The organism is Bradyrhizobium sp. SZCCHNR1098 (genome assembly GCF_032489375.1).
Classification (GTDB): Bacteria; Pseudomonadota; Alphaproteobacteria; order Rhizobiales; family Xanthobacteraceae; genus Bradyrhizobium.
In genome coordinates this window covers 1-55,759 of the sequence record NZ_JAUEXY010000011.1, presented here as the reverse complement: position 1 = coordinate 55,759, position 55,759 = coordinate 1, and the positions used below count along the sequence as shown (strand labels likewise).

The 55,759-nt window shown below is 66.1% G+C and carries 53 protein-coding genes, 1 other RNA gene, 2 pseudogenes and 1 riboswitch (1 of these 57 cut by a window edge); of the genes and pseudogenes, 34 read left to right on the top strand and 22 right to left on the bottom strand.

Annotated features, from left to right (window positions below):
- The 6 genes from QX135_RS22715 to QX135_RS22690 all read left to right on the top strand — a co-directional run.
- Nucleotides 1-896 carry the 3' portion of an ABC transporter substrate-binding protein gene (locus tag QX135_RS22715; RefSeq protein ID WP_316178632.1) on the top strand. It extends 244 nt beyond the left edge of the window, so 896 of the gene's 1,140 nt are visible here — the last part of the coding sequence; the start codon falls outside the window, past its left edge; its stop codon occupies nt 894-896.
- Nucleotides 897-967: 71 nt separating this feature from the next.
- Nucleotides 968-1,843, top strand: coding sequence for a branched-chain amino acid ABC transporter permease (locus tag QX135_RS22710; protein WP_315755128.1), 876 nt, complete (start codon nt 968-970; stop codon nt 1,841-1,843).
- Nucleotides 1,840-2,838, top strand: a complete 999-nt coding sequence (locus QX135_RS22705; RefSeq protein WP_316178634.1) for a branched-chain amino acid ABC transporter permease — start codon at nt 1,840-1,842, stop codon at nt 2,836-2,838. The genes QX135_RS22710 and QX135_RS22705 overlap by 4 nt, the downstream gene beginning before the upstream one ends.
- Entirely contained in the window at nt 2,835-3,578 is a 744-nt protein-coding gene (locus QX135_RS22700; RefSeq protein ID WP_316178636.1) for an ABC transporter ATP-binding protein, read from the top strand. Before QX135_RS22705 ends, QX135_RS22700 begins: the two co-directional genes overlap by 4 nt.
- An 11-nt stretch (nt 3,579-3,589) precedes the next feature.
- Nucleotides 3,590-4,327, top strand: coding sequence for an ABC transporter ATP-binding protein (locus QX135_RS22695; RefSeq protein ID WP_315778722.1), 738 nt, complete (start codon nt 3,590-3,592; stop codon nt 4,325-4,327).
- Nucleotides 4,324-6,195 (top strand): bifunctional sugar phosphate isomerase/epimerase/4-hydroxyphenylpyruvate dioxygenase family protein, encoded by a 1,872-nt coding sequence (locus tag QX135_RS22690; protein ID WP_316178639.1) that lies wholly within the window; start codon nt 4,324-4,326, stop codon nt 6,193-6,195. The genes QX135_RS22695 and QX135_RS22690 overlap by 4 nt, the downstream gene beginning before the upstream one ends.
- Before the next feature lies 1 nt (nt 6,196).
- On the opposite strand, the gene QX135_RS22685 is transcribed toward QX135_RS22690, so the two are convergent.
- Nucleotides 6,197-7,120, bottom strand: a complete 924-nt coding sequence (locus QX135_RS22685) for a LysR family transcriptional regulator (protein WP_316178641.1) — start codon at nt 7,118-7,120, stop codon at nt 6,197-6,199.
- An 89-nt stretch (nt 7,121-7,209) separates the two neighbouring features.
- Here QX135_RS22685 and QX135_RS22680 point away from each other — a divergent pair, with 89 nt between their 5' ends.
- The gene (locus QX135_RS22680; RefSeq protein WP_316178643.1) at nt 7,210-7,998 is read left to right on the top strand and encodes an NAD(P)H-dependent oxidoreductase; all 789 of its coding nucleotides are present in this window, start codon (nt 7,210-7,212) and stop codon (nt 7,996-7,998) included.
- Nucleotides 7,999-8,014: 16 nt separating this feature from the next.
- On the opposite strand, the gene feoB is transcribed toward QX135_RS22680, so the two are convergent.
- From feoB to ssrA, 7 genes are all read right to left on the bottom strand, one after another.
- A complete protein-coding gene (feoB, locus tag QX135_RS22675; protein ID WP_315736861.1) occupies nt 8,015-9,892 on the bottom strand; it encodes a ferrous iron transport protein B in 1,878 nt (625 codons plus the stop codon).
- A gap of 20 nt (nt 9,893-9,912) precedes the next feature.
- Entirely contained in the window at nt 9,913-10,188 is a 276-nt protein-coding gene (locus QX135_RS22670) for a ferrous iron transport protein A (protein WP_315713372.1), read from the bottom strand.
- 107 nt (nt 10,189-10,295) lie between these two features.
- Nucleotides 10,296-10,583: a ribbon-helix-helix domain-containing protein gene (locus QX135_RS22665; protein WP_315736862.1), complete on the bottom strand. Its 288-nt coding sequence runs from the start codon at nt 10,581-10,583 to the stop codon at nt 10,296-10,298.
- The gene (locus QX135_RS22660; protein ID WP_315736863.1) at nt 10,583-10,768 is read right to left on the bottom strand and encodes a DUF4169 family protein; all 186 of its coding nucleotides are present in this window, start codon (nt 10,766-10,768) and stop codon (nt 10,583-10,585) included. Before QX135_RS22660 ends, QX135_RS22665 begins: the two co-directional genes overlap by 1 nt.
- 238 nt (nt 10,769-11,006) lie before the next feature.
- Nucleotides 11,007-12,431, bottom strand: a complete 1,425-nt coding sequence (gene fumC / locus QX135_RS22655; RefSeq protein ID WP_316178644.1) for a class II fumarate hydratase — start codon at nt 12,429-12,431, stop codon at nt 11,007-11,009.
- Nucleotides 12,432-12,527: 96 nt separating this feature from the next.
- Nucleotides 12,528-13,058 carry an SspB family protein gene (locus QX135_RS22650; RefSeq protein WP_316178646.1) on the bottom strand — a complete coding sequence of 177 codons (531 nt, stop codon included), beginning with the start codon at nt 13,056-13,058 and terminating at the stop codon, nt 12,528-12,530.
- A gap of 279 nt (nt 13,059-13,337) precedes the next feature.
- Nucleotides 13,338-13,692, bottom strand: a transfer-messenger RNA (tmRNA) gene (ssrA, locus tag QX135_RS22645).
- Between the two features lie 95 nt (nt 13,693-13,787).
- On the opposite strand from ssrA, the pseudogene QX135_RS22640 reads away from it, so the two are divergent.
- The 12 genes and pseudogenes from QX135_RS22640 to QX135_RS22585 all read left to right on the top strand — a co-directional run bounded on the left by QX135_RS22640 (nt 13,788) and on the right by QX135_RS22585 (nt 23,833).
- Nucleotides 13,788-14,383 (top strand): annotated as a pseudogene (locus QX135_RS22640) (chromate transporter).
- Nucleotides 14,380-14,913 carry a chromate transporter gene (locus QX135_RS22635; protein WP_316178648.1) on the top strand — a complete coding sequence of 178 codons (534 nt, stop codon included), beginning with the start codon at nt 14,380-14,382 and terminating at the stop codon, nt 14,911-14,913. Before QX135_RS22640 ends, QX135_RS22635 begins: the two are co-directional and overlap by 4 nt.
- Nucleotides 14,914-15,010: 97 nt before the next feature.
- Nucleotides 15,011-15,790 (top strand): tripartite tricarboxylate transporter TctB family protein, encoded by a 780-nt coding sequence (locus tag QX135_RS22630; RefSeq protein WP_316178649.1) that lies wholly within the window; start codon nt 15,011-15,013, stop codon nt 15,788-15,790.
- A gap of 7 nt (nt 15,791-15,797) precedes the next feature.
- Nucleotides 15,798-17,312, top strand: a complete 1,515-nt coding sequence (locus QX135_RS22625) for a tripartite tricarboxylate transporter permease (RefSeq protein ID WP_315736871.1) — start codon at nt 15,798-15,800, stop codon at nt 17,310-17,312.
- Nucleotide 17,313: 1 nt separating this feature from the next.
- Nucleotides 17,314-17,466: pseudogene (locus QX135_RS22620) on the top strand (tripartite tricarboxylate transporter substrate binding protein BugD); the annotation flags it as partial.
- 207 nt (nt 17,467-17,673) lie between these two features.
- A complete protein-coding gene (locus QX135_RS22615; RefSeq protein ID WP_316178651.1) occupies nt 17,674-18,468 on the top strand; it encodes a thymidylate synthase in 795 nt (264 codons plus the stop codon).
- 3 nt (nt 18,469-18,471) lie between these two features.
- A complete protein-coding gene (locus QX135_RS22610; protein WP_316178653.1) occupies nt 18,472-18,957 on the top strand; it encodes a GNAT family N-acetyltransferase in 486 nt (161 codons plus the stop codon).
- Nucleotides 18,954-19,466 carry a dihydrofolate reductase gene (locus tag QX135_RS22605; protein ID WP_315811307.1) on the top strand — a complete coding sequence of 171 codons (513 nt, stop codon included), beginning with the start codon at nt 18,954-18,956 and terminating at the stop codon, nt 19,464-19,466. The genes QX135_RS22610 and QX135_RS22605 overlap by 4 nt, the downstream gene beginning before the upstream one ends.
- Nucleotides 19,467-19,714: 248 nt before the next feature.
- Nucleotides 19,715-20,842, top strand: a complete 1,128-nt coding sequence (gene hflK / locus QX135_RS22600) for an FtsH protease activity modulator HflK (protein ID WP_315736878.1) — start codon at nt 19,715-19,717, stop codon at nt 20,840-20,842.
- Nucleotides 20,839-21,777 carry a protease modulator HflC gene (hflC, locus tag QX135_RS22595; RefSeq protein WP_315736879.1) on the top strand — a complete coding sequence of 313 codons (939 nt, stop codon included), beginning with the start codon at nt 20,839-20,841 and terminating at the stop codon, nt 21,775-21,777. Before hflK ends, hflC begins: the two co-directional genes overlap by 4 nt.
- Before the next feature lie 120 nt (nt 21,778-21,897).
- Nucleotides 21,898-22,104, top strand: coding sequence for a DUF2065 domain-containing protein (locus QX135_RS22590; protein ID WP_008960820.1), 207 nt, complete (start codon nt 21,898-21,900; stop codon nt 22,102-22,104).
- Between the two features lie 226 nt (nt 22,105-22,330).
- Nucleotides 22,331-23,833: a Do family serine endopeptidase gene (locus QX135_RS22585; protein ID WP_315736881.1), complete on the top strand. Its 1,503-nt coding sequence runs from the start codon at nt 22,331-22,333 to the stop codon at nt 23,831-23,833.
- 911 nt (nt 23,834-24,744) lie between these two features.
- Here QX135_RS22585 and arsH read toward each other — a convergent pair.
- From arsH to serB, 3 genes are all read right to left on the bottom strand, one after another.
- Complete coding sequence (gene arsH, locus QX135_RS22580; RefSeq protein WP_316178754.1) at nt 24,745-25,446, bottom strand: arsenical resistance protein ArsH; 702 nt, start codon at nt 25,444-25,446, stop codon at nt 24,745-24,747.
- Between the two features lie 498 nt (nt 25,447-25,944).
- The gene (locus QX135_RS22575; RefSeq protein ID WP_315736882.1) at nt 25,945-26,208 is read right to left on the bottom strand and encodes a hypothetical protein; all 264 of its coding nucleotides are present in this window, start codon (nt 26,206-26,208) and stop codon (nt 25,945-25,947) included.
- A gap of 448 nt (nt 26,209-26,656) precedes the next feature.
- Nucleotides 26,657-27,547: a phosphoserine phosphatase SerB gene (gene serB / locus QX135_RS22570; RefSeq protein ID WP_315736884.1), complete on the bottom strand. Its 891-nt coding sequence runs from the start codon at nt 27,545-27,547 to the stop codon at nt 26,657-26,659.
- A 3-nt stretch (nt 27,548-27,550) separates the two neighbouring features.
- On the opposite strand from serB, the gene miaA reads away from it, so the two are divergent.
- The 9 genes from miaA (at nt 27,551) to ilvC (ending at nt 35,946) form a co-directional block, all read left to right on the top strand.
- A complete protein-coding gene (gene miaA / locus QX135_RS22565) occupies nt 27,551-28,477 on the top strand; it encodes a tRNA (adenosine(37)-N6)-dimethylallyltransferase MiaA (protein ID WP_316178656.1) in 927 nt (308 codons plus the stop codon).
- Between the two features lie 30 nt (nt 28,478-28,507).
- Nucleotides 28,508-28,765: a FitA-like ribbon-helix-helix domain-containing protein gene (locus QX135_RS22560; RefSeq protein WP_315771691.1), complete on the top strand. Its 258-nt coding sequence runs from the start codon at nt 28,508-28,510 to the stop codon at nt 28,763-28,765.
- Nucleotides 28,762-29,187, top strand: coding sequence for a PIN domain-containing protein (locus QX135_RS22555; protein ID WP_316161431.1), 426 nt, complete (start codon nt 28,762-28,764; stop codon nt 29,185-29,187). Before QX135_RS22560 ends, QX135_RS22555 begins: the two co-directional genes overlap by 4 nt.
- Nucleotides 29,188-29,579: 392 nt before the next feature.
- Nucleotides 29,580-31,349 (top strand): acetolactate synthase 3 large subunit, encoded by a 1,770-nt coding sequence (locus QX135_RS22550; protein ID WP_316178659.1) that lies wholly within the window; start codon nt 29,580-29,582, stop codon nt 31,347-31,349.
- Between the two features lie 224 nt (nt 31,350-31,573).
- Nucleotides 31,574-32,557 carry a threonine dehydratase gene (locus QX135_RS22545; RefSeq protein ID WP_316178660.1) on the top strand — a complete coding sequence of 328 codons (984 nt, stop codon included), beginning with the start codon at nt 31,574-31,576 and terminating at the stop codon, nt 32,555-32,557.
- Nucleotides 32,558-32,708: 151 nt separating this feature from the next.
- Nucleotides 32,709-33,251 (top strand): acetolactate synthase small subunit, encoded by a 543-nt coding sequence (gene ilvN, locus QX135_RS22540; RefSeq protein ID WP_315756361.1) that lies wholly within the window; start codon nt 32,709-32,711, stop codon nt 33,249-33,251.
- A 3-nt stretch (nt 33,252-33,254) separates the two neighbouring features.
- A complete protein-coding gene (locus tag QX135_RS22535; protein WP_316178662.1) occupies nt 33,255-33,941 on the top strand; it encodes a class I SAM-dependent methyltransferase in 687 nt (228 codons plus the stop codon).
- Between the two features lie 229 nt (nt 33,942-34,170).
- Nucleotides 34,171-34,776, top strand: a complete 606-nt coding sequence (locus tag QX135_RS22530) for a LysE family translocator (RefSeq protein ID WP_315736891.1) — start codon at nt 34,171-34,173, stop codon at nt 34,774-34,776.
- A 150-nt stretch (nt 34,777-34,926) separates the two neighbouring features.
- Nucleotides 34,927-35,946, top strand: coding sequence for a ketol-acid reductoisomerase (ilvC, locus tag QX135_RS22525; protein ID WP_315736892.1), 1,020 nt, complete (start codon nt 34,927-34,929; stop codon nt 35,944-35,946).
- Between the two features lie 82 nt (nt 35,947-36,028).
- Here ilvC and QX135_RS22520 read toward each other — a convergent pair whose 3' ends face one another.
- From QX135_RS22520 to QX135_RS22510, 3 genes are all read right to left on the bottom strand, one after another.
- On the bottom strand, nt 36,029-36,607 hold the full coding sequence (locus QX135_RS22520) for a hypothetical protein (protein WP_316234293.1): 579 nt from the start codon (nt 36,605-36,607) through the stop codon (nt 36,029-36,031).
- Nucleotides 36,608-36,677: 70 nt separating this feature from the next.
- A complete protein-coding gene (locus tag QX135_RS22515; protein ID WP_410053228.1) occupies nt 36,678-38,753 on the bottom strand; it encodes a TonB-dependent receptor plug domain-containing protein in 2,076 nt (691 codons plus the stop codon).
- A 95-nt stretch (nt 38,754-38,848) separates the two neighbouring features.
- A riboswitch (cobalamin riboswitch) is annotated at nt 38,849-39,067 on the bottom strand.
- A gap of 188 nt (nt 39,068-39,255) precedes the next feature.
- On the bottom strand, nt 39,256-40,368 hold the full coding sequence (locus tag QX135_RS22510; RefSeq protein WP_316234291.1) for a DUF2336 domain-containing protein: 1,113 nt from the start codon (nt 40,366-40,368) through the stop codon (nt 39,256-39,258).
- Between the two features lie 543 nt (nt 40,369-40,911).
- Between QX135_RS22510 and QX135_RS22505 the strand changes: the two genes are divergently transcribed.
- Together QX135_RS22505 and QX135_RS22500 are read left to right on the top strand one after the other, a co-directional pair.
- Nucleotides 40,912-41,769 (top strand): SDR family oxidoreductase, encoded by an 858-nt coding sequence (locus QX135_RS22505; protein ID WP_316178665.1) that lies wholly within the window; start codon nt 40,912-40,914, stop codon nt 41,767-41,769.
- The gene (locus QX135_RS22500; protein ID WP_316178667.1) at nt 41,769-42,077 is read left to right on the top strand and encodes a hypothetical protein; all 309 of its coding nucleotides are present in this window, start codon (nt 41,769-41,771) and stop codon (nt 42,075-42,077) included. Before QX135_RS22505 ends, QX135_RS22500 begins: the two co-directional genes overlap by 1 nt.
- A 31-nt stretch (nt 42,078-42,108) precedes the next feature.
- On the opposite strand, the gene QX135_RS22495 is transcribed toward QX135_RS22500, so the two are convergent.
- Both QX135_RS22495 and QX135_RS22490 read right to left on the bottom strand, forming a co-directional pair.
- Nucleotides 42,109-42,750, bottom strand: coding sequence for a response regulator transcription factor (locus QX135_RS22495; RefSeq protein ID WP_315736899.1), 642 nt, complete (start codon nt 42,748-42,750; stop codon nt 42,109-42,111).
- On the bottom strand, nt 42,747-44,156 hold the full coding sequence (locus QX135_RS22490) for a sensor histidine kinase (protein ID WP_316234321.1): 1,410 nt from the start codon (nt 44,154-44,156) through the stop codon (nt 42,747-42,749). The genes QX135_RS22495 and QX135_RS22490 overlap by 4 nt, the downstream gene beginning before the upstream one ends.
- A gap of 189 nt (nt 44,157-44,345) precedes the next feature.
- Between QX135_RS22490 and QX135_RS22485 the strand changes: the two genes are divergently transcribed.
- Both QX135_RS22485 and QX135_RS22480 read left to right on the top strand, forming a co-directional pair.
- A complete protein-coding gene (locus QX135_RS22485; protein WP_315756353.1) occupies nt 44,346-45,278 on the top strand; it encodes a DUF2380 domain-containing protein in 933 nt (310 codons plus the stop codon).
- Nucleotides 45,279-45,469: 191 nt separating this feature from the next.
- Entirely contained in the window at nt 45,470-47,179 is a 1,710-nt protein-coding gene (locus tag QX135_RS22480) for a sulfatase-like hydrolase/transferase (RefSeq protein ID WP_316234320.1), read from the top strand.
- Nucleotides 47,180-47,227: 48 nt separating this feature from the next.
- On the opposite strand, the gene QX135_RS22475 is transcribed toward QX135_RS22480, so the two are convergent.
- The 4 genes from QX135_RS22475 to QX135_RS22460 form a co-directional block, all read right to left on the bottom strand.
- On the bottom strand, nt 47,228-48,451 hold the full coding sequence (locus QX135_RS22475; RefSeq protein ID WP_316234290.1) for an ABC transporter substrate-binding protein: 1,224 nt from the start codon (nt 48,449-48,451) through the stop codon (nt 47,228-47,230).
- A 32-nt stretch (nt 48,452-48,483) separates the two neighbouring features.
- On the bottom strand, nt 48,484-49,470 hold the full coding sequence (locus QX135_RS22470; RefSeq protein ID WP_316178673.1) for a tripartite tricarboxylate transporter substrate binding protein: 987 nt from the start codon (nt 49,468-49,470) through the stop codon (nt 48,484-48,486).
- A gap of 86 nt (nt 49,471-49,556) precedes the next feature.
- The gene (locus tag QX135_RS22465; protein WP_316178675.1) at nt 49,557-50,753 is read right to left on the bottom strand and encodes a CoA transferase; all 1,197 of its coding nucleotides are present in this window, start codon (nt 50,751-50,753) and stop codon (nt 49,557-49,559) included.
- Between the two features lie 17 nt (nt 50,754-50,770).
- Nucleotides 50,771-51,661 carry an IclR family transcriptional regulator gene (locus QX135_RS22460; RefSeq protein ID WP_315778662.1) on the bottom strand — a complete coding sequence of 297 codons (891 nt, stop codon included), beginning with the start codon at nt 51,659-51,661 and terminating at the stop codon, nt 50,771-50,773.
- Nucleotides 51,662-51,844: 183 nt separating this feature from the next.
- Between QX135_RS22460 and QX135_RS22455 the strand changes: the two genes are divergently transcribed.
- Nucleotides 51,845-52,240, top strand: coding sequence for a rhodanese-like domain-containing protein (locus tag QX135_RS22455; protein WP_315736910.1), 396 nt, complete (start codon nt 51,845-51,847; stop codon nt 52,238-52,240).
- Nucleotides 52,241-52,383: 143 nt separating this feature from the next.
- On the opposite strand, the gene QX135_RS22450 is transcribed toward QX135_RS22455, so the two are convergent.
- Together QX135_RS22450 and QX135_RS22445 are read right to left on the bottom strand one after the other, a co-directional pair.
- The gene (locus QX135_RS22450) at nt 52,384-53,940 is read right to left on the bottom strand and encodes a glycine betaine ABC transporter substrate-binding protein (RefSeq protein WP_316178678.1); all 1,557 of its coding nucleotides are present in this window, start codon (nt 53,938-53,940) and stop codon (nt 52,384-52,386) included.
- Nucleotides 53,937-54,731, bottom strand: coding sequence for an ABC transporter ATP-binding protein (locus QX135_RS22445; protein ID WP_316178680.1), 795 nt, complete (start codon nt 54,729-54,731; stop codon nt 53,937-53,939). Before QX135_RS22445 ends, QX135_RS22450 begins: the two co-directional genes overlap by 4 nt.
- Before the next feature lie 130 nt (nt 54,732-54,861).
- Between QX135_RS22445 and QX135_RS22440 the strand changes: the two genes are divergently transcribed.
- Entirely contained in the window at nt 54,862-55,668 is an 807-nt protein-coding gene (locus QX135_RS22440) for an ABC transporter ATP-binding protein (RefSeq protein ID WP_316178760.1), read from the top strand.
- Nucleotides 55,669-55,759: the final 91 nt, after the last annotated feature.

The window sequence follows — 55,759 nt, the reverse complement described above, 5'->3', positions numbered from 1 at the left end:
CGCGTGCGCAGGTGCAGAAGGCGCTCGATGGCGAGCCCTACGTGCTGCTCGGGCCCGGCTATTCCGGCTCGGTGAAGGTGACGGCGCCGCTCGCGGCCGAGGCCGGCATCACCCAGATCATGGGCGGCGAAGCGGCCGAGCTCACGCAGGCCGGCAACAAGTTCCTGTTCCGCACCTCGTTCGGCCAGCAATCGTCGATGCCGAAGGTCGCGAAGTACATCAACGATGAGCTGAAGGCGAAGTCGGTCGCGGTGGTCTGGGTCAACAATGATTTCGGCCGCGGCGGTCGCGACGTCATCACCAAGGAGTTCAACCGTCTCGGCATCAAGGTCGCGGCCGACCTCTCGACCGAAGCCGGCCAGGCCGACTTCGCCGCCGACGTCAGCAAGATCAAGGCGGCGGCGCCGGATGCGGTCTTCATCTATGTCAACGAGGAAGAGAGCGCGCGCATCCTCAAGGAGATCAAGCGCCAGGGCGTGACCGCGCCGCTGATCGGCGAGACCACGCTGGTCGGCCAGAAGGTGATCGAGCTCGCCGGCGATGCCGCCAACGGCGCCCGCGGCCATGTCGGTCTCACCACCGACGCACCGATCGAGGCCATCAAGGCGTTCCGCGACCGCTTCGTGAAGAAGTACAACTACGTGCCGGATCACAACGGCCTCAAGGGCTATCTCGCGATCTACATGGTCAAGGCCACGACCGAGAAGATGGGCAAGGTGGATTCCAAGGCCTTCGCCGACACGCTGCACGGCCTGACCATCAAGACCTCGACCGAGCCGAATATCCTGATGGATGTCACGTTCGACCAGAACGGCGACATCGATCGCCAGGGCTTCCTGGTCGAGGTGGTCGAAGGCAAGCAGGTCGTGAAGCAGGTGCTGCCGAAGCTCAACTGAGGACAACGGTCGACCGGCGGCGCCGGAGGGGATGCCAGTGCCGCCGTCACCCAAAGGCTTAGGGGGAAACGATGTCCAATCTGCTCGACCTGATCGTGGCGGGTCTCGCCACCGGCGCCATCTACGCGCTCGTTGCCGTCGGCTTCACCTTGCTGTGGCAGACCTCGCAGACCATCAACTTCGCCCAGGGCGAGTTCGTGATGCTACCGGCCTTCCTGATGCTCGCGGTGATGCATCTCGGCGCGCCGTTCTGGCTCGCGGTTCTCGTCGGCATCCTGTTGTCGGCACTGCTGCTCGGTCTCGCCTTCAAGATGCTGCTGGTCGATCCGATGCTGCGGCATGGCGTGCTGCCGCTGGCGATCGCGACCATGGCGCTGGCGGTCGGGATCAAGGAGGCGGTGAAGCAGTTCTTCAGCGCCGAGGCATCGCCTTTCCCTTCGATCGTGCCGGTAGGTGACGTCACCGTCCTGGGCCGGGCGATTTCGCTGCAGAGCCTCGGCGTGCTCGCAGTCGCGATCCTCGCGGTCGTCGGATTGACCACGCTGTTGAACCGCACCTCGCTCGGCCATCAGATGCAGGCGGCCGCGCAGAACCCCACGGTGGCGCGCATCATCGGCGTGCCCGTCGAGCGTATGATCCTCCTGACCTTCCTGATCAATGCCGTGCTGGTCGCGCTGGCCTCGCTGCTGATCACGCCGATCTATCTCGCGAAGTTTTCCAGCGGTGAGGTGCTCGGGCAGGCGGCGTTCATCGCCGCGATCGTTGGCGGCTTCAACCAGGTGCGCGGCGCCATTGCCGGCGGTCTCCTGATCGGCGTCGTCGACAACCTCGCTGCCGCCTACGTCTCCACTCAGTATCGCGCCGCCGTTCCGATGGTGCTGCTGATCCTTGTCATCCTGTTCCGGCCGCAGGGCCTGCTCGGACGCGCCGAGGAGCGTACGGTATGAGCAAGCACAGCAAACTGCTTCTCGTCGCGCTCGGTCTCGTCATCATCGCGGGCCTGATCATCGTCCCGATGAACTTCAACCGCTACGGCCTGTACATCCTGAGCCAGTGGGCCGTGATGACCATCGCCGCGATGGGATTGAACCTCACGCTTGGCTACGCCGGGCAGGTGTCGCTGGCGCAGGGCGCCTTCGTCGGCATTGGCGCCTATGGGGCGGCGATCCTGACCACGCATGGCTGGCCGCTGATTGCCGCGCTCGGCCTCGTCATCGTGATCTGCTTCATCGTCGGTTGGCTCCTCGGCTATCCGGCGCTGCGCGTGCAGCATCACTACCTCGCCTTCGTCACGCTCGCGTTTTCGACGCTGGCGTTCCTCGTGTTCCGTAACGAGAGCTGGCTCACCAACGGGATCTACGGAATCAGCAACATTCCGCGCCCCGAGATCTTCGGCTACCCGACCCGCAAGCCGCTGCCGTTCTACTATCTCTGTCTCGGCTCCCTCGGCCTCGTGACGCTCGCGATGTGGTGGCTGATCCGCTCGCCCTGGGGCCGCGCCTTCATGGCGCTGCGCGAAAATCCGATCCGGGCGCAATCGCTCGGCATCGACACCCGACGCTACACGCTGATGGCGTTCGCGATCGGCTCGGTGCTCGGCGGCATTGCCGGCGTGCTCTATGCGCCGCTGACGCAATATGTCGACCCGGTGCCGTTCAACCTGCAGCTTTCGCTCGACCTCCTGATGATGGTGATCGTCGGCGGCTCGGGCTTCATGCTCGGGCCGTTCCTGGGTGCCATGATCGCGGTGCTGCTGCCGGAGTGGCTGCGCTTCGCCGAGGGCTACTATTTGATGCTCTATGCCGTGGCGGTCATCCTGCTGCTGATCTACTCGCCCACCGGCATCCTCGGCATTATCGATCGCTATCTCAGCTCACGGCGAACCCAGGCTGCCTCCGCGCTGCGGGCCGCGGCCCAATCCAAGCTGGAGGCAGTGCGATGACCGCAGTCCTCGACGTACGCGACGTCAAGAAGAGCTTCGGCGGCATCACCGCAGTCGATGGCGTCAGCTTCGACGTGCACGAGGGCGAGATCCTCGGTCTCATCGGCCCCAATGGTTGCGGCAAGTCGACCCTGTTCAATTGCATTCTCGGCCAGCTGGTGCCGAGCGCGGGCGAGGTCAGGGTCGACGGCAAGCTCGTCACTGGACAGCGTCCGGCGGAGCTGAACCGGCTCGGCGTCAGCCGCACGTTTCAGTTGCTGCAGGTGTTCCCGAAACTGTCGGTGCGCGACAATCTGATCCTTGCGGGACAGGAGCATCGCGGCAGCATGCTGTCGCGCCTGTTCGGTCCGTCGGATGCCGGCCTGACCACGACCGCCGATCAGATGATCGGCTTCTTCAAGCTGGAGCACCTCGCCAACGAGCCGGCCGGTGGCTTGTCCTATGGCCAGCAGAAGCTGCTCGATGCGGCCATGGCGTTCATGGGCGGCCCGCGGCTGGTGCTGCTCGACGAGCCTGCAGGCGGCGTCAACCCGACCATGCTGGGCGACCTCAAGGAGCGGCTGATCGCGATCAATCGCGAGCGCCGCGCCACCTTCGTCGTGATCGAGCACAACATGGAGTTTGTGATGTCGCTGTGCTCGCGCGTGATGGTGATGGCGGAAGGCAAGGTGCTTGCGATCGGCAAACCCGACGAGATCAGGGCCAACCCGGCCGTGATCGAAGCCTATCTCGGACACTGAGGGAGCCGGCGATGAGCGATCCCATTCTCGATGTCCAGAACCTCGTCGGCGGCTACGGCAAGATGACGATCCTCAACGGCACGACCTTCTCGGTGCCGGCGGGCTCGATCACCACCGTCATCGGTCCGAACGGCGCCGGCAAGTCGACCGTGTTCAAGGCGATCTTCGGCCTGCTCAAGCTGCGCGAAGGCAAGGTGGTCTTCAAGGGCCGCGACGTCACCGGCTTGAGCCAGCGCGCGCTGCTCGGCGCCGGCATCTGCTACATCCCGCAGGGCCGCAACATCTTCGGTGAGCTGTCGGTGCGTCACAACATCGAGCTTGGCGGCGTCGCTGCTTCGCGCGATCTCGATCTGACCGCCCGCGTCGAGGCGGCGCTCGACGTCTTTCCGGTGCTGCGCAAGAAGGCGGATCGTCAGGCCTCGACCCTGTCGGGCGGCGAGCAGAAGCAGCTCGAGATCGCGCGCGGGCTGCTTCTCGAGCCGCAGCTGGTGCTGATCGACGAGCCCTCGATTGGCCTGTCGCCCTTGATGGTGCAGCAGACCTTCGACATGCTGAAACAATTGCGCGACCGCGGCGTCTCGGTGCTCCTGATCGAGCAGAATGCGCGCTCGGCGCTGGAGATCTCCGACTACGGCATCGTGCTCGAGCTCGGCCGTACCCGCATCATCGACAAGGCCGATCGCGTGCTGGCCGATCCGCGCATCGGCCAACTGTTCCTGGGCGGCGCGATGGAGGAGACGGCGGCATGAACCAGCGCTCGATCGCAACGGTCTCCATCTCTGGCGCGCTCGACGGGAAGCTCAAGGCGATCGCTGCCGCCGGCTTCGATACGGTCGAGATCTTCGAGAACGATCTGGTCGCGTTCGGGATGCGGCCGCGCGAGATCGGGCAGATGTGCCGCGACCTCGGACTTGCGATCTGCGCCTATCAGCCGTTCCGCGATTTCGAGGGCATGCCGGAGCCGCAGCGCGCGCGCAACTTCATCCGCGCCGAGCGCAAGTTCGACCTGATGCAGGAGCTGGGCACGGATCTGCTGCTGATCTGCAGCAGCGTGTCGCCGGCCTCGCTCGGCGGCATCGACCGCGCCGCCGCCGATTTCCACGAGCTCGGCGAGCGCGCCGCGAAGCGGGGTCTGCGCGTCGGCTACGAGGCGCTGGCCTGGGGCCGTCACGTGCATGACTATCGCGATGCCTGGGAGATCGTGCGCCGCGCCGATCACAAAGCCATCGGCGTCATCCTCGACAGTTTCCATGCGCTCGCACCGGCGCTGCCGACCAACGCGATTCGCTCCATTCCCGCCGACAAGATCTTCCTGGTGCAACTCGCCGATGCGCCGAAGCTCGAACTGGATGTGCTGTCCTGGAGCCGGCATTTCCGCAGCTTTCCCGGGCAAGGCGATCTGCCGGTCGGGGCGTTCATGGAGGCGGTGGCCGCGACCGGCTATACGGGGCCGCTGTCGCTGGAGATCTTCAACGATCAGTTCCGCGCCGGCTCGGCGCCGCGCACTGCGCTCGACGGCATGCGCTCGCTGCTGCTGTTGCAGGATGATCTCGCCGGGAAGATGCCCGCCCAGCCGGAGCCGCGCTTCGAGCCTCGGGTCAAGAGCCACGGCATCGGCTTCGTGGAATTCGCGGTCAGCGAGGACAAAGCGGAGTCTCTGGCGAAACTGTTCGGGCAGCTTGGCTTCCGCAAGACGGGGCGTCATCGCAGCAAGGCGGTGCAGCGCTGGTCCCAGGGCGCAATCGAGCTGGTGATCAACTGCGAGCCGGCCAGCTTTGCGCATTCGCATTACGTCACGCATGGGGCAGGCGTCTGCGCGTTGGCGCTGGACGTCGACAGCGCCGCTCGTGCCATGGCGCGGGCGCAGTCCTTGAAGACGCGCACCTTCACGCAGCCGGTCGGGCCAGGGGAACTGGAAATTCCGGCGATCCACGGCGTCGGCGGCAGCCTGTTGTACTTCCTGGATACGCACGGGCGGCACTGGGACGTCGATTTCGAAGCTGTCGCCAGCGACAAGAGCACCGACCGTCTCGCCGCAGTCGATCACATCGCCCAGTCGATGCCGTATGAAGAGATGCTGTCCTGGCTGCTGTTCTATGCCGGGATCATCGACTTCTCGCGGCTGCCGCAGATGGAGATCGCCGACCCCCGAGGCCTCGTGCAGAGCCAGGCGATCGTCAACGGCGATCGCAGCCTGCGCTTCATCCTCAACGGCTCCTCGGCGACGCGCACCTTGTCCTCGCGTTTCATCTCCGAGTTCTTCGGTTCCGGCGTCCAGCACATCGCGTTCTCCTGCGACGACATTTTTGCAGCCGTGGCCGAGATGCGCGCCCGCGGCGCCGGCTTCCTCGACATTCCCGATAACTACTACGACGATCTCGAAGCCAAGTATGATCTTGCGTCCGAGACGATCGCAGCGCTCCGTGCCAACGAGATCCTGTACGACCGCGACGGCGACGCCGAGTTCTTCCAGGTCTACACCCATATCTTCGAGGAGCGCTTCTTCTTCGAGATCGTGCAGCGGCGCAACTATCAGGGCTTCGGTGCGGCCAATGCCGCGATCCGGCTGGCCGCGCAGGCCCGCGAGGTGCGGCCGGACGCGATGCCGCGGCTGTAGCTCAGGGCTCGGGCCGGATGCCGGGCAGGCGGACGATCTCCTCGGCGAGATAGTCGATCAGCAGCCGCACGCGCGCGATGCCGGCGCGCTCCGGGACGATCAGCATGTTGAGGGGAGTCGATGGCAAACGGTGGTCGGGCAGGATGACCGTCAGCCTGCCAGCCGCGATGAGATCGTCGACCAGCCACGCGTGGCTCCCGCCGATACCGCGCCCGGACAGCACGGCCTCTCGAACCGCGAGTCCGTGATTGGTGCGGAAGCAGCCTCTGAACGGCACCTCATGGCGTTCTTCATCGGGTCCCATGACGACGAGCGACTCGCTGCCCGCGACGTTGGTCATGCGGATGCCGTCATGCCCGATCAGTTCCTGCGGCGTGCGCGGCGTGCCGCGTCTCGCGAGGTAGTCGGGAGAAGCGACCAGCAGCCGGTGCGAGTGGCCGAGCGACCGCAGCTTCAGAGAACTGTCGGTGAGCGGGGCGAGACGCAGCGCGATGTCGACACCCTCCCGCACGAGGTCGATGCGCTCGTCGGTCAAATTGAGATCGATCGCGATGTCCGGATAGAGATCCTGAAACGCGAAGACCAGCCGCGCGACATGCAGGATGCCGAAGGCCGCCGTGCAGGAAATCCGGATGATGCCGCTGGCAGCGCCGCGCGCACCGCGCGCCTCGTCGCCGGCCTGTTCGATAAGCCGCAGGATCTGGACGCAGTTCGTGTAGTAGCGGCTGCCTTCGTCGGTCAGGGTGACGCGCCGGGTGGTGCGGCTGAGCAGCGGCACGCCGATCGCATCCTCCAATTCCTGAAGGTGACGCGAGATGGTGGACTGGCCCAGCCCGAGCTCGCGCGCCACGGCCGACAGGTTGCCGCGCTCGGCGACCCGGACGAAGCTGCGCATGTTGATGAGGCTGATGTCTGATTTATCCATAAAACAGCATAATGTTATCGATATATGCCATATAGTGGATAAGTTGGCGCGCGTCTATGTTCCGGCTGTTCCAGCAAAGGATCCAAGCCATGAACGTGCTGCTCGTCTTCGCCCATCCCGAACCCCGCTCGCTGAACGGCGCCCTGCGCGAGGTCGCCGTCGCCGAGCTCAAGGCCCAGGGCCACGAGATCCGGGTCTCAGATCTCTACGCGATGGGCTGGAAGTCGGCCACCGACCGCGCCGACTTCCCGCTCTTGCCTCCGGACGGGCCTCTGAACGTCGCCACCGCGTCTGGCGAGGCCTTCAAGACCCACACCTTGACCGAGGACGTCAGGGCCGAGCAGGACAAGCTGCTCTGGGCCGACGCGGTGGTCCTGCAGTTTCCGCTGTGGTGGTTCACGATGCCGGCGATCCTCAAGGGCTGGGTCGACCGGGTGTATTCCTACGGCTTCACCTATGGCGTCGGCGAGCACAGCGACAAGCGCTGGGGCAACCGCTATGGCGAGGGTGTGTTTGCCGGCAAGCGCGCGATGCTGGTCGTGACCACCGGCGGCTGGGAGGAGCATTATTCGGCGCGCGGCATCAACGGGCCGATCGACGATCTCCTGTTTCCGATCAACCACGGCATCCTGTTCTATCCCGGCTTCGACGTGCTGCCGGCGTTCGTGGCGCACCGGGTCAACCGGCTCGATGATGCCGGCTTCGCCGCGATCGCCGAACGGCTGCGCGAGCGCATGCGGACGCTGTTCACGGATCAGCCGACCCCGTACCGGCGGCAGAACCACGGCGACTATCTGATCCCGTCGATGCAGCTTCGTCCCGAGCTCGGCGCGCCGGACGCGCGCGGCTTCGCGCTGCATGTCGACGCCGTGCGCTGACGCGGAGGGCGCGGGCTCAGCCCGCGCCCATCGCGACCGCAATGTGGTAGGTCGCGAACGCGGCCGCATAGGCGAGCGCGAACATGTAGAAGAAGGTGACGGCCATCCAGCGCCAGCTGCCGGTTTCTCGGCGGATGACGGCGAGCGTCGAGGCGCATTGCGGGGCGAAAATGTACCAGGCGAGCAGCGCCAGCGCTGTGGCGAGGCTCCATTTGCTGGCCAGCACCTGTCCGATCTGCTCGGCGGCCTCCTTGCCGCCCTCGATCGCATAGACGGTGCCGAGCGCGGCGACTGCGACTTCGCGGGCGGCCATGCCGGGCACCAGCGCCACCGCGATCTGCCAGTTGAAGCCGACCGGCGAGAGCAGAGGGGCGATCGCCTGGCCGATCATCGCCGCGAGGCTGTAATTGATCGCGGGCTCGGTCGCGCCCTCCGGCGGCTGCGGGAACGACGCCAGGAACCAGATCAGCACCATCATCGCGAAGATCGTGGTGCCGGCGCGCTGCAAGAACATCTTGGCGCGGGTGTAGACGCCGATCGCGATGCTGCGCAACCGCGGCATCTTGTAGTCCGGCAGCTCCAGCATGAACGGCGCCGGCTGGTAGTCGCGCATCAGGAAGAACTTCACCAGGAACGACACCAGCAGCGCGCTGATGATCCCGGCGGCGTAGAGCCCGAACATCACCAGGCCCTGCAGGTTGACCAGGCCCCACACCTTGGTCGGCGGGATGAAGGCCGAGATGATCAGCGTATAGACCGGGATCCGCGCCGAGCAGGTCATCAGCGGCGCGATCAGGATCGTGGTGAGCCGGTCGCGGCGGTTATCGATCACGCGCGTCGCCATGATGCCGGGAATGGCGCAGGCAAAGCTCGAGAGCAGCGGGATGAAGGCGCGGCCATGCAGCCCGGCGCCGCCCATGATGCGGTCCATCAGGAATGCGGCGCGCGCCATGTAGCCGAAATCTTCCAAGAGCAGGATGAACAGGAAGATGATGATGATCTGCGGCAGGAACACGATGACGCTGCCGACGCCGGAGATCACGCCGTTCTGCAGGAAGCTCTGCAGCAGGCCTTCGGGAAGCTCGTCGTGAACGAGCTGGCCGAGCGCATCGAAGGCCGCCGACAACACCTGCATCAGCGGCTGGGCCCAGGCGAACACCCCCTGAAACATCACGAACAGGATCGCCAGCAGGATCAGCAGACCGCCGACCGGATGCAGCGCGATGGCATCGATCCGGGCGGTCCAGGTATCGGGCCGCTCGGGCAAGCTGACCGTCTCCGCGATGATACGGTCGGCCTCGCGCTGGGTGGCGCGCAGCTCCGGGACCGTGAGAGGACGCCAGGTGTTGGCGCGCTCTCCGGTGGCCGCGGCCGCCCGGGCGAGGAGCTCGTCGGTCAGCCGCAGCAGGTCGTCGGTGCCGCCCTTGCGCACGGCGATCGACGTCACCACCGGCACGCCCAGAGCTAGCGACAGGGCGGGGACGTCGACCGTGACGCCGCGCCGCTTGGCGATGTCGAACATGTTGAGTACGAGCGCCAGCGGCCGGCCGGTGCTCTTGAGCTCGAGCAGCAGCCGGATCGTCAACCTGAGGTTGGTGGAGTCGGCGACGCACAACACCAGATCGGGCAGGACCTCGCCGGTGGCACGTCCCAGCACGAAATCCCTGGTGATTTCCTCGTCAGGGCTGCGACCGCGCAAGGAATAGGTGCCGGGCAGGTCGACCAGCGAGACCTGGCGGCCCTGCGGGGTGACGAATGCGCCCTCTTTGCGCTCGACCGTGACCCCAGGATAGTTCGCGACCTTCTGGCGGCTTCCCGTCAGCGCGTTGAACAGCGAGGTCTTGCCGCTGTTGGGCGTACCCACCAGGGCCAGATGCAGCAGAGGGCTTTCCATGACGACGCTTTCCGCGCGGCCTATGCCACGATGACGGCCATGGCCTCGCGCCGGCGGACCGCGACGGTGATGTTGTCGACACGCACGGCGATCGGATCGCGCCCGACGATCCCCTCATGCAGAATTTCGACCCGGGCGCCCTCGACGAAGCCCAGTTCGATCAGCCGGCTCTCCAATTCGACGTCCGGCAGGGACGAGCTCGCGCCGCCCGCAGCCAGATGCTGGATTGTTCCGGTATAGCCTCGCCGGGCAAGACCGAGCGGCTGAGGCGGCCTTGTATCGCAGATTTCGCTCATAGCCTGTATTTTCAATCGCGTGCCAAGAGGTCAAGCGCGGCATGTGCAATGCCGCTGCATCTTAGAGCGATTTTAAACAGGCCGGGCGGACCGCCGTCTGATCTGCCTCAAGGAGCCGCGGCGGCTGCCGTGTGCCGGGCGTCCACCGCCGCCTTCGGCTCGAGGCCGGAAGAAGCTGCGGCGCGGCTCTTGAAGTGGTCGAGCACGAACAGCCGGATCGCCGAGGACAGGTTGCCCTGCTGGCGATTGTTGTCGATCTCTCCGACCAGCTCGGACAGGGTCATGTTACGGAGACCCGAAATCTCCTTCATGCCGTTCCAGAAGGCCTCTTCGAGGCTGACGCTGGTCTTGTGGCCAGCAACCACGATTGAACGTTTTACGACGGGCGACTTCATCACGCGTCCTCGCCATTGATACGATGTTGATCGAGTAATTCGTTCGCGCGCTTGTCGCGTTGCGCGTCATTTGCGCGTTCGGACTTCGTCCTGCCGAAGCGAGCGCGGTTGCTTTCGGCGACCTTCGCTGCTTCATCGCGCTCCACGCGCTTTCTGAAACGTTTCAAGTTGATGACATCACCCATGCTTGCTCCAATCATCTAAGCCATCGAACGTCGTGACGAGAGCATGCGCATTGCGCGGATGAGCCCAGGCGTTCTCCAGACAATCACGTCATCGCTCCCTGATAGTTCGAGGGCCAGTCGCGTCGTTGCGAGCGGGATTTGTTTACTCACCAAACGCAGCAGAACTTGTAGTCGAGAGTATCCTTTAGGGGTTAACGGCGAGAATTGCATCACCCCCCGTAGTACTACGGGGCTACCGTCAGGGTCGTCCGGGCCGCGTCATCTTCTCGGGCTGCACGAGGCGGTCGAATTCGTCCTCAGACACGAAGCCGAGCCTTAGAGCTTCCTCTTTCAGCGTCGTGCCGTGCTGATGCGCTGATTTGGCGACCTTGGCCGCATTGTCGTAGCCGATCTTCGGCGCAAGCGCCGTCACCAGCATCAGCGAGCGCTGCATCAGCTCTCGAATCCGATTCTCGTCGGCGCGAATTCCCGTCACGCAATGTTCGCTGAATGAACGCGCTGAATCACCTAGTAATTGTATGGACTGCATCATGCAATGTGCGAGCAATGGCTTGTAGACGTTCAGTTCGAAATGCCCCTGGCTGCCGGCCATGGTGATCGCCGTGTGATTGCCGAACACCTGGCAGCACACCATCGTGAGTGCTTCGCACTGCGTCGGGTTCACCTTGCCCGGCATGATCGAGGAGCCGGGCTCGTTCTCCGGCAGGATCAATTCCCCCAATCCCGAGCGGGGGCCCGATCCGAGAAAGCGGATGTCGTTCGCGATCTTGAACAGGCCGGTGGCCGCCGCGTTGAGCGCGCCATGTACGTACACATAGGCGTCGTTGGACGCGAGCGCTTCGAATTTGTTGGCGGCGCTGGTGAAGGGCCAGCCCGTGATGTCGGCAACATGCTTGGCGAACAGCTTCGCGAATTTCGGATCCGCGTTCAGGCCGGTGCCCACGGCGGTGCCGCCTTGGGCCAGCGGCAAGAGATCTCGCGCCGCCGTCTCGATTCTTGCGATCGCGCTCTCGACCTGTGCGGCGTAGCCGGAGAACTCCTGGCCGAGCGTGAGCGGCGTGGCGTCCTGGGTGTGGGTGCGGCCGATCTTGACGATGTCCGCGAACGCGTCCTGCTTGGCGCGCAACGCCGCCAGCAGCTCCGACAGCGCCGGCACCAGATGGCCCGAGATCGCCCGTGCCGCGGCGATGTGCATCGCGGTGGGGAAGGAGTCGTTGGACGACTGGCTCATGTTGACGTGATCGTTCGGATGTACGGGCTTCTTGGTCCCGCGTTCGCCCCCGAGCAGTTCGCTGGCGCGGTTGGCGATCACCTCGTTGAGGTTCATGTTGCTCTGGGTGCCCGAGCCGGTCTGCCAGACGACCAGCGGAAAGTGGTCGTCGAGCTTGCCGTCGATGACCTCCTGCGCCGCTTGGACAATGGCGTCCGCCATGCGCGGCTCGAGCAGGCCGAGCTCGCGATTGGTCTGCGCCGCAGCCATCTTCACGAGCGCGAGCGCGCGCACGATGCCGATCGGCATGCGGTCGTGGCCGATGCGAAAATTCTGCCGGCTGCGCTCGGTCTGCGCGCCCCAATAGCGGTCGGCGGCGACCTCGATCGGGCCGAAGCTGTCGGTCTCCGTGCGCGTCGATCCGTGCGATGATGAACTAGCTGAATGTGCCATGAAGCATGCCCGTCATTGGTTGCGAACCGGCGTCGACCGGTTCGAGCATGCTTCAATCTAGTGATCCGACCGTCGTTCCGCGCGGGGCGAATGCGCCTACTTCTTGCGGAAACGGTCCAGACGCACGACTTCGGCGCCTTCTCCTGGCGTGGCCGGCGGGAGCGGCTTGTCGTCGCCGGCTTCGGCCGGCGTCGCAGGCAACGGACCGGCAAGGGCCGACGGCGCCGGGGCGGCCGGCAGTTTCGGTGCAGCCGGCGTCTCGGCAATCGCCTCCGACGGCTCGAACTGCAGTCCGAATTGTACGGACGGATCGAAGAAGCTCTTGATGGCGTGGAACGGCACCACGAGGCGCTCAGGGATGCCGCCGAACGACAGGCCGACTTCGAACCGATCCTCCGAAACCACCAGATCCCAGAACTGGTGTTGCAGGATGATCGTCATCTCCTCCGGATATTGCGCCAGCAGCCGCGGCGACAGCTTCACGCCCTCGGCCTTGGACACGAATGTGATGAAGAAATGATGCTCACCTGGGAGCCCATGGACGGCAGCGTCGCTCAGCACCCGGCGCAGCACCCCGCGCAACGCGTCGCGCGCCAGCACATCGTATCGAATATGATCCGTCGCCATGATCGGTCCTGTGTCGTGTAGGGCTGCGCCCGACGCTTCGGGCGGCCGCGCCCGGCAAGGCAGCAGCATTCCCGACTCGCGTCAATCACATCGTACCCGGCATCGGCGCTGAGGTCAGCAGCCATGCCGGTCGATCGCCAGATATGGGAACGGGTAGAAGCTGGCGGAAGTCCGGTCAACGAAGGAATGAATCGAAGCCGCGCCAAAAAGCTGGGGACAGCACGGCCCTGAAGCGGAGATGGGTTAAAGCAGAGACAGGTTAAAGCGGAGGAACGTGAAAGTGGAGGCTTCTGTTGCCAGGTGCCTCCGAACCCCGCCTAACGGAGCTTAACCCGTTAGGACTTTAAGGTGGTCTTTCAAACTGCGTTACGCAGCCTGAGCAACCGGAGCAAAGTTGTCGTTGGCAACTATTGCAGTAGCCCGATAACGGCGGAACAATACCGGGAAAAAGCTCGCCCTTTACGCCCTCGTCGATCCTATTTCGCCCCCGCCAAAACCCATCTGTCGATGGGCTTTGGTGGAGGCGCCGGGTACCGCCCCCGGGTCCGAATGGTTTATTTCGACGGCGATTTATTTCCATAGCCGGCAAGCCGGCACGTTCTATATAGGCCCCCGGCCGGCGGATGCACAGGGCCGAAACGCCGCGGCACGCGACAAAAATGTGGGCGGCTGCCGGGAACCCTCTGGTTCGACCTTGGCATTCTGGTTTTTGTCCTCCTACAGTGCGGCATGCCTTCCGAAGTTGCGCGGGTTGCCTCTCCCGCGGCCGACATCGCCAAACACCCGCCCAACCTTCGCACGCTCTTCTTCGCATTCGCGAAAATGTCGCTGTCGGGCTTTGGGGCGTGCTGGTGTTCGCCAGGCGTGCAATCGTCGATGAGCATCGCTGGATGACGGCGGAGGAGTTCAACGCGACCTTCGCGCTCTGCCATTTCTTGCCCGGACCCAACATCGTGAATTTCTCCGTGGTGTTCGGCGCGCGGTTGCGCGGTGTCCCCGGCGCGCTCGCTGCCTTTGCCGGCCTGCTCGGGCCCCCGGTGCTGCTGATCACCTCTCTCGGCGCCATCTACGGTCATTTTGGACAAGCCGACACGTGGCGACGGGGGCTTGCTGGCGTGTCCTGCGTGGCCGTGGGCCTGCTGGCGTCGGTGGTGTTTCGCATGATCTCGCCGCTCCTCAAGAAGAGCGACGTGGCGGGCCTCGTCGTCGTGGCCGGCGTGTTCGTGGCGATCGGGCTGGCGCGCCTGCCGCTTCAGGAGGCTCTGCTGGTGGCCGTGCCGCTCAGCCTAGCCGTCACCTATGCCAAGACGCGGTGGGCACGATGAGCGGGGACGACAATCCGCTGTTCCAGCTGTTGTGGACCTTTGCGTTGATCTCGCTGTTTGCGGTTGGCGGCGCAGTGGCGGCGATTCCCGAACTGCAACGTGTTGCAGTCGAGGCCCGGCACTGGATGACGGACAAACAGTTCGCCGATCTGTTCGCACTCTCGCAATTGTCGCCGGGGCCCAACGTTCTGATCGTCACCCTGATCGGCTATTCGGTTGCAGGCGTGGCAGGTGCGGCGGTCGCGACGATCGCGATGTGCGGTCCCACCGCCGTGCTCTCCTATTTTGTCAGCCGCTGGCTCTCGAATGCGCGGGATGCGCGCTGGCCCGCCATGCTGCAGGCGACGCTGGTGCCGCTGTCGATCGGCTTGATGGCCGCGAGCGCATGGATTCTCGGTCAGGCTTCCGACCAGACGTGGCGGGCGTTCGCGCTGACGGTCCTTGCCGCAGTCGTTGCATCTATGACGCGACTCAATCCGCTCTGGCTGCTCGCCGCGGGCGGCTGTCTTGGTTTTGCTGGCCTTCTCTAGGGAAAGTCGCTAGGCAAAATAGAAGCGCGACCGGTTTGCTCCGGGCCGCCGAACGAAAACAGTGCCGGCCATCAAGGCCGATCGGGGAGGGCGAGGCATGGCCGAGACCACGGGCCAATTGTCGGGCGAAACGGCGGGCATGCCGGCTGCCCGCAGCGCGACCGGCGCATCGATCATTCTGGTCCTTGCCTTCGCGCCACAGATCATCGAACTGCTGATCGCCTTGGCCGGTCTTGTAGGTCCACTATCCGGACGCGGTCCGCTGCAGGTCATTGGAGCCCATGCGTCGGCCTTGTCAATGGCGATCCCGAGCCTGGCGCAGCAATATGCCGCAAGCGGCAAGACCTCGCTGTCTTCCGATGTTCTGCTGGCTCTCATCTACACCTATCCGCTGATCGCGGTCGCGGTGTTCACATTCATGGCACGTCCACGCGCGCCGCAGGACTATTTCGGCGGCGTCGTGCTGATGGCGATCGCGCTGTTCGCGTTGTGGGCCTCCAGCGACCTGCAGGGCATGCGCGGCTTCTCGTTCGGTGCCGGAACTGCGCCGCGGATGTTCGGTCTGCTGCTGCTGGGGCTCGGAGCTGCCGTGGCCGTGATCGGCGTCGTGAGTGAAGGCGCGCAGCTTGCGACCTATCACTGGCGCGGACCGCTGTTCGTCTCGCTCGCGATCTTGACCTTTGCCGTCTCCATTCGCCCGCTCGGACTATTGGCCACGGGGCTTGCAAGCTTCCTGATCGCGGCGATCGGCAGCCCCGAGACGCGCTGGCGCGAGGCCCTGATCGTCGGCATCTGCCTGACCGGCGGCTGCGCGCTGCTGTTCCCCTACGTGCTGGGGTTGCCGATGCCGCTGTTGCCGCGTTTCCTTTTGCAGTGAGGGCGTGATGGATCTGTTTGCTAATCTCGCCCACGGTTTCGCCGTCGCGTTGTCGCCGATCAATCTGCTGATGTGCCTGATCGGCGCGCTGGTCGGCACGCTGGTCGGCGTTCTCCCGGGCATCGGGACCATCGCGACGGTGGCGATGCTGTTGCCGATCACCTTCGGCCTGCCGCCGGTCGGCGCGCTGATCATGCTGGCCGGCATCTATTACGGCGCGCAGTATGGCGGCTCGACCACGTCGATCCTGGTCAACATTCCTGGCGAGGCGACCTCGGTGGTGACCGCGCTCGACGGCTTCCAGATGGCGAAGCAGGGACGTGCCGGTCCGGCGCTGGCGATTGCCGCGATCGGCTCATTCTTTGCCGGCTGCGTTGCCACCGTGCTGATTGCGATCCTCGGCGCGCCGTTGACCAGGCTCGCGCTGGCGTTCGGCCCAGCCGAGTATTTCTCGCTGATGGTGCTGGGCCTGATCTTCGCAGTCGTGCTGGCGAAGGGCTCGGTGCTGAAGGCGATCGCGATGATCGTGCTCGGACTGCTGCTGTCGATGGTCGGCTCGGACATCGAGACCGGCGTCTCGCGCATGGCCTTCAATATTCCCGAGCTCGCCGACGGCCTGGGCTTTGCCACCGTCGCGATGGGCGTGTTCGGCTTTGCCGAGATCATCCGCAATCTCGATGCCGGCGCGGAGATGGACCGCGACCTCGTGCAGAAGAAGATCACCGGCCTGATGCCGACCCGGAAGGATCTGAAAGACTCCACGCCGGCGATCCTGCGCGGCACGGTGCTCGGCTCGATCCTCGGCATCCTGCCGGGCGGCGGTGCGGTGATCGCCTCGTTCGCGGCCTATACGCTGGAGAAGAAGCTCGCGCGAGATCCGTCGCGGTTTGGTCGCGGTGCGATCGAGGGCGTCGCGGCGCCGGAGAGCGCCAACAATGCGGCGGCCCAGACCTCCTTCATTCCACTGCTGACGCTCGGCATTCCGCCGAATGCGGTCATGGCGCTGATGGTCGGCGCGATGACCATCCACGGCATCGTGCCGGGCCCGCAGGTGATGCAGAAGCAGCCCGACCTGGTCTGGGGCATGATCGCCTCGATGTGGATCGGCAATCTCATGCTGATCATCATCAACCTGCCGCTGGTCGGCATCTGGGTGCGGCTCTTGCGCGTGCCGTACCGGCTGATGTTCCCGTCGATCGTGATCTTCTGCGCGATCGGGATCTACTCCGTCAACAACGCGCCGGTCGACGTCGTCCTGGCGGGCGCGTTCGGCCTGGTCGGCTACTGGCTGATCAAGCATGATTTCGAGCCGGCGCCGCTGCTGCTCGGCATGGTGCTGGGGCCGCTGATGGAGGAGAACCTGCGCCGCGCGCTGCTGATCTCGCGCGGCGACTGGTCGGTGTTCCTGACGCGGCCACTGTCCGCCGTGCTGCTCGCGATTGCCGCGGGACTGCTGGTGCTGGCGGTGCTGCCGACGCTGCGCCGCAAGCGCGACGAGGTTTTCGTGGAAAGCGAAGGCTGACCTCGCGGGCCAGCTCAACGCCGCCGCGGCCCAGGCGCTCGACGACGAGGGCGTCCGCAAGCGCCTGCTCGAGTTCGATAACGTCATTCCCGGTGCTGCGGACCGCACGCCGGAAGCGCTGGCGGCGCTGGTGAAGGCGGAAATCATCAAGTGAACCGCGGTGCTCAAGCCGGCGAGCTAGCGGGAGACGACCATCGAGGCGGAAGGGGCAGGGCGAAACGGACGGTTCCGCCCTTGTCATTTGCGGCGGCGGCCGACAATTTTCGGGGTATAATTGGCGACCGGGCCGAGTCGAGGCTAGGGCCGGGCGATTCCTGCCGTTAAATTCGCCGCCTTCTGCGAAAGGCCGCCAGCGCGCACCATGCACCAGTATCACGACCTGCTCGAACGCATCCTGTCCGACGGCGCGGAGAAGCATGACCGCACCGGCACCGGCACGCTCTCGGTGTTCGGCCACCAGATGCGCTTCAACCTGTCGGCCGGCTTCCCGCTCGTGACCACCAAGCGGCTCCCGCTCAAGGCGATCGTGCATGAGCTGCTGTGGTTCCTGAAGGGCGACACCAACATCGGATATCTGCACGACAACGGCGTCACCATCTGGGACGAATGGGCCGATGCCAATGGCGATCTCGGCCCCGTCTACGGCTATCAGTGGCGCTCCTGGCCGACGCCGGACGGCGGCCATATCGACCAGATCGGAGGCGTGATCGACATGATCAGGCGCAATCCGGATTCGCGCCGGCTGATCGTGACCGCCTGGAATCCAGCCGACGTCGACAAGATGGCGCTGCCGCCGTGTCATTGCCTGTTCCAGTTCTACGTCGTGAACGGCAAATTGTCGTGCCAGCTCTATCAGCGCTCGGCCGACGTGTTCCTCGGCGTGCCCTTCAACATCGCCTCCTACGCGCTGCTGACGATGATGGTGGCGCAGGTGACGGGATTGAAGCCCGGCGAATTCGTGCACTCCTTCGGCGACGTGCATCTCTATTCCAACCACATCGAGCAGGCGCGGCTGCAACTCACCCGCGCGCCCCGTCCGCTGCCGACCATGACGCTCAATCCGGACGTCAAGGACATCTTCGGCTTCCGCTACGAGGACTTCGCGCTCGCCGGCTACGATCCGCATCCGCATATCAAGGCCGAGGTCGCGGTCTGACGCATGCCACTGTCGATCCGCAGCGCCCGGCCTGACGACATCGGAAGCGTGTTCACGCTGATCCGGGAGCTCGCCGACTACGAGAAGCTCGCGCATGAGGTCGTGGCGAGCGAGGCCGACATTGCCGCGGCACTGTTCTGCGCGCATCCCACGCTGTTCTGCGACATCGCCGAGTGGAACGGCGAGGTCGCGGGCTTTGCGGTCTGGTTCGTCAATTTCTCCACCTTCGCCGGAAAGCCCGGCATCTATCTCGAGGACCTGTTCGTCCGCCCCGCGTTCCGCCGCAACGGCATCGGCCAGGCGCTGCTCGGCCATCTCGCCCGCACCTGCGTCGAGCGCAACTGGGCGCGGCTGCAATGGTCGGTGCTCGACTGGAACGCGCCGTCGATCACCTTCTACAAGTCGCTCGGCGCCGAGCTGATGGACGACTGGAAGCTCTGCAAGGTCATGGGCGAGGCGCTCGCTCAGCTCGCGGAGAGGGCGCCGTGATCGAGATCGTGCTGATCGTCGCAGTCGCCGACAACGGCATCATCGGCGCCGCCGGTGCGATCCCGTGGCGGCAGAAGAGCGACATGCAGCGCTTCAAGGCGATGACCATGGGCCGCCCGATCGTGATGGGCCGCAAGACCTTCATCTCGTTTCCGCGCCGGCCGCTGCCGGGCCGCACCAACATCGTCGTCACCCGCGATGCCGAGTTTCGCGCGCCGGGCGCGATCGTGACCCATACCGTCGATGAAGCGCTCGGCATCGCGCGTGGTGATGCGCTGCGGCGTTCAGCCGCGGAGATCGCGGTCGTCGGCGGCACCGAGCTCTTTGCTGCGACGATGCCGATCGCCGACCGGTTGGAGATCACCGAGGTGCATGCGAGCCCGCTTGGCGATACCGTGTTTCCGGCGATCGACCCGGCGCAATGGGAGGAGGTGGCGCGGGAGCGCCATGCCTCGGGGCCTGACGATCAGGCCGAATTCTCCTACGTCACCTATCGCCGGCGGCGGTGAGCGTTCGTCGACGGGACCGGCGCGACGGCCGTTCAAGACCGTCCGTTAATGATGAAGCCGCGTTGTTTGGCCGCGTGGCGGATTTGAGGCCGCGGCAAACCGGCGCTTCCGGCCCTGTTTACATTGACAAAACCCGGTTCGGGCTTAGCTGGAGCGCTACGTTGTAAGGGGCGGAGCCGTCCCTTATAACCCGGCGACCGTCGGGGCCGGCGTTGGTGCACACTCAGCCTCTCGGAGGAGATCGATCGATGGCGTGGAAGAATCAGGGCGGAGGCCCGTGGGGTCAGGGTCCGAAGGGGCCCTGGGGCTCGGGACCGCAACCGGTCGGTCCAAGGCCGCCCGACCTGGAAGATCTTCTGCGGCGCGGCCAGGACCGGCTGCAGCAGTTCATCCCCGGTGGCGGCTTCGGCACCGCCGGCGTCCTGCTGATCGTGCTCGGCGCCATCATCATCTGGCTCGCCTCCGGCATCTACCGCGTGCAGTCCGAGGAGCTCGGCGTTGTGCTCCGCTTCGGCAAATATGTCCGCGATGAGCAGCCGGGCCTGCGCTATCACCTGCCTTATCCGATCGAGACCGTGCTGCTGCCCAAGGCGCTGCGCGTCAACTCGATCTCCATCGGCATCACCGCCAATGACGATCCCGGCCGGCGCGGCCGCGGCGGTCGCGATGTCCCCGAGGAAAGCCTGATGCTGACCGGCGACGAGAACATCGTCGACGTCGACGTCACCGTTCTCTGGCGCATCAAGCCGAAGGGCGCCGCCGACTTTCTGTTCAACATCCAGAACCCCGAGGGCACCGTGAAGGCGGTGGCCGAGAGCGCGATGCGCGAGGTGATCGGCCGGTCGAACATCCAGCCGATTCTCACCGGCGCCCGCACCGTGATCGAGCAGAACGTGCAGGAGCTGATGCAGAAGACGCTCGACAACTACGGCTCCGGCATCCAGATCACCCAGGTGCAGATGCAGAAGGTCGATCCGCCGGCCCAGGTGATCGAGGCGTTCCGCGACGTCCAGGCGGCGCGTGCCGACCTCGAGCGTCTCCAGAACGAAGCCCAGACCTACGCCAACAAGGTCGTGCCGGATGCGCGCGGTCGCGCCGCGCAGATCCTGCAGGTCGCCGAAGGCTACAAGGAGCAGGCGATCGCCGAGGCCAAGGGCCAGAGCGCGCGCTTCCTCAAGGTCTATGACGAGTACAAGAAGGCGCCCGACGTGACCCGCGAACGGATCTATCTCGAGACCATGGAGCGCGTGCTCGGCGGCTCGGAGAAGCTCGTGCTCGACAGCGGTGCCTCCGGCGGCCCCGTGCCGCTGCTGCCGCTCGGCGATCTCCTGCCGCGCCGTACGGCGCCGGCGGCTCAGCAGGGAGGCGTCCGATGAGGTCCCCCGTTGCAGGCATCGTCGCGCTCGTTGCCGTGCTCGTGCTCGTCGTCATCGGCTACAGCTCGCTGTTCACCGTGCAGCAGACCGAGCAGGCGCTGGTCGTGCGGTTCGGCAAGCCGGTCGACGTCGTCACCGAGCCTGGCCTGAACTTCAAGGCGCCGTTCATCGACAACGTGATCTCGATCGACAAGCGCATCCTCGACCTCGAGAACCCCTCGCAGGAAGTGATCGCCTTCGACCAGAAGCGGCTCGTCGTCGACGCCTTCGCGCGCTACAAGATCAAGAACGCGCTGCAATTCTACCAGAGCGTCGGCTCGATCCAGACCGCCAACGTCCAGCTCGGCACGCTGCTCAACGCCTCGTTGCGCCGCGTGCTCGGCGAGGTCACCTTCACGCAAGTCGTGCGCGACGAGCGCGAGGGCCTGATGCGCAAGATCCGCGATCAGCTCGACAAGGAGGCCGACGCCTATGGCATCCAGGTGGTCGACGTCCGCATCCGCCGCGCCGACCTGCCGGAGGCCAACAGCCAGGCCGTGTACAACCGGATGAAGACCGAGCGGCAGCGCGAGGCCGAGGAGTTCCGGGCGTTCGGCGGCCAGAAGGCCCAGGAGATCAGGTCGAAGGCCGATCGCGAGGCCACCGTGATCGTCGCCGAGGCCAACTCGCAGGCGGAGCAGACCCGCGGCGCCGGCGATGCCGAACGCAACCGGCTGTTCGCCGAGGCCTACAGCAAGGACCGCGACTTCTTCGCCTTCTATCGCTCGATGACGGCGTATGAGAACGGCCTGAAATCCGGCGACACCCGCTTCCTGCTGCGGCCCGATTCGGAGTTCTTCCGCTACTTCGCCAACCCCTCGGGGAAGCCGGCGGCGGAGACGTCGTCCACCGCCGGCTCGACCGCGGCCGTCGCGGTGCCGGCGCCCAAGCCCTGATGGCACCTGCCTGATGCCCAGGGCGGTTGATCCGGGCGAATAGGAGTTGACATGGACGGGGCGAAGCCGTTGCTTCGCCCCGTTACATATCAAGAAGGTCGAACGGGAGGTCCGGGTCCGATGAGGTCCATTGCGTTTTCCGATTTCCTCATCGGATTAGGTATCCTGTTCGTGCTCGAAGGCCTGATGTTCGCGGCCAGTCCGGAGTGGATGCGGCGGGCCATGAAGACCGCGATGACCACGCCCGACAACGTGCTGCGCGCGGTCGGCATCGGCTCCGCGGTGGCCGGTTTGGTCCTGATCTGGGTGATCCGGCGACCGATCTGAGCGGCGGATTGTTGTGCGTTTGCGCGTTCGCCGAACGAGGGGCGGCCGGGGCAAACTACGGTCCGCCGGCCGGCCAACGCCATTGTGAGGCGATGGCTGCGCCATTTTGCCGTATTAGGTCGCCCTCAATGATGAATCTGCGGTCCGATCCGGCGTGCTTGCGTCCCCCGCCGGTTCCGGCGCACTGTAACGGTTGAATTTGCCGACTTTTCTGGAGATCCGCCCGATGACCGCAACCCTTGCTTTCAGCCGTCGACTGCGCCCGATCCTGACCGCGGCGGTTCTTGCCGCGGGCTGGGCGCTCGCGCCGGCCCCGGCCTCGGCGCGGGGGCCGGAGGGGATCGCCGATGTCGCCGAAAAGGTGATCGACGCCGTCGTCAACATCTCGACCTCGCAGACTGTCGAGCCCAAGGGCGGCTCGTCCGAGGGGCGGAACGCCAATCCGCAGGTGCCGCCGGGCTCGCCGTTCGAGGAGTTCTTCGACGACTTCTTCAAGAACCGCCGCGGCGGTCCGGGCGGCCGGGGCGGTGCCGACAACTCGCCGCGACGCACCAACTCGCTGGGCTCGGGCTTCATCGTCGACGACTCGGGCGTTGTCGTCACCAACAACCACGTCATTGCCGATGCCGATGAGATCAACGTGATCCTCAACGACGGCACCAAGATCAAGGCCGAGCTGGTCGGCGTCGACAAGAAGACCGACCTTGCGGTGCTCAAGTTCAAGCCGCCGCGGCCGCTGACCGTCGTCAAGTTCGGCGACTCCGACAAGCTGCGGCTGGGCGATTGGGTGGTCGCGATCGGCAACCCGTTCAGCCTCGGTGGCACCGTCACCGCCGGCATCGTCTCGGCCAAGAACCGCGACATCTCGTCGGGACCCTATGACAGCTACATCCAGACCGACGCCGCCATCAACCGCGGCAATTCCGGCGGCCCGCTGTTCAACCTCGAGGGCGAGGTCATCGGCGTCAACACGCTGATCATCTCGCCGTCGGGCGGCTCGATCGGCATCGGCTTCGCGGTGCCGTCGAAGACCGTGGCCGGCGTCGTCGACCAGCTGCGCCAGTTCGGCGAGCTGCGCCGCGGCTGGCTCGGCGTGCGCATCCAGGGCGTCACCGACGAGATCGCGGAGAGCCTCAACATCAAGCCGGCGCGCGGCGCCCTGGTCGCCGGCGTCGACGACAAGGGACCGGCCAAGCCGGCTGGCATCGAGCCGGGCGACGTCGTCGTCAAGTTCGACGGCCATGACATCAAGGAGCCGAAGGACCTGTCGCGCATCGTCGCCGACACCGCCGTCGGCAAGGAGGTCGACGTCATCGTCATCCGCAAGGGCCAGGAGCAGACGCTCAAGGTCAAGCTCGGTCGGCTCGAGGACACCGAGAAGGTGCAGCAGGCGGCGATCAAGAAGGACGAGCCGGCCGAGAAGCCGGTGACCCAGAAGGCGCTCGGGCTCGATCTCGCCGCGTTGTCGAAGGACCTGCGCGCCCGCTACAAGATCAAGGACAGCGTCAAGGGCGTCGTCGTCACCGGCGTCGACCAGGCCTCCGATGCCGCCGAGAAGCGGCTGTCGGCCGGCGACGTCATCGTCGAGGTCGCCCAGGAGGCGGTGACCTCGGGCGTCGACATCAAGAAGCGCGTCGACCAGCTCAAGAAGGACGGCAAGAAGTCGGTGCTGCTGCTCGTCTCCAACGCCGACGGCGAGCTGCGCTTCGTGGCGTTGAGCCTGCAATAGGCACGGAGTCCACGCCTCCACATCGCGGGGCACGGTGCGTAGGGTGGGGCAAAAGCGCACCGTGACCTACGCTTGGTACGACGCTCTCTCGCGCGCCGTGCCCACCATGTGGCTCTGCGTTCGCGGCACGACGGTGGGCACGCTGCCGCCCTGCGGACGGCTGCTTTGCCCACCCTACGGCAGCTCCACACTCCGCTGTCGTCCCGGCCTTGAGCCGGGACCCATAGCCCCAGGGAGCAGTTTGGGGCGGGCTGATCATTGGCCGTTTGCTCGTCACGACGGCCGCGGCGTATGGGTCCCGGATCGGCGCCCCGACGCGCTGGCGCGCGCCGTGGCTTGTCCGGGACGACGACGGTTCGCAAGGCGAATTCACGGCTCAAACAGCAATCGACATAGCTTTGCAGTCTCGCGGCGCATCGCGCCCGAGGTCTGCAATCAGTTCGTCCCTCTCGAAATGCAGAGGGCGCAGGGAATGCCGGGTGAAGGCCTCACCCATGGCCCGCCTGCTGAAAAAATGCAGGCGGCAGGTACCACAGGCAAAGCCGATTCAACCGGCATTCCCTGCGCGGCGGTCTTCACGCTTATACGCAGTCTCCCTGGTGCGCCGGGCTTGTTGGCCACCATTGCCCATGCAATGCGAAGCATTGTCACGAGCGTGACACCAGCATCGGGGTGTCAGGACGCTGCGACTTCACGTCCGCGAGCGATCGTTCGTCCGCACTCTCATTGAAGAGAATGCTGCGATCTCTCGCGGCCACCGCTCCCCGCCTCGCGTGTCGTGACGATCGCGCGCTACGCCCCTCCGCAGTGAGGCGGGATGGCGCTAGACAATCATGAATTCTGTAAAATAGCAAGATATTTATTTTTTTCAGAATTAAACGGGCGGCAGCCGCTCCACGGCAGGCGCCGGCTCAGAGCGATCGCTGGTTGACCCGCTTCGACAGCTCCTCGGCACTTTCCTTGCGCTCGGAATAGCGGTCGACCAGATAGTCCGCCCGGTCGCGCGTCAGCAGTGTGAACTTGACGAGCTCTTCCATGACGTCAACGACGCGATCGTAGTAGGACGACGGCTTCATGCGATCGGTGTCGTCGAACTCCGCGAACGCCTTCGGCACCGATGACTGGTTCGGGATGGTGATCAGCCGCATCCAGCGGCCGAGCACCCGAAGCTGATTGACCGCGTTGAACGACTGCGAGCCGCCACTGACCTGCATCACGGCCAATGTCTTGCCCTGCGTCGGCCTGACGGCCCCGAGCGACAGCGGGATCCAGTCGATCTGGGTCTTCATCACGCCGGTCATCGCGCCGTGCCGCTCCGGCGAGCACCACACCATGCCTTCGCACCAGGTCACGAGGTCGCGCAGCTCGCGGACCTTCGGATGATCCGGCTCGGCGTCGTCGACCAGCGGCAAGCCGTGCGGATCGAAAGTCCGTGTCTCCGCGCCGAAGCGCACGAGAATGCGCGCCGCTTCCTCGGTCAGCAGCCGGCTGAACGAGCGTTGCCGGAGCGATCCGTAGAGCAGCAGGATTCGCGGAGTGTGGGAGGAGAGCGCAGGCTCCAGCAGCTTGGCGCGGTCGATCGGATGGAAGGAGGCTTCGTCCAGCTGCGACATCTCATCGGGCACTGCGGCATCTCCGGCCTCGAGCGGCTTCCGGCATTCCCTGTGCGAGCAGGGCCTGACCGGGTCGCCATGCAAACGGCTCAAGCAAAATGGCCGCCCGGATCATGCCGGTCAACGGTGGGGTCATGCATAGATCGATGGAGCGCTCTCGGCCGCAGGCCCTGTCGCGCGCGAAGATGATCCGGCCAATTGCGCGATGTCAGGCCAAGGCACGCGCAGGATGGTCTTGCTGCCGGCGGCCGGAATGTCTGTGCGACTGGTCTCGACGACGCGGCCGCCGAGCGGGGCATGAAAGCGGAGAGCGGCGATGTTGGCCTCGAAGACCCAAAGGTGCAGCGGGCTGGGCGTCTGGGCTGCCCGCGGAGCGGATGTCCAGGATCTTCACCACGCGCGACGCCACGCGTTTTCTCGGATAGGGAGCGCGGCCTCGCCGAGCGAGACGCGCGCTGCCTATGTGCTGCCTATGTGACGATGGGTTGCTCGCGTCGCTCAGTTGCGAACGCTGCCCACGGTGGTCGGAGCGACGAGAGCGGCGCTGCGACGGTGCTGGGCGAGCACGGCGAGCTGGTGCGGGGAGGCGGCGCTGTCCGCGGCGATGGTCTGCTGCGCGGCGGATGCACCGACGACAGAAAGCTGGTGCGGGGTGGCCGGCAGCGCGCCGACTTCGTAGCTCGGCAGCTCACCGGCGACAGCCGCGCCGGTCAGCAGCGCGAGGGCAAGAAGAGAGCCGGGAATGATATGCTTGATGGTCATCGGGAGGTCCTTTTGCGACGATGATCGATTGCATCGCGTGCAATCGCTTTCGTTTCCTTGGACACTCCCTAGCCTTGTCAGCTTTATATGCGCTGCAGCATGATTTGACAATTCATCGATTGGTGATGCGGTTAAAACGACACTGCGCGCCCCGCCTTGATGCGGAGGGCGAATGATCTGATCTGCGATCTGAGATGAGATTGGAATGAAGTTACGTGCGAGTGCATAGGATTGAAATAAAATCCTAATGATGTGCTGATCAGGCTTTTCGTAACGGCTTTGCTTGCCTTGCGTCCGACTCTGGATTGCTTCGCTGCGCCGCTGCGCTCGCAATGACGGCCTGGCGGCTGCCCATGAATGCGTCCTCTCTCACAACAAGGGGAGAGGGCGCCGTATTGCGCTTCGCTTGCACGCGTCGTTTGACATCCGCGCCACGGCGGCGGCCTCGTCAGTCGACGAACTGATCGCGCGTGTAGCCTTGCGCATAGAGCAGGGCGGTGAGGTCGCCGTGGTCGATGCGGGCCGAGGCGGCGGCCGAGACCGCGGGCTTGGCGTGATAGGCGACGCCGAGGCCGGCCGCCTCGATCATGCCGAGGTCGTTGGCGCCGTCGCCGACCGCCAGGGTGTCGATCTCGTCGAGATCGAACGACTCGCGCAGCTCGATCAGGGTGGCGAGCTTGGCGTCGCGGCCGATGATCGGCTCGCGCACCTCGCCGGTGAGCTTGCCGCCATCGATGACGAGCTCATTGGCGCGGTTCTCCTGGAAGCCGATCTTGGCCGCGATGGCGCTGGTGAACAGCGTGAAGCCGCCGGAGATCAGGCAGGTATAGGCGCCGTGTGCGCGCATGGTCATCACCAGATGACGGCCGCCCGGCGTCAGCTTGATGCGTTTGGTCAGGACCTCGTCGACGACGCTCACCGGCAGGTCCTTCAGCAATGCGACGCGTTCGCGCAACGCCGGCTCGAACGCGATCTCGCCGCGCATGGCGCGCTCGGTAATGGCGGCGACACGCGGCTTCAGCCCGGCGAAGTCGGCGAGCTCGTCGATGCATTCCTGGCCGATCATGGTGCTATCCATGTCGGCGAGAAAAAGCTTCTTGCGCCGGACGGCTTCGGGCTGCACGACGATGTCGATCGGCATGTCGCCGCGCAGGTCGCGCAGGCGCGCCTCGAGCTTGTGGACCTCGCCGTCGTGGGCGAAGGGGATGTCGATCGCGACCTCGTCGAACAGCCAGCGCGGCGTGCCCGGCGAGGGCAGCACGGCCAGGAAGGCCTCCACGATCGTGGTATCAAGCGCGGGATCGGCGGGATTGCAGATGAAGGTGGCGACGAGAGACATCAGGTGACTTTGCCAGGGATCAACAAAGCCGTGCTTATCGCAGGGCCGACCGCCAGCGGCAAGTCGGCGCTGGCGGTGGAACTTGCGCAAAAAGCGGGCGGGGTCGTCATCAACGCCGATTCCATGCAGGTTTACCGTGACCTGAGAATCCTGACGGCGCGGCCAACACCTGACGACGAGGCTGATGTGCCGCACCGGCTCTACGGCCATGTCGACGCAGCCGTGAACTACTCGGCCGGCCACTATGTCCGGGATGCCGCGGTCGTTCTTGCCGAGGTGCACGCGGCCGGGCGGCTGCCGATTTTCATCGGCGGCACCGGGCTGTACTTCAAAGCGCTGACACGGGGATTGGCGGCGGTCCCGCCCGTCCCTGACGAGGTCCGAGACGCGGTGCGCCTGCGGCTCGACCGCGACGGGGTCGAGGCGCTGCATGCCGAGCTGGCGCGGCGCGATCCGGCGGCGGGCGCGCGGCTGAACGTGCGCGACCGCACCCGCGTCGCCCGCGCGCTGGAGGTGATCGAAGCCACCGGTCGGCCATTGGCCGAGTGGCATGCCGAGACCACCCCGCCGCTGCTGCCGGCGGGCAGCTATCGGGCGCTGTTCATCGCGCCGGAGCGCGAGACGCTCTATGCGCGGATCGACGCGAGGTTCGATCTGATGCTGGATCGCGGCGCGCTGGAGGAGGTTGAACAGCTGGCGGCCCGCGGGCTCGATCCGCTGCTCCCGGCCATGAAGGCGCACGGCGTGCCGGCGCTGATCCGTTATCTCCGCGGAGAGATCACGCGGGAGGAGGCGACCGTCATCGGCAAGGCCGACACCCGCCATTATGCCAAGCGGCAGTTCACCTGGTTTCGGCATCAGCTGCCGGAGTTCGGGTGGATGACGCCGGAGCAGGCGCGGGCGTGGGTGGCAGCGTTGAGCGAGCTTTGATATCGTGATATCGTAATGGCGGAGGCATAGATGGCTGACATCCTGATCCGCAAAGTGGACGATGCGACCAAGGAGCTGTTGCGGCTTCGCGCCGAACGGCGTGGCAAGAGCTTGGAAGCCGACCTGAGGGAGACGCTCGAAAAGCTCGCGCGTGAGGAAGCATCGTCGCCTGATGATGCAGAGCCGTTTGGCACTTGGCTCTTTAACATTACGAGACCGGGCGTCGACCTCGATGCGGAGCTTGAATTGCTTCGGTCCGCACCCATTCGGCCTGTCGAGTTCGAATGATCCTGCTTGATACCAACGTTATCTCGGAGGTGCAGAAACTAGCGCCGGCCATGCAAGTGATCGGTTGGCTTGATGCAAACTTTGCGAATACCGCAATTTCGAGCATTACGATTGTCGAATTGGCGGCCGGGCTGGCGTTGCTCAATGACGGCCGGCGGAAAGACAGTCTTCAAAAGGCTGTCAGCAGGACGATCCGCCGCTTCGGAAGCCGGGTCTACGCGTTCGACGCTGCTGCCGCTCAATCGGCAGCACTGCTGCTTGCACAAGCGCGGTCGCGAGGGCTGCCGTTGCATCAGATCCCGAACAAGCTTGCCGACCTGCAGATCGCCGGTATCGCGTCGGCCTATGGTCTCGATCTCGCAACACGTAACGTCGGAGATTTCGCCGGGCTCGGACTTGCGCTGATCGATCCTTGGGAGTGACCCGTCGCGGGCACTCCTGCGGAACGACCGGGGTGGCCAAATTACCGCTCGCCGAACGGCAAATTCCGCGTTAACCTGATAAAACCGCGTTCATGAGCTCGCTTTGCCTTGACATCGGGGCATCCGTGGCTATGTTCGCGCAACCTTTGGGAAGTTCGATCGGCACCATGCGCAACATTATTACTGCCCTCCTTATTGTAGTCGTACCCAGGCGCATCGCCGGGGATGGCTAGCGGCCATCCATGATCCGAGCGGTGCGCAGGGCCTTCCAGGGCCCTTTTTTATTGCCCGGAAGCCATCGAACCGACCAGCCGAGCCACTGACCGAAACCATCCGCTAGACCCGACCGACCAAGACGACAAGCCGCTGACAGAAGCGATCCGGAGCCTGCCATGACCGACAAGAGCCACGATCCGAACCAGATGACCGGCGCCGCGATGATCGTGCGCGCGCTCATCGACCACGGCGTGCAGCACCTCTTCGGCTATCCCGGCGGCGCGGTGCTTCCGATCTATGACGAGATCTTCCAGCAGAGCGAGGTCGAGCACATCCTGGTCCGCCACGAGCAGGGCGCCGGCCACGCTGCCGAGGGCTATGCCCGCTCGACCGGCAAGCCGGGCGTCGTGCTGGTGACCTCGGGCCCCGGCGCCACCAACATGGTGACCCCGCTGGCCGACGCGCTGATGGACTCGATCCCGCTGGTCTGCATCACCGGCCAGGTGCCGACGCACCTGATCGGCAACGACGCCTTCCAGGAGTGCGATACGGTCGGCATCACCCGGCCCTGCACCAAGCACAATTGGCTGGTCCGCAACGTCAACGATCTCGCAAAAGTGCTGCACGAGGCGTTCTACGTCGCGACCACCGGCCGTCCCGGCCCTGTTGTCGTCGACGTGCCGAAGGACGTGCAGTTCGCGACCGGAACCTATCATCCGCCGCGCAAGTCCGACGTGCACATCTCCTACGCCCCGCGCGTCAAGGGCGATGCGACGCAGATCCGCAAGGCGGTGGCGCTGCTGGCCGGCGCCAAGCGGCCGGTGATCTATTCCGGTGGCGGCGTCATCAATGCGGGGACCGAGGCCTCGAAGCTGTTGCGCGAGCTGGTCGAGGTGACGGGCTTCCCGATCACCTCGACCCTGATGGGGCTGGGCGCCTATCCGGCGTCGGGCACCAACTGGCTCGGCATGCTCGGCATGCACGGCACCTACGAGGCCAACATGACGATGCATGATTGCGACGTCATGCTGTGCGTCGGCGCGCGCTTCGACGACCGCATCACCGGCCGCACCGACGCGTTCTCGCCGAACTCGAAGAAGATCCACATCGACATCGATCCGTCCTCGATCAACAAGAACATCCGCGTCGACGTGCCGATCATCGGCGATTGCGGCGACGTGCTCGCCGACATCCTGCAGGTGTTCAGGGCCGAGGCGAAGAAGCCCGACATCAAGGCGTGGTGGCAGCAGATCGCCACCTGGCGCGCGCGCAACTCGCTCGCCTACAAGCCGAACCGCGACGTCATCATGCCGCAATATGCGATCCAGAGGCTGTTCGAGCTGACGCGCGGGCGCGACACCTACATCACCACCGAGGTCGGCCAGCATCAGATGTGGGCGGCGCAGTTCTACGGCTTCGAGGAGCCGCACCGCTGGATGACCTCGGGCGGTCTCGGCACCATGGGCTACGGCCTGCCGGCCGCGATCGGCGTCCAGGTCGCGCATCCCGACAGTCTGGTCATCGACATCGGCGGCGACGCCTCGGTGCAGATGACGATGCAGGAAATGTCGACGGCCGTGCAGTACGAGCTGCCGGTCAAGATCTTCATCCTCAACAACCAGTACATGGGCATGGTGCGGCAGTGGCAGCAGCTGCTGCACGGCAACCGCCTGTCGCATTCCTACTCGGAGGCGCTGCCGGACTTCGTCAAGCTGGCAGAGGCCTATGGCGGCGTCGGCCTGCAGGTGTCTAAGCCCGGCGATCTCGACGGCGCGATCAAGGAGATGATCTCGGTCAAGAAGCCGGTGCTGTTCGACTGCCGCGTCGCGGCGCTGGAGAACTGCTTCCCGATGATTCCGTCCGGCAAGGCGCACAACGAGATGATCCTGCCGGCGGAAGCGTCCGATCCGGCCGCGGCGTTCGCCGGCGGCAAGGCGCTGGTGTGAGGACTGATCGTGAGGGCGATGCCAACCCAACACTCCGCTGTCATCGCCCGGCTTGCCGCCTTCGCTAAAGCTTCGGCGCGCCCTGAACGCGCGGCCTCGTCGAAGCCTTGGCGAAGACGGGACCGGGCGATCCAGTACGCCGCGGCCACCATGAGTCCTACGACGGCGACGGCGTACTGGATGCCCGCTTTCGCGGGCATGACAGCTGTGATCAGGAGGCGGCCGTGTTCACACTAGCCGAGCTCGAAGCCGCCCACGCCATCGTCGCGGCCGCGGTGCCGGCGACGCCGGCGCATGCGTGGCCGCTGCTGGCGCAGCGGCTGGGGACGCATGTCGTCGTCAAGCACGAGAACCACACCCCGGCCGGCGCCTTCAAGGTGCGCGGCGGGCTGGTCTATGTCGACAACCTGAAGCGCACGCATCCCGGCGTTCGCGGCCTGATCACCGCGACGCGCGGCAATCATGGCCAGAGCGTTGCGTTTGCCGGCCGTCGCAACGGCCTGCCGGTGACGATCTATGTGCCGCATGGCAATTCGGTCGAGAAGAACCGCGCCATGGCGGCGTTCGGTGCCGAGCTGATCGAGCACGGCAGCGACTTCCAGGAGGCGCGCGAGGAGGCTGGCCGCCACGCCGCGCGCGACGGCCTGCACATGGTGCCGTCGTTCCATCCCGATCTCGTGCGCGGCGTCGCCACCTACGCGCTGGAGCTGTTCCGCAGCGCGCCCGATCTCGACGTGCTCTACGTCTCGATCGGGCAGGGCTCGGGCATCTGCGGCTGCATCCTGGCGCGTGATCTCTTGGGCCTGAAGACCGAGATCGTCGGCGTGCAATCGACCGAGGCGCCGTCCTACGCGCTGTCGTTTGCGGCCCGCACCGTCGTGACGACCAACAGCGCCGATACGCATGCCGACGGCCTTGCCACCCGCAGTCCCGATGCCGATGCGCTGGCGATCATTCTTAAAGGCGCCTCGCGCATCGTGCAGGTCAGCGACGCCGAGATCGCCGATGCCGTGCGCATTCTCTGGACCGACACCCACAATCTCGCCGAAGGCGCCGGCGCGGCACCGCTCGCAGGTGCGTTGCAGGAAAAGGGCAGGCTCGCCGGCAAGCGCGTCGGCCTGGTGCTCACGGGCGGCAACATCGATCTCGACCTGTTCAGGCGCTGGGTGATGCCGGCGGCCGCTCATGCCGAAGCGGGAGCTGCATGATGCGCACCCGGCCTGCCACACAAACCACTGTCATCGCCCGGCGCGACCGGGCGATCCAGTACGCCGCGGCAATCGTGAGTCTCACGACGGCCGGCGTCGACCGGATGCCTGCCTGCGCGGGCATGACGGCAGAGGGAACAAGGGGACACCAATGAACCAGCCAGCATCGGCCTATTTCATGGAAGAGCGTCACGATCCGAACGAGACGCACACGCTGGCGGTGCTGGTGCAGAACGAGCCGGGCGTGCTCGCGCGCGTCATCGGCCTGTTCTCGGGCCGCGGCTACAACATCGAGAGCCTCACCGTCTCCGAGACCGAGAGCCAGAAGCATCTGTCGCGCATCACCATCGTGACGACCGGCACGCCGATGGTGATCCAGCAGATCAAGCACCAGCTCGACCGCATGATCCCGGTCTACCGCGTCGTCGACATGACGCTGACCAAGCGCGCGATCGAGCGCGAGCTCGCAATGGTCAAGGTGCGCGGCACCGGCGAGCCGCGCGTCGAGGCGCTGCGGCTGGCGGATGCGTTCCGCGCCCGGGTGATCGACGCCACCACGGAAAGCTTCGTGTTCGAGATCACAGGCAATACCGACAAGATCAGTCAGTTCATCGATCTGATGCGCCCGCTCGGCCTGGTCGAAGTGGCCAGGACCGGCATTGCGGCGATCGGGCGGGGATCGGAAGGGATGTGAGCCATGCTGGCGCGCGACTGGTACTACAACGAACGCAACCGGATCGGGCTCGACCATGCCGTGGCCTCGATCTATGGCTCGGGCGATGATGCCGACGAGCGCGCGCGCGCTCTGACGATGCTCGGCGTCAAGCCGGGTTGGCGGGTGGCCGACATCGGCTGCGGCAACGGCGTGCTGGCGACAGAGGCGGCGCTGCTGGGCGCGGTGGTCGACGCCATCGACATCTCGCCGGCGATGCTGGCGCTGACCCGGATCTACAGCCGCGACCGCCGTACCGCGGTGCGGATGCATTCGGCGGGGCTGCTGTCGTTCGCCTATGAGGCTGCGACCTACGACCTGATCGCCAGCGAGTTCACGCTGCACCATCTGCCGGACTTCTGGAAGGCGGTGGCGCTGGCGCGGATCTTCGCGGCGCTGAAGCCCGGCGCGCAATTCTTCCTGCGCGACATCGTCTATGTCAGCATGCCCGACGGCGCCGAGCGCTCGGTCGAGCAGTGGGCGGACTTCAACATCAAGAACCACGACCTCGCTCGCGACAGCGTCATCACCCACATGCGTGACGAGAACTCGACCTTCGCCTGGGTGATGGAGCGCATGCTCGCCGAGGTCGGATTCGTGACCGTCTCCGCCGACTACCACGCGCCGATGCACGCGACCTATGTGCTGCAGAAGCCGACGGGGCAGGGCTAGGCGCTGATGCTTGTGCACGACGGTGAGGTGGCCACGCTGCCACCCTCCCCTGGAGGGGGAGGGTCGGCTCACATCGCGCGAAGCTGCGATGTGAGCCGGGGTGGGGTGATGCCTCCACGCCGGAGCCGTGTCTGCGGCCCACCCCACCCCGATCGCGCATGGCATGCGCGATCGACCCTCTCCCTCCAGGGGAGGGTGAAGAGTCGTCGTGCGGAGAGAACTCATTAGAATGTCCCAGCAGCTCCTCATCGCCTTCGTCACCTTCGCGTTCGTGATGGCGTTCACGCCAGGGCCGAACAACATCATGCTGCTGTCGTCGGGCGTGACCCATGGCTTCCGCCGCACGGTGCCGCACATGATGGGCGTCAGCTTCGGCTTCGCCTTCATGGTCGGGGCCGTCGGCTTCGGCCTCGCCACGGTGTTCATCTCCTATCCGGTGCTGCAGGAGGTGCTGAAATATCTCGGCGCCGCCTACCTGATCTATCTCGCCGTGGTGATCGCGTTCTCCGGATCGGCCAAGCCGGATGACGACACGACGCCGCGCGGCCCGATGTCGTTCTGGGGCGCGGCGCTGTTCCAGTGGGTCAACGCCAAGGGCTGGGTGATGGTGATCAGCACCATCACCGCCTATGCCGCGATCGCCAGCTTCCCTGCCAATGTCGCGCTGCAGGTCGGGATCAGCTTCGTGATGGCGATCGGCTCGACCATCACCTGGACCCTGTTCGGGACGGCGCTGCGGCCGCTGCTGAGTTCCGAACGCGCGGTGCGCGGCTTCAACATTCTGATGGCCGTGCTGCTGCTCGCCTCGCTCTATCCCGTCTTCATGGACGCATGAGGGAGGCGGCCGCCATGCGAGATCGGGGTTTCCAACCACGCCCAAAATGCTCTAGACACGGGCCGGATTTCGTCCGGGCGCAGCCGCCCGTGCCTCACCCAAGCGTCTGACTTTTCAGCCAATTCCGGCCATCTCAAAGAGGAAACGACAATGCGTGTCTACTACGATCGCGACGCCGATCTGAACCTGATCAAGGGCAAGAAGGTCGTCATCGTCGGCTACGGCAGCCAGGGCCACGCCCACGCGCTCAACCTGAAGGATTCCGGCGTCAAGGACGTCGCGATCGCGCTGCGCAAGGGCTCGGCTTCGGCCAAGAAGGCCGAGGGCGCCGGCTTCAAGGTGATGGAAGTCGCCGAGGCCGCCAAATGGGCCGACCTGGTGATGATGCTGACCCCGGACGAGCTGCAGGGCGACATCTATCGCGAGCACCTGCACGACAACATGAAGCAGGGCGCCGCGCTCGTGTTCGCCCACGGCCTCAACGTGCATTTCAACCTGCTCGACCCGCGCCCCGATCTCGACGTGCTGATGATCGCCCCGAAGGGCCCCGGCCACACCGTCCGCTCCGAATACCAGCGCGGCGGCGGCGTGCCGTGCCTGATTGCGATCGCCAAGGATTCCTCGGGCAACGCCCATGACCTCGGCCTGTCCTATGCCTCGGCGATCGGCGGCGGCCGCGCCGGCATCATCGAGACCACGTTCAAGGAAGAGTGCGAGACCGACCTGTTCGGCGAGCAGGCGGTGCTGTGCGGCGGCCTGGTCGAGCTGATCAAGGCCGGCTACGAGACCCTGACCGAGGCCGGCTACGCCCCGGAGATGGCCTATTTCGAGTGCCTCCACGAGGTGAAGCTGATCGTCGACCTGATCTATGAAGGCGGCATCGCCAACATGAACTACTCGATCTCCAACACCGCCGAGTATGGCGAATACGTCACCGGTCCGCGCATCGTCACGGCCGAGACCAAGGCGGAGATGAAGAAGGTGCTCGGCGACATCCAGTCCGGCCGCTTCGCACGTGACTGGATGCTGGAGAACAAGGTCAACCAGACCTCGTTCAAGGCGACCCGCGCCAAGCTCGCCCAGCATCCGATCGAGGAGGTCGGCGCCCGGCTGCGCGACATGATGCCCTGGATCAAGAAGGGCGCGCTGGTCGACAAGAGCAAGAACTGAGTTCGCGCAGGACTTGCTGAGAATTGAGAACGGCGGGCCGAGGCCCGCCGTTTTTGTTTGGTAGGTGAGTCCTTAGGCTGTTTCAGGACGTCGCGCGGCGTGAGGCCAGCGGCGCGAGCAGGCGGACGATCTCGCTGACAGCGACCAGGCCGACGAGCCAGGCGGCGCTCGTCAGGCCGAGGCGGGCGACGATCGGGAGGGTGAAGCTCGCGGCACCGCCGAGCGCAGGCGTGGCGGCCAGCAGCACCAGCTCGTAGCCGGCGTAGGCCCTGAGGAGAGCGACGGCAAGCGCGACCAGCGCTGGTGCTGTGCGCAATGTCGCCAGCGCCATGCGGGCCACAACGGTGGCGCTGAGCGCGGCGGCGCCGATCATCGCGCCCCAGGCCAGCGTGTTGGCATCGACCGGATAGTGCAGGGCGCCGAAGCCGATGCCCTGGTTGACCAGCCAGGCGCCGAGCATCACCGGCAGCGCCGTGCGCAGCGGAAGCAGGGCGGCCGCAATCACGGCGAAGGCCGCAAACGGCGTCGCGCAGCCGAACACGAAGCTCGCCAGCGCACAGGCGGTCGTCAGCAGCGCGAAACAAAACGCGGCTGCATGCCGCGGCGGGACGGGCGCGAGGCGAGCCTCGGAACCAGAGGGGGCGAGGACGTCGAGAGTCATGGAACATCTCCTGTTGTTGCAATTGTAGTCCAGTTTTGAGGCGGCTGTCAGCCGCTTCGGGAGGTCTGCATCACTGCACGCCGAAACTCGCGAGCCGGATGCCGCCGAACACGCCGAAGCCGGGCGCCAGGAAGCCGGTCGGGTTCTGGATGTGACGGTTGAACAGGTTATCGATCCGGCCAAACACCTTGACCTGGTCGGACAGCGCGTAGTCGCCGCGCAGGTTCACGAGCGCATAGCCGGGTGCGACGAGGCCGGTGGTCATGCCGTCGCGGCTGACATCGAGCCAGTCGCCGACCCGCAGCAAGGTGGCCGACAGGCTCAGCGCATCGATCGGCAGCCAGGTGGCGGTGGCGCTCCATTTCTCCTTCGGCCGGCGCAGCAATTGCTGGCCGGTAGCCGCGTCGACGGCGCGGGTGAAGGTGTAGTCCGCGCGCAGCGATATCCGATCGGTGAGCCACGCCGTCACGAAGCTCTCGGTGCCTTCGGTGGTGGCGAGGCCGACATTGGCGTAGGAGGTGAAGGTCGCGTTGAAATTGATCAGGTTGGTGATGCTGTTGTGGAAGTAGGTCGCGCCGAAGCGGACGCGATCGTCGAACAGCGGCTGCTCGAAACCGGCATCGTAGCCGGCGCTCTGCTCCGGCCGGAGGTTGGGATTGGCGAAGAAGTTGAACGCCGGGAAATCCTGGTGCAACTGGCTCAAGGTCGGTGCCTTGAAGCCGGTGCCGTAGCTCGCCTTCAGCTTGGTCTCGGTGACCGGCAGGATCACCGCCGGCGCGATCCGGTAGGTGCCATGGCCGCCGAACTGGTCGTTGACGTCGTTGCGCAGGCTCGCGACGACGAACCAGCGTCTGGCGAACTCGGTCTGCAGCTCGACGAAGCCGGCCTTGTTGCCGTTCTCGGCTGAAAGGTCGGTGGTCTTCAGCCGTTCGGTCTGCTGCTCCAGGCCGACGATCAGGTTGTTGCGCGGGGCGAGCTCGGTCACCGCGTGCCAGTCATATTTGATGCGCTCGCCGGTCGCGACCGCGGCGACGGGATTGCCGGCCGTCAGATCGGACGACCAGTTGTTCACATAGTTGACGCCGAAATAGTTCCTGATGCGGCCGCCGAGCAGCGACCATACGGCTTCCTCGCGCGTCGCCAGTTGATGGACGGTGTGGTTGCTCTGGGCAGCGTCGGGAAAGCTGGGAAAGCCGCTGTCGCCGGTGAACAGCAGGGTGGCGTCAGTGTAGCGGACCACCGAATTGAGCGTCCAGGCCTCGTTGAGATCGACGCCGAGCTTGGACGAGGCGGTGACGTTGTCGTAGGCGTTGCCGATGGCCTTCTGCCCCGCAGGCAGCAATTGCCACGGGGTCACCGGAACGTCACCGGCGTGCAGATGCGCGACGTTGACTGCGTAGTTGACATTGTCCTGAGAGCCGCTCAGCCCCGCGCTCTGGTTGAAGGTCTTGAACGAGCCGCTCTCGACCGAGGCGGTCGCCCGCGCCGGTCCGTCGCCCTTGCGCGTGACCATCGAGATGACGCCGCCGATCGCATCGGAGCCGTACAGCCCGCTCTGCGGCCCGCGCAGCACCTCGAGCTGCTGGATGTCGGCGGCGAGCAGATGCGCGAAATCGAACGCGCCATTGCCGTTGGTGACGTCGCCTGCGTCGATGCCGTCGATGATGAGCTTGGTATGGTTGGCATTGGTGCCGCGCATGAAGACGTTGGTCTGGCCGCCCGGGCCGCCGGCCTGCACGATGTTCAATCCGGGGACCGTGCTCAGGATGTCCGGCACGGTGCGGGCCTGCTGCGCGGCGATATCCTTGTCGGTCACCACGGTGATCGCATTCGCGACGTGGGCCACTGACGTGACGACGCCGGTCGGGCTGACAGCGACGGGCGCTCTTGCCGGCGCGGCCGGCTTTGCCACCGGCATCTGCTGATGCGCGGCGTTGCCGGTTCTGCGGGCGATGGCTGGTCTCTGGGCGATCGGCTCGCGCGGCGGGTCGACCTCAACCGGGGGCAGAAGGTCGGGGGAGGCGGATTGCTGCGCTGCCGTGGGCGAGGGGCCGAGCAGGGCGAATGACGAGAGGACGCAGAACGACGACAGAACGGCGCGATGCCGCCTGGCATGGGGAATGGGAGACACGAGTGACCTCGGCATGACGTCAGTGGCACGTCACCGCGAACGAGGTCTCACGCAGCCCTTTGCAGACCTGCCTGAAAACGATGCCAATAACGCCCCGACCGGCATCCTCGCGTGTGACCACGGCTGACGGCAGGTCTCCTGGCTCGCGGGTCGTCACCTCCACGTCGCCTTCCCGGGACCGAGATTTCCCAGTGGCCTATGACGCGAGATTCGCCGCTTACAGTTGCGGGGGCAGCTGCGGCCTTCGATCACGTCTCTTGCGAGACGCATCCGGCACCGCATTCCCTTTTGAGCCCCGGTCGAGGGGCACCGTCACGATCACCGTAGGAGTGCGGGCGCACCAAAGTCAATCCGGCGCCCGGTGATCTCCTGGCGATAACGCTGGCCGGTCGGCTTGATGATGCCCGGCCGCCTGCGACAACCAGAGCTGTCGTCCCTGCGTTCGGAGGGACGACAGCGGAGTATGAGGAGGCTCGCGAGTCGTTGCTGATGAGGATTGCGTCTTGTGAGCACCCGCTCACTTCTCGACCTTGTTGTGCACCATCCAGAACCGCAGCGTGCGCTGGGCGGTGTCGAGCGACAGCCGGGCATAGTCGCGCTCGGCGAGCTTCAGGGTGTTGCTGTCGATGGCGTGCTTGATCGGCCGGTGGGTCAGGATCTTCGCCACCACCGACCAGGCCAGCCTGGCGGCACGGCAGGGGATCAGCACGATGTCGGTGCGCGGGCCCTCGAGCACCTTGGCCATCATCTCGGTCGGCACGTTGTTGAGCAGGCCGAGTGCGGCGGAAACCTCGCCGAAGCGGCGGGTCTCGGCGAAGAAGGCGATGGCGGCATCGTTGAGCTCGTTCAGCCCCTTCATGCGCTTGACGGCCTCTTCGGCCAGTGTGAAGTCGCGGCCGACCAGGCCGCCGTCGCTGCGCGCGACGTCCGCGATGGCCTTGAGGATCTTCTTGATCTCCTGCCGCAACGCCGGCGGCGCCGAGGCCATCAGCTTGGCGCGCACGGCTTCGGTGGCGCGGCGCAAGAGGTCGCGCAGGTGCTTGGTGGGCAGGTCGACGCGCAGCCCGATGATCTCGGACAGCTCGTCGTCATCCGCGGCATGCGCCATCATCCCGGAATAGCCGGTATCGGAGAAGCGCGCGGTCTGGTTGTTGGCGAGCTTGCGGATGACCCGGCGCTCGCCGCGGTCGACGATGATGTCGGTCACCGCCTCGGTCAGATGCGGACGGCTGGAGATCGCCATCAGGTGATCCTGGCCCTTGGTCGCCGCGACCTCGACCAGCGTATGCTCGGTCAGCCGGCTCGAGTGCATCAGCACGCTCTCGGCCACCGAGATTTCGTCGTCACGGGCGAGCTGCTGGATCAATTCGACGGGGGCGTAGTCGACCGGCGCGAGATGCTTGGAGAGCTCGGCCCGCGCGCGGGTCTCCACTCGCGAGACCAGCATGCACAGCACATTGTCGAACACCTTGATCTGGTCCTCGGTGAGGCGTTCGCCGTCATGCAGGAACAGATTGGTGACCTGGCGCAGCGTGTTGACGCGCTTCGCCGAGGAGCCGCTGCGGACGGCCTCTTCGAGCTCGGTGATGATGGAGTGTTCTGAAGGCGGGAGCTGTTCTGGCTGTGACACGATCGCGCTCGTTTGTCCGGATGGCCGGAGCGACAGCGACGCGCTTGTGATCCCGCTGCAAGGCTCTCGGCCGGAGCAGTTTTCGGCACGGGCGATAACAACGCGTTAGGGTCGGAGGACGTAGTACCCCGGAGAAACACGGATACGGAAAATTAAGGCGATACGCGTAGAGGGGGACGACGAGCTGGAGCCGGTCTTCCGGAGATTCGCCGGACAGGCGATGGAATGAGATGCGAAGACCTCCCCGCAGACGCGGCGACGACAGGCCAGCGAAACGGAAAGATTAATGATCTCATAAGGTCACAGACCTTCCTTCATCCAGTTTGCTCGCTGCCCTCGATCTCACGTCAGCTGTCATCCTCCCAAACATTGAAACTTAAATCCCATTCTTGCCGCGGCCATTTTGCCGTGCGCCGTGCGCTGCGTGCCGTCTCCCGGTGTTCCGGGGCGGGCTCGGAAGGGGGATGACCTCGCGCGAAAAATCAGCGCCAGCATCGTGCCGCATCCCGTGCGATAATCGCCGCGCAAATCGTTGAGGTCGCCATGAAATCCGTCGTCATCACCGGCGCGTCCACCGGCATCGGCTTCGCCTGTTCGAAGCTCCTGCTCGCGCGTGGCTTCCACGTGTTCGGCAGCGTTCGCAAGCAGGCTGATGCAGACCGTCTGCGCAGCGAGCTCGGCGCCAACTTCACGCCGCTGCTGTTCGATGTGACCGACGAAGCGGCGGTGAAGGCGGCCGCCGGCGAGGTGCGAGCGGCGCTCAAGGGCGAGACGCTCGCCGGTCTCGTCAACAATGCCGGCATCGCCGTCGCGGGGCCGGTGACGGAGCTGCCGATCGAGCAGTTTCGCCATCAGATGGAAGTGAACGTCATCGGTCCGGTGATTGCGACCCAGGCGTTCGCGCCGCTGCTCGGCGCCGATCCGGCCATGAAGGGAGAGCGCGGCCGGATCGTGATGATCAGCTCGGTCGCGGGCCGCAATGGCAACCCGCTGATGGCGCCGTATTCGACCTCGAAGCATGCGGTCGAGGGGCTATCCGAGAGCCTGCGCCGCGAGCTGATGCTGTTCGGCATCGACGTCATCGTCATCGCGCCGGGGGCGGTGAAGACGCCGATCTGGGCCAAGGCCGAGGAGGTCGACCTGTCGGCGTACCAGGCCTCGCCGTTCTTCCCGGCGCTGCAGAAGATTCGCGGCTTCATGCTGCATCTCGGCAAGACCGGGCTGCCGGCCGAGACCATCGCCGCGCGAGTGGCCGACGCCTTGACCCTGCCGGCGCCCAGGGTGCGCTACGAGATCGCGCCCGATGCTATCAGGCAATGGATCGTGCGGGTGCTTCCGAAGCGGACCGTCGATCGCATCATTGCCAAGCGGCTCGGCCTGACGCCGGTGATCAGGGCCTGATGCCGGCGATGACGACCATCGGCAAGACCCAGGCGGAGCTGACCCGCCTGGTCGAGGAGGAGATTCGCGCGCAGCCGGGGTGCGAGACGGCACGCGTGCCGGCCGTTCATGCGCTCGACGCGCGCAGCGGCCGCAACTGGGAGATCCCGCACGTCGTTCTCGGCGATAGCCTGATCAGCGACGTCGACCGCGCCGTGATGAGCGTGCAGCGCCGGCTCGGGCGCGAGTTTCACCTGATCGATGATCCCGTCACGGAGCCAGCCTCGGAAGCCGCCGCGACGCCGCAGATCGACACCGACGACTCCTGACATTCCCTGCGCTGACGTGAGCCCTGCGGGCTCAGGTCAGCAGGCCCTGCCGCAGCGCCAGCCGTACCAGCTCGATGTCGCTGGCGACGCCGAGCTTGTCCTTGATCAGCGAGTGCAGGTTGGCAACCGTCTTCGGGCTGAGATGCAGCGCTGACGCGATCTCGTCGGTGGTCCGTTCGGCCAGCAGCATCTGCATCACCTCGAACTCGCGCGCGGACAGGACGTCGGCGGCCGCCCGCTCGCCGGACAGCCGGCTGAGCGCGAGCTCGTGATCGATGTCGGGGCTGATCGCGATGCGGCCGGCGAGCACGTCCATGACGGCGCGCACGAGCGTCTCCGGCGGGCTGCTCTTGGTGACATAGCCGCGGGCGCCGGCGCGGATCGCCTGCACCGCGAAGCCCGCATTCTCATGCATCGTGAAGACGAGGATGCGCGCGCTACGATCCCATTGCCGGATGCGGCGGATGCCCTCAATGCCGCCGACGCCCGGCATGGTCAGGTCCATGATGACGAGATCGGGCCTGACCTCTTTGAACAGCCGGTAGGCTTCGGCACCATCGGCGGCTTCGGCGACCACGCGCAGCCCCGGCTGCTTCTGCAGCATCGACCTGTAGCCCTCGCGGACCACGGCATGGTCATCGACCAGCAGGATGGTGCCGGCGGGCGCCGTCATGCCGCGCAAGCCGTTTCCGGCTGGGTCGGCGCACGCGAGAGATCGGGCAAGGCCGGGACCGGAATCTCGACGCGGAGTCGCGCGCCACCACCGGAGGTGGCCGCGAAGCTCATCTGGCCTCCCATGGAGGCGACGCGCTCGCGCATGCCGAGCAGGCCCATGCCCGGCTTGTCGGGAGCTTCACCTGCGGGACCGTCGTCTTCGACGGTGAGCACGGTCGCGCTCGCCGGCCCGTCCTGAAGCGTCAACTGCAGCCGCACGCGCGTCGCTCCGGCGTGCTTGACGGCATTGGTGAGCGCCTCCTGGGCGATGCGATAGAGGTTGGTGGCGATGATGCCGGGCAGTCGGTCGATGCCGCCCGACAGGCTGATCTCGAAAGCGGTGCGGCCGTGCTGCCGCCTGTTCCACCCGGCCACGAGGCCTTCGAGGCTGGCGGCGAGGCCGAGCTCGTCGACATCAGGTGGGCGCAGCCGCATCAGCGCGCCGCGCAACTGGTCCATCATGTCGCTCGCGGTGCGCGCGATGCCGTCGCATTCGCCCACCAAAGCGGGGCAATCCTGCGCCGCGCTGTGACGGATCGACGCCGCGAGCGCCCGGATCGCCGCCAGCGACTGGCCGAATTCATCATGCAGCTCGCGCGCGAGGTGGCGGCGCTCGTCGTCCTCCAGCGCAATCAGGCGCCGGGTCAATTCGCTGCGCTGGGCCAGCGCTGTCTCCAGCCCCTCGGCGAGCTGGTTGAAGGCATCGCGGATCGCCGACAGCTCGGCAAGGTCGAACGGCGGCAGCCGTGCCGACAGATCATGGGCCGCGATCCGCTCCAGCCCGGCGCGGATCAGCCGGGTCGGGCGCAGCGCGCGGGCCAGCGCGGCGTAGGCCAGAATGCACAGCAGCGCCAGCGCCGTCCCGAGCACGGGCAGCAGCCGGCTGAGCTCGCGCCAGGCCTCCGCGGTCATGACGCCGGCATCGGCCCAGACGACGGCATCGCCGGTCGTTTCGCCGCGAAAGCTGACCGGCCGTGCCGCTTCCCGGCCCGGATCGAACAGCCGCCGATACAGCATCGCGAAGGCGCGGGGCGGATCGTCCGTCTGCGCCTCGGCGCCGCCGCAGATGCGCTGCACGATCGCGCCGTCGACGCCGCGATAGGCGATGCACAGGCCCGGTCGCATCGCGGCGGCGGCGACCGCATCGAGGTCGGGAAAGCCGGCCGGCGGGCTGTTGACCCAATGCATCTTGCTTTGCTGCAATTGCAGCGTCCTGGCCGTGATCTCGGCGATCCGCTCATTGCGCGCTTGCACCGAGCGCTCGGTGTCGAACAGCACATAGGCGCAGATCGCCCCAAAGCAGAGCGCCGAGACCACCGAGATGCGCAGGGTCAGACGGTATTTGAGGTCGTAGCGGGTCCACATCTTCGGCACGTCCATGGTAGCCCTGCCCGCCGGCATTTAACGGCAGAACCGCCTGGGCCAAAAGCGCTGCGGCCTGGTCGCCGTCACCGTCGTGAAAATTTCCCGTGCCGCGCCGGGACCGCGGCCGCTGCGGCCGTAGCGCCGCTGCGTCTAGCTTTGGATCGCCAGACATCGCTGCAGGGGGATCCCATGTCGAACCGTCGCGTCGTCCGTTGTCTCGTTCTCGCGCTTGCTTTCGCGGCCGGTCCGGTCCGCGCCGCCTCCGGCGATGTCCCGGCTGTGCTGGTCGACGATTTCAGCTATCTCGACACGTCCGGCGAGCCGGTCGATCAGACCGCAGCGCATCAGCGGCGGCTGGATGCATTCATCGCCGCGCTCCGCAGCGACGTCGCCGCCGACGCGCGGCTGCGGCCGGTCAGCCCGTCCTGCGCGCCGTCCTGTCCCACCGATGCGTCCCCGGAGGCCCGGCTGCAGATGGCGGCCGCGGCCGGCGCAACCGTCGTGATCACCGGCGGAGTCCAGAAGCTCTCCACGCTGGTGCAGTGGGCGCGCGCCGCGGCCATCGACGTCGCCTCCCATCGGGTCGTCTTCGACAAGGTCTTCACCTTCCGCGGCGATAGCGACGAGGCCTGGCAGCGCGCTGCGATCTTCGTTTCGCGCCAGGTCCGTGACGCACTGGCGCCGCCGGAGCCGATCCGGCTGGCGCTGCTGCCGTTCGAGCTCGACGACACCAGCGCAGGTGCGGCGCTCGGCGAGACCGAATCCGACCAGAAGGGGCTGCAGGAGGCGACCGACGCGGTGCGGCAGCTGCTGGCGCAGTCCGGGCGCTATCGCCTGGTGGACGCGGCCGGCGAGATCAAGCCGGGGCAGCCCGTGCGTGAGTGCGACGATTGCGAGGCCCGGGCGGCCCGGGCCGTCGGCGCCCAGCAATCGCTGCTCGGCATCGTCCGGCGGATCGGCCGCACCGAATACATCATCGGCTTTCGTGTCCGCCAGGCCGACAGTGGCGCGCTCGTCGCCGCCGGTGACAGCGGATTGCGCCTCGGCGCCAATTATTCCTGGAGTCGCGGCGCGGTGCGTCTGGTGCGCGAGCGGCTGCTCGAGACCGGCACCCAGAATTGAAAAAGGGCGAGGATCGGTACGCGAAGGACGGCAGTGATGCCACCTCTCGTCGTGGCGCGAGACGACTCGCCGCCCTCCGTGCAAATCCGGGCTGTTGTGATTTGTGACGATTTCATTACGGTCGGATGACAGGATAGGCTTCCTTGATCTGTCGGCATGCGCCGGCGAAGGGCGCCTGCATTCACCGCCTGATGTCACTGACCCCGAACGACCAACCGATCACCACGCTCGCCGCGGCGAGCGCAACACGCTCCGCGGCCGTCCGGCTGTCCGCCGTCGCCACGCCGCATGTCGCGGCGCTGGCCCTGATGCTGCACACCGAGACCGATTTCGGCTCGCGGCTCGGCTTCGTGCTGGCCTGGGGCATCCTGAACTGCTTCTGGCTGGTGCTGCTGCGGCGGCCCGCGGTGTCCGGCGCGTTGGCGCTGACCATGGTCGTGGTGCTGGTGCTGCTGTCGCAGCTCAAGCACGCCGTGGTCCAGATGACGGCGAACTTCGTCGACGTGATGCTGATCGATCACGACAGCGCGGCGTTCCTGTTCACGATCTTCCCGAACCTGAAGCTGTCGGTGCTGGTGGCGGCCGCCGTCGTGCTGCCGCTGATGGGGCTGCTGTGGTGGGCGGATCCGTTCCGGATCGCGCGGCTGCCGGCGCTGGCCGGCAAGCTCGCCTGCCTTGCCGCGCTCACGCTGTATTCGCTCAACTGGCGCGACGAGACCTGGCGCGGCTATTATGACGACGGCTATCTGTCGAAATTCGCCCGCTCCGGCGTCACGGCGGTGTCGGACTTCCTCGCCAACGGCTTCATGGAATCCGACGCCACGGCTGATCGAAGTCTGGCTGCCTTCGTCCCGGATTCCTGTCATCCGGCCGGACGGCGCCCGAACATCGTGCTGATCCACGACGAATCCAGCTTCGACATCCGCTCGGCGCCAGGCATCAAGGTGCCGGATGGCTATGGCAGCCATTTCAAGTCGTTCGACGGCAAGGCGCGGCAGTTCATGGCCGAGAGCAATGGCGGACCGAGCTGGTTCACCGAGTACAACGTGCTCGCCGGCCTGTCGTCGCGCTCGTTCGGCCGCTTCGCCTATTTCGTGACCCGGATCGCGTCCGGCCGGGTCGAGCGCGGCCTGCCGCTGGCGCTGCGCAATTGCGGCTACGACACGGTGTCGCTCTATCCCGCGCAGGGCGCCTTCATGAGCGCGCGCAGCTTCCAGACCACGGTCGGCGTCGACCGCTTCCTCGACGCGCGCGATCTCGGCGCCAAGGGCGTCGAGCCCGACGGCTTCTTCTACGATGCCGCGCTCGATCTGATGCAGCACCGGCCGCGCGGAAAGCCGCTGTTCATGTTCGTCTATCTCGCCGCCAACCATTTCCCGTGGGAGACGACGTTCCGGCCCGACCTGACGCCATCCTGGCGAGCGCCCGGTAATCTGCCTTCGATCGATGAGTATCTGCGCCGCCAGGCGATGAGCGCGACGGACTATCAGCGCTTCCTCGCCAGCCTGAAGAAGCGCTTCGGCGACCAGCCGTTCCTGATCGTGCGCTACGGCGATCACCAGCCGGAGTTCTCGCCGCACATTCTCGATCCCAAGCTCGACGAGGCCGGCATCGGCGAGAAGCTCGAAAGCTATGATCCACGCTATTATCAGACCTATTACGCCGTCGATGCCGTCAATTTCGAGCCGCGCCAGAGCGCGGTCGTGATGGATCGGATCGACGCCGCCTATCTGCCGCTGGTCACCTTGGAGGCGGCCGGCATTCCGCTCGATCCGTCCTTTGCCGAGCAGAAGGACATCATGCTCCGCTGCAAGGGCGTGTTCTACGCCTGCGGCGACGGCGCCGAGGCGCGCCGCTTCAACCGCATGCTGATCGACGCCGAGCTGATCCGGGGGCTGTGACCGGCCGACGCCAAGGTCGGCCGGGCAACGTGTTTGCAACGCCCGCTGCTACTCCGCGGCAGTATCGGTGACGATGCCGCCGATGTTCTGCCAGTGGGCGCCGTCGAACTGGATCATCTGCAACTGCTTGTTGACGCGATAGTCCGTCGGCGAGGTCGTGATGCTGATGCCGGGCAGCAGCATGCCGAGCTCGACACTGTCGAGATGGGTGGCCTGCTTCAGCACGTTCTCCCGCGTCAGCTCGTCGCCGCACTGCTTCAGCACCTGGACCAGGAGCTCGGCGGTGATGTAGCCATAGACGTTGAAGTTCGAGCCCTTGTCGCCGTCGGGATAGTACTTCTCCATGAAGGTGAGATAGCGCTGCACGCCGGGGTCGTTCTTGAAGCCCTCCTCGAGCGGGTCCTTGACGTAGCCGACGCTGATCAGACCCTTGGCGTTCTCGAGCCCGGCGGGCTTCAGGGTGGCGCCCAGCGAATTGGCATTGATGTCGACGATGTGGACCGGCTTCCAGCCGAGCTCGGCGACCTTCTTGATGGCCTGCGCCGCCTGCTTCGGCGTCGAGGCACTGAACAGCAGATCGGCGCCGGCGTCCTTCAGCTTCAGGATGTGAGAATCGATCGTCGGCTCGGTGATCTCGTACGACGATTCGGCCACGATCATCTTGGCGGCCTTGTCGCCCAGCCCGGCCTTCAGGCCGGCGAGATAGTCGCGGCCGAGATCGTCGTTCTGGTAGAGCACGCCGATCTTGGCGTCGGGATGGGTCTTGAGGATGTACTGGCCGTAGATGCGGCCTTCGACGACATAGCTCGGATTGAAGCCCATCGTCCAAGGAAAGTTCTTGGGATCGGTGAAGCGCGAGGCGCCGGTGGCCGCGAACAGTTGCGGCACCTTCTTCGTGTTGAGATATTTCTGCACGGCGACGTTCGGCGCGGTGCCGATGATTTGGAACGTCAAGAGCACCTCGTCGCTCTCGACCAGCTTGCGCACCTGCTCGACCGTCTTCGGCGGCGAGTAGGCGTCGTCATACTGGATCAGGTTGATCTTGCGGCCGTTCACGCCGCCCTGGTCGTTGATCATCTTCATATAGGCGGCCTGCGCCTTGCCGATGGTGGCATAGGCCGACGCCGGGCCGCTCAGCGGCACGGTCTGCCCGACCTTGATCTCGCTGTCGCTGGCGCCGGTATCGTACTTCTTCTCGGCGGCCAACGCCGGCGCGGTCGCCGCGAGCGACAGCAGAGCAAGCGCGGCCAGCGCGGTGGTCCCAATCCTCATCACATCCACTCCCTGAATATCTTTTGTGAAACTCATTCGGCCTTGATGGCGGCGTCGCGGATGACCGCGCTCCATTTCTTGGTTTCGTCGGCGATGAACTGGCCGAATGCTGCAGCGTCGCGCGGCTGCGGATCGAGCCCCTGGGCGAGCAGCTTCTGCTTCACCTCGGGGGCTGCGAGATCGGCGAGAATCTCGCGCGACAGCCGGTCGACGATCGGTTGCGGCGTCGCGCCCGGCGCCATGAAGCCGTACCAGCCCGACGCCACCACGTTCGGCAGGCCCTGCTCGCGCAGGGTCGGCGCCTGCGGATAGATCGCGCTGGGCTCGGTGGCGGCGACGCCGAGCACGCGGAACTGGCCGGCCTGGATGTAGGGCAGTGCCGTGCTGATCGCGGTCAGCGTCGCATCGACGCGGCCGGCGAGCAGCTCGGTATAGGCCATCGAGTCACCGCGGAAGGGAATGTTGAGGCCGGTCACCTTGGCGTCGCGGAACAGCAGCTCGGCGGCGAGATGCGGCTGCGAGCCGGCGCCCGGCGAGGCGAAGGTCAGGCCCTCGGGCTTGGACCTGCCGTAGGCGATGAGCTCGGCCAGCGTCTTGAACGGCGCGTTGGCGCTGATCATCAGGAAGATCGGCGCAACGACCGTGCCGGCCACGGGGCGCAGGTCCTTGACCGGATCGTAGGTCAGCTTGCCGAACAGCGCTTCGGCGGTGACGTAGGGCGCGGCGGCGTAGAGCAGGGTGTAGCCGTCGGGTGCGGCGCGGGCGACGAGGTCGTTGGCGATGCGGCTGCCGGCGCCCGGCTTGTTCTCGATGATGAACTGCTGGCCGAGGTGATGTTCGAACTCCGCCGCCAGAAGGCGCAGCGAGATGTCGCTGGCGCCGCCGGCGCCATAGGGACAGATCAGCCGCACCATGCGGGTCGGCCACTCGGCCTCGGCTCGTGCACGATGGCCGTAGCCCAGCGCCAGCGTGGCCCCTGCACCGAGCAGGCCGCGGCGCGTCATCGTCGGTTGTCTCATCGCGCGTCTCCCTGTCTGCTGCATCCCTTGTCCGGGCTGCTCCGACGCGTTCTTCGCCGCGCCTTGTCGTCTTTGCTCGCGCCGCGTCAGATCACCTTCCTGCGGGCGAGATCGTCCATCTCCTGGTCTGATAGTCCTAGCCAGCCCTGGTAGATCTCGCGGTTGTCCTGGCCGACGTCGCCGGCGGCATGGCGCAGCGTGGCGGGATCGTTGCCAAAGCGCGGCACGACGTTCGACATCGCCACCGAGCCGAAATCGCGGTCGGGCACGCGCGTGATCATCTCGCGCGCGATCGCCTGTGGATCAGTCGCGATCTGGTCGATCGCGTAGATCGGCGCGATCGTTCCCTTGGCCGCGGTGAAGCGGGCGACGACATCATCCAGGTCATGCGCGGCGCACCAGGCGGCGAAGATCGCGTTGAGTTCGGCCGAATGCTTCACCCGCGAGGCATTGTTCGCGAAGCGCGGATCCTCGATCAGGTCAGGACGATCGATCGCGCGACAATTGGCGGCGTAGAGCGCGTTGGTCGAGCCGGCGAGCGTCACCCAACGATCGTCGCGGGTGCGATAGACCGCGGCCGGCGCCGAGTAGCCGTTGGCATTGCCGATCCGGCTGCGGCTGAAGCCGAGCTGGTCGTGCTCGACCGGCAGCACGTCGAGCAGCCGGAACACAGCCTCCGTCAGCGCCAGGTCGATCTCCTCGCCCGGCGCCTCGGGATCAACAGCCCGCTTCCACAACGCCGCCAGCACGCCGAGTGCGCCGAACGCGCCGCCGATGGCATCGCCGATCGGATAGCCCGGATGGGTCGGCTCGCCCTCGGCCTCGCCGGTGATGTAGGTGAGCCCGCCCATCGCCTCGAAGATGCGGGCAAAGCCCGGACGGTCGCGGTACGGCCCGTCCTGGCCGAACGCGGTGGCGCGCAGGATGACGAGGCGCGGCTGGATCGACCACAGCACCTCTTTCGTCAGCCCCCAGCGGTCGAGCGTGCCCGGGCGGAAGTTCTCGATCAGGACGTCGAAGCGCGGCAGCAGCCGCTTGAACAGCGCGAGCCCCTCCGGCGTGCGCAGGTCGAGCGTCGCGAGGCTCTTGTTGCGGTTGGCGGTCTTCCACCACAGCGGCTTGCCGTCCTTGAACGGCGGAAAGGTGCGGACACCGTCGCCATGGCCCGGCATCTCGATCTTCAGAACCTCGGCGCCGTAGTCGGCGAGCAGCGTCGCCGCGAACGGTGCAGCGATGATCGTCGCGATGTCCAGAACGCGCAAACCCTGGAGTGGCCCGGCCATGTCGTGATGCACCTGTCTCAGCCGGCTTCGGCCGCAAGCGCCGGCTCCGGCGCGCGCCTGATGATCTCGGGCTCGGCTTCGTTGATGAGCGCCCGGATGCTGGCGGCGAGCGCCGTGATGCGCGGACCGATCTCGGCCTCGAGCTGACCCGGCTGCAGCCGGAAAGCGGGAATGCCGCAATTGATCGCGAAGGCGCGGCCGGAGCTATTCGCGTAATGCAGCGGCGCAGCGACGGCGTGAATCGCGGGCATGTATTCGCCGACACAGGTGCAGAAGCCGCGCTCGGCACATTGCGTGATGCCGTCGAAATAGAGCGTGCGGAAGCTGGCCCATTGCTTGGCATCGTCGGCGGCGAGCTGCGCGTCGAAGCGCGCGGCTTCGGCTGGAGGCAGGATCGCGGCCGCCGCGCGTCCCATCGCGGTCGCGACCACGGTGATCGGCATGCCGATGTCGGGAACGTGCGGCCCGACATCGCCGGAGCGCGCCGTCTCGACATAAACCACGGCGTTGCCGTCGAGCAGGCCGATCGAGACGGTGCCGCGCACGCTGGCGGCAAAATCCTGCATCAACGGCCGTGCGAGCTGCCGGAACGGCATGTCGGCGAGCAGCGGATGCGCCATCCGCAGCGCGCGGACACCAAGGCGATATTTCGCGAGGTCCTGGTCGAAGGAGAGATAGCCGAGCTCGGTGAGCGTGTGGGTCAGCCGGGCGACCGTAGGCCGCGGAATTCCGGTGCGCACCGATATGTCCATGTTTCCGAGCACGGGAGATTCCGTCCCGAACGCCTCCAGCACGATGAGGCCCTTGGCCAGCGTGGTGGCAAAGGCGGCGTCGCCGGCGCTGTCGGCCAGCATCGTTTCGAGGGCGCGATTGCGGACGGCGAGGGCGGATCGTGGTGGTGCGGGCATGCGGCGCAGAATGATCCAGGAATTTCTGAGAGTCCATATATTTGTGGATGTGATGATTCTTCGTCTACTATGTGGACGAATGTCGGACGTGCGGTGGCCACGCGCGATGCTCGCCCGATCGTGGCTTGTGACGCGGGTGGAGGCCCGCTACCGGTGCCGCCTCAACGTCCGGGAGGCCAATCAATGTCGACATCAGTCAAGCAGATGCTGGAAGCCGCCAACGCCGCGGTTCCGAAGATCACGCCGGCCGAGGCGCAGGCCATGATCGCCAAGGGCAACACCCTCATCGTCGACGTGCGCGATGCGCCGGAGGTCGAGAAGAGCGGCAAGATTGCCGGCGCCGTGCACGTTTCGCGCGGCATGCTCGAATTCCGCGCCGATCCGGACTCCCCCTATCACGACAAGAATTTCGCCAAGGACAAGAGCGTGATCCTGTATTGCGCCTCGGGCGGCCGCTCGGCGCTGTCGGGCAAGACGTTGAAGGATCTCGGCTACGACAAGGTGTTCAACGTCGGCGCGTTCAAGGACTGGGCCGAGAATGGCGGCGCGGTGGAGAAGCCGATCGAGCCGGGGATGTGAGCGTGCCCAGCTGATTGGTGCGGCGGTCGCAGCGCCAACCACCGCCGTCATTGCGAGCGAAGCGAAGCAATCCAGGGCTCCGCAAGGACTCTGGATTGCTTCGGCGCTACGCGCCTCGCAATGACGTGCTGCGAAGGCAGGGCTTACTTCGCGATCTTGCTCCACAGCCAGCGCGCCACCGCCTGCGGCGAGGACTGTGCGTCACTACCGGAAGCGCGCAGATTGGCCTGCTGCATGGTCGCGATGTCGATGCGGCCGAGCAGCGGCCGTAACGCATCCTGCAATGCGCGGTCCTCGGCGCGCTTCGGCGACAGCAGCAGGATCGCGTCGTAAGGCGGGATCGCCTGCTTCGGATCGTCGAGCACGACGAGGTCGTGTTTCGCGATCAGCCCGTCGCTGGTGTAGCCGGCGATGACGTCGACCTCGCCGGACGCGACTGCCGCGTACATGAAGTCCGGCTGCATCTGGCGCTGGGCGCGGAAGGCGAGACCATAGGCGTCGCGCAGGGCCGCCCATTCCGGGCGCGAGAAGAACTCGTAGTCGCCGGCGATCGACATCTCGGAGGCATGGCGCGCGAGGTCGGCGATCGAGCGGATGCCGAGGGCTTCCGCCTTCTTGCGCGGCATCACCAGCGCATAGGCGTTCTCGAAGCCGAGTTCGCCGAGCAGGGTGACCTTGTCCTTGGCGAGATCCTGCTTCAACGCATCGAGCAGTGCGACGCGCGGCAGCTGCTCCGTGTGGTGGAACTGGTTCGCCCACAGCGTGCCGGAATACTCGACATAGAGATCGATGTCGCCGCTCTTGAGCGCACCATAGATGACGCTGGAGCCGAGGCCGGCGCGGGATGTGGCCGTGAGGCCTGCCGCCTGCAGCCGTTCGCTGAGCAGCGCCGACAGCACATATTGTTCGGTGAAGGTCTTGGCGCCGATCACGTAGCGCGCGGACGTGCCGGCGAGCGAGGGCAGCAGGCTAGCGCCGACCATCAGCGCGATCGTCGCGGTGCCGAGGCCCACGCGGGCGCGGCTGCGCGTGCGCAAGCCATGCTCGATCAGCGCTAGCAACTGATCGACCGCAAGCGCCAGCACCGCGGCGGCGACGCAGCCGAACACGACCAGCACCCAGTTCTGGGTCTGCAATCCGGCAAAGATGTAGTTGCCGAGCGAGGTCTGGCCGATCGGCGTCGACAAGGTCGCGGTGCCGATCACCCACACCGCCGCGGTGCGGATGCCGGCCATGATGACCGGCAGCGCCAGCGGCAGCTCCACCATCGTCAGCGCCTGGCGCTCGGTCATGCCGACGCCCTTGGCGGCCTCAATCAGGCTGGCGTCGACGCCGTTCAGCCCGGTGATGGTGTTGCGCAACACGGGCAGCATCGAATACAGCGCCAGCGCCAGCATGGCCGGCAGGAAGCCGAAGGCCGAGAACGACAGGCCGAACCAGCGCAAGCTCAGTGCCGCCAGCGCCAGCAGCAGCGGATAGAACAGCGCCAGCAGCGCCAGTCCCGGCACCGTCTGCACCACGCTGGCGACGCCGAGCAGCAGATTGCGCAGGGCAGGGTGATTGCGCGCGACGAGCGCGAGCGGGAAGCTGATGGCGAGACCGAGCGCGAGCGCCGCGATGCTGACGCGCAGATGGCTGCCGAGATAGTCGGCGAGATGCGACAGCGCCTCGGCGAAGCGTGGATCCGACAGGACGCTCATGCCGCCCCGCTGTCGGGCAGCAGCGCCACCAGCCGCGCCGCCTGTCGGCGCGGCGTCGTCATCAGCTCCGTCACGTAGGGTTCGCGGCTGGCCGCGAGCTCGGCCGGCGTGCCGACCTCGACGAGGCGTCCGCCGCGCATCACCGCGATGCGGTCGGCGAGCAGCAGCGCCTCGGTGATGTCATGCGTGATCATGATCGTGGTCAGCGCGAGCTTGTCGTGCAGCGCGCGATAGTCGCCGCCGAGCGCATCGCGCGTCAGCGGATCGAGCGCGCCGAACGGCTCGTCCATCAGCACGATGCGCGGCCGCGCCGCGAGCGCGCGGGCGACGCCGACACGCTGGCGCTGGCCGCCGGATAGCGCGTGCGGCAGCCGGTCGCGATGCGCCTTGCGGTCGAGCTGGACGAGGTCGAGCAGCTCGTCGACGCGCGTGGCGATCTCGGCCGGCGGGGTCCCCAGCAGCCTGGGGGTGATGCCGATATTGGCGGCAACCGTCATGTGTGGAAACAGCGCGCCGCTCTGGAACACGGTGCCGATGCGGCGGCGCAGGCCGACCGGCTCGAGGCCGGCGATGTCCTCGCCGGCGATGCTGATCGTGCCGCCGTCCAGCTCGATCAGCCGATTGGTGAGCCGCAGCAGCGTGGTCTTGCCCGAGCCGGAGCCGCCCACGATTGCCAGGAACTCACCCTCGGCGATCTCCAGCGATACGCCGTCGACCGCGGTCACGGCGCCTGCCGCGCCGAGGAAACTCTTGCGGACATTGGCATAGACGATGAACGGCGTGCGCTGCATGCGGCCTTGTGGAACGGTTGGCCTTGGGCTCAGGCAGAACACCTAGCACGTCCGGCCGCCGCGTTGAACTTCGCCCCGCAAGCGGCTAAGCCGTCCCGGCCATTCTCGGGGGAGGAACTTGGACGTGACGATGCCCACGGCCGCCGCGGTCGCGCTGGAGCGAACGACGGTGGCATTCCGTCTTGCCGGCGGACGCACCTACACCGCCGTCGAGACGGCGGATCTCAGCGTCGCCGACGGCGAGTTCGTCGCCATCGTGGGGCCGACCGGCTGCGGCAAATCCACCCTTCTCAACGTGGCGGCGGGCCTGCTGAAGCCGGCGGCCGGCAGCGTGCGGATCTTCGGCCAGCCGCTGGCCGGCCTCAATCGTGACGCCGGCTACCTGTTCCAGGCCGATGCGCTGTTCCCATGGAAGACCGCGCTGGAGAACGTCGCGATCGGGCTGGAGGTCGCGGGCACGCCATCGAAGGATGCGGCCGCCAAGGCGCAGCAATGGCTGACCTCGGTCGGCCTTGGCGCATTCGGCAACCGCTATCCGCACATGCTGTCGGGCGGCCAGCGCAAGCGCGTCGGCCTTGCCCAGGTGCTGATCCGCAATCCGCGCATCATCCTGATGGATGAGCCGTTCGGGCCGCTGGACGCGCAGACGCGGCAGATCATGGGCAATTTGCTGCTCGATCTCTGGAATGCCGACCGCAAGGCGGTGCTGTTCGTGACCCACGATCTCGAGGAGGCAATCGCGCTCGCCGACCGCGTCGTCATCATGTCGGCCGGCCCCGCCTCGTGCATCATCGGCGACTGGCGCGTCACGCTGCCGCGCCCGCGCGACATCTTCGAGGTGCGCATGAAGCACGAGTTCCACGAGCTGCACCGCGAGATCTGGCAGACGCTGAAGGCCGAGGTCGAGAAGACCTACAAGCAGGCGGAGGCAGTGTGATGGGAGCCGTGACTCGTTCGATCATGAAAGCCCCGCTGTTTCCGCTCGGACAGTGTACTCCCTCCCCCCTTGTGGGGGAGGGGCGGGGAGG

Coding starts and splice junctions, on each gene's coding strand:
- QX135_RS22710 (WP_315755128.1), top strand. CDS start 968: ATGTCCAATCTGCTCGACCTGATCGTGGCGGGTCTCGCCACCGGCGCC.
- QX135_RS22705 (WP_316178634.1), top strand. CDS start 1,840: ATGAGCAAGCACAGCAAACTGCTTCTCGTCGCGCTCGGTCTCGTCATC.
- QX135_RS22700 (WP_316178636.1), top strand. CDS start 2,835: ATGACCGCAGTCCTCGACGTACGCGACGTCAAGAAGAGCTTCGGCGGC.
- QX135_RS22695 (WP_315778722.1), top strand. CDS start 3,590: ATGAGCGATCCCATTCTCGATGTCCAGAACCTCGTCGGCGGCTACGGC.
- QX135_RS22690 (WP_316178639.1), top strand. CDS start 4,324: ATGAACCAGCGCTCGATCGCAACGGTCTCCATCTCTGGCGCGCTCGAC.
- QX135_RS22685 (WP_316178641.1), bottom strand. CDS start 7,120: ATGGATAAATCAGACATCAGCCTCATCAACATGCGCAGCTTCGTCCGG.
- QX135_RS22680 (WP_316178643.1), top strand. CDS start 7,210: ATGAACGTGCTGCTCGTCTTCGCCCATCCCGAACCCCGCTCGCTGAAC.
- feoB (WP_315736861.1), bottom strand. CDS start 9,892: ATGGAAAGCCCTCTGCTGCATCTGGCCCTGGTGGGTACGCCCAACAGC.
- QX135_RS22670 (WP_315713372.1), bottom strand. CDS start 10,188: ATGAGCGAAATCTGCGATACAAGGCCGCCTCAGCCGCTCGGTCTTGCC.
- QX135_RS22665 (WP_315736862.1), bottom strand. CDS start 10,583: ATGAAGTCGCCCGTCGTAAAACGTTCAATCGTGGTTGCTGGCCACAAG.
- QX135_RS22660 (WP_315736863.1), bottom strand. CDS start 10,768: ATGGGTGATGTCATCAACTTGAAACGTTTCAGAAAGCGCGTGGAGCGC.
- fumC (WP_316178644.1), bottom strand. CDS start 12,431: ATGGCACATTCAGCTAGTTCATCATCGCACGGATCGACGCGCACGGAG.
- QX135_RS22650 (WP_316178646.1), bottom strand. CDS start 13,058: ATGGCGACGGATCATATTCGATACGATGTGCTGGCGCGCGACGCGTTG.
- QX135_RS22635 (WP_316178648.1), top strand. CDS start 14,380: ATGAGCGGGGACGACAATCCGCTGTTCCAGCTGTTGTGGACCTTTGCG.
- QX135_RS22630 (WP_316178649.1), top strand. CDS start 15,011: ATGGCCGAGACCACGGGCCAATTGTCGGGCGAAACGGCGGGCATGCCG.
- QX135_RS22625 (WP_315736871.1), top strand. CDS start 15,798: ATGGATCTGTTTGCTAATCTCGCCCACGGTTTCGCCGTCGCGTTGTCG.
- QX135_RS22615 (WP_316178651.1), top strand. CDS start 17,674: ATGCACCAGTATCACGACCTGCTCGAACGCATCCTGTCCGACGGCGCG.
- QX135_RS22610 (WP_316178653.1), top strand. CDS start 18,472: ATGCCACTGTCGATCCGCAGCGCCCGGCCTGACGACATCGGAAGCGTG.
- hflK (WP_315736878.1), top strand. CDS start 19,715: ATGGCGTGGAAGAATCAGGGCGGAGGCCCGTGGGGTCAGGGTCCGAAG.
- hflC (WP_315736879.1), top strand. CDS start 20,839: ATGAGGTCCCCCGTTGCAGGCATCGTCGCGCTCGTTGCCGTGCTCGTG.
- QX135_RS22590 (WP_008960820.1), top strand. CDS start 21,898: ATGAGGTCCATTGCGTTTTCCGATTTCCTCATCGGATTAGGTATCCTG.
- QX135_RS22585 (WP_315736881.1), top strand. CDS start 22,331: ATGACCGCAACCCTTGCTTTCAGCCGTCGACTGCGCCCGATCCTGACC.
- arsH (WP_316178754.1), bottom strand. CDS start 25,446: ATGTCGCAGCTGGACGAAGCCTCCTTCCATCCGATCGACCGCGCCAAG.
- QX135_RS22575 (WP_315736882.1), bottom strand. CDS start 26,208: ATGACCATCAAGCATATCATTCCCGGCTCTCTTCTTGCCCTCGCGCTG.
- serB (WP_315736884.1), bottom strand. CDS start 27,547: ATGTCTCTCGTCGCCACCTTCATCTGCAATCCCGCCGATCCCGCGCTT.
- QX135_RS22560 (WP_315771691.1), top strand. CDS start 28,508: ATGGCTGACATCCTGATCCGCAAAGTGGACGATGCGACCAAGGAGCTG.
- QX135_RS22555 (WP_316161431.1), top strand. CDS start 28,762: ATGATCCTGCTTGATACCAACGTTATCTCGGAGGTGCAGAAACTAGCG.
- QX135_RS22550 (WP_316178659.1), top strand. CDS start 29,580: ATGACCGACAAGAGCCACGATCCGAACCAGATGACCGGCGCCGCGATG.
- ilvN (WP_315756361.1), top strand. CDS start 32,709: ATGAACCAGCCAGCATCGGCCTATTTCATGGAAGAGCGTCACGATCCG.
- QX135_RS22535 (WP_316178662.1), top strand. CDS start 33,255: ATGCTGGCGCGCGACTGGTACTACAACGAACGCAACCGGATCGGGCTC.
- QX135_RS22530 (WP_315736891.1), top strand. CDS start 34,171: ATGTCCCAGCAGCTCCTCATCGCCTTCGTCACCTTCGCGTTCGTGATG.
- ilvC (WP_315736892.1), top strand. CDS start 34,927: ATGCGTGTCTACTACGATCGCGACGCCGATCTGAACCTGATCAAGGGC.
- QX135_RS22520 (WP_316234293.1), bottom strand. CDS start 36,607: ATGACTCTCGACGTCCTCGCCCCCTCTGGTTCCGAGGCTCGCCTCGCG.
- QX135_RS22515 (WP_410053228.1), bottom strand. CDS start 38,753: ATGCCGAGGTCACTCGTGTCTCCCATTCCCCATGCCAGGCGGCATCGC.
- QX135_RS22505 (WP_316178665.1), top strand. CDS start 40,912: ATGAAATCCGTCGTCATCACCGGCGCGTCCACCGGCATCGGCTTCGCC.
- QX135_RS22500 (WP_316178667.1), top strand. CDS start 41,769: ATGCCGGCGATGACGACCATCGGCAAGACCCAGGCGGAGCTGACCCGC.
- QX135_RS22495 (WP_315736899.1), bottom strand. CDS start 42,750: ATGACGGCGCCCGCCGGCACCATCCTGCTGGTCGATGACCATGCCGTG.
- QX135_RS22490 (WP_316234321.1), bottom strand. CDS start 44,156: ATGTGGACCCGCTACGACCTCAAATACCGTCTGACCCTGCGCATCTCG.
- QX135_RS22485 (WP_315756353.1), top strand. CDS start 44,346: ATGTCGAACCGTCGCGTCGTCCGTTGTCTCGTTCTCGCGCTTGCTTTC.
- QX135_RS22480 (WP_316234320.1), top strand. CDS start 45,470: ATGTCACTGACCCCGAACGACCAACCGATCACCACGCTCGCCGCGGCG.
- QX135_RS22475 (WP_316234290.1), bottom strand. CDS start 48,451: ATGAGGATTGGGACCACCGCGCTGGCCGCGCTTGCTCTGCTGTCGCTC.
- QX135_RS22470 (WP_316178673.1), bottom strand. CDS start 49,470: ATGAGACAACCGACGATGACGCGCCGCGGCCTGCTCGGTGCAGGGGCC.
- QX135_RS22465 (WP_316178675.1), bottom strand. CDS start 50,753: ATGGCCGGGCCACTCCAGGGTTTGCGCGTTCTGGACATCGCGACGATC.
- QX135_RS22460 (WP_315778662.1), bottom strand. CDS start 51,661: ATGCCCGCACCACCACGATCCGCCCTCGCCGTCCGCAATCGCGCCCTC.
- QX135_RS22455 (WP_315736910.1), top strand. CDS start 51,845: ATGTCGACATCAGTCAAGCAGATGCTGGAAGCCGCCAACGCCGCGGTT.
- QX135_RS22450 (WP_316178678.1), bottom strand. CDS start 53,940: ATGAGCGTCCTGTCGGATCCACGCTTCGCCGAGGCGCTGTCGCATCTC.
- QX135_RS22445 (WP_316178680.1), bottom strand. CDS start 54,731: ATGCAGCGCACGCCGTTCATCGTCTATGCCAATGTCCGCAAGAGTTTC.
- QX135_RS22440 (WP_316178760.1), top strand. CDS start 54,862: ATGCCCACGGCCGCCGCGGTCGCGCTGGAGCGAACGACGGTGGCATTC.